The sequence below is a fragment of the Paenibacillus sp. FSL R7-0345 genome (genome assembly GCF_038595055.1).
In the GTDB taxonomy this organism is placed as follows: domain Bacteria; phylum Bacillota; class Bacilli; order Paenibacillales; family Paenibacillaceae; genus Paenibacillus_AQ.
On record NZ_CP152002.1, the window covers coordinates 4,199,774 to 4,257,444 of the forward strand.

The 57,671-nt window shown below is 50.3% G+C and carries 57 protein-coding genes and 1 pseudogene (1 of these 58 cut by a window edge); 16 read left to right on the top strand and 42 right to left on the bottom strand.

Annotated features, from left to right (window positions below; all coding sequences use genetic code 11):
* Window positions 1-71 precede the first annotated feature (71 nt).
* Window positions 72-359: a hypothetical protein gene (locus NST84_RS17955; RefSeq protein ID WP_342561535.1), complete on the bottom strand. Its 288-nt coding sequence runs from the start codon at window positions 357-359 to the stop codon at window positions 72-74.
* Window positions 360-610: 251 nt separating this feature from the next.
* Between NST84_RS17955 and NST84_RS17960 the strand changes: the two genes are divergently transcribed.
* Window positions 611-1,594 (top strand): hypothetical protein, encoded by a 984-nt coding sequence (locus NST84_RS17960; protein ID WP_342561536.1) that lies wholly within the window; start codon window positions 611-613, stop codon window positions 1,592-1,594.
* An 87-nt stretch (window positions 1,595-1,681) separates the two neighbouring features.
* Here NST84_RS17960 and NST84_RS17965 read toward each other — a convergent pair whose 3' ends face one another.
* On the bottom strand, window positions 1,682-1,927 hold the full coding sequence (locus NST84_RS17965) for a hypothetical protein (RefSeq protein ID WP_342561537.1): 246 nt from the start codon (window positions 1,925-1,927) through the stop codon (window positions 1,682-1,684).
* 254 nt (window positions 1,928-2,181) lie between these two features.
* Here NST84_RS17965 and NST84_RS17970 point away from each other — a divergent pair, with 254 nt between their 5' ends.
* Window positions 2,182-2,370 (top strand): hypothetical protein, encoded by a 189-nt coding sequence (locus tag NST84_RS17970; protein ID WP_342561538.1) that lies wholly within the window; start codon window positions 2,182-2,184, stop codon window positions 2,368-2,370.
* Window positions 2,371-2,814: 444 nt separating this feature from the next.
* Here NST84_RS17970 and NST84_RS17975 read toward each other — a convergent pair whose 3' ends face one another.
* From NST84_RS17975 to NST84_RS18015, 9 genes are all read right to left on the bottom strand, one after another.
* Window positions 2,815-2,943: a hypothetical protein gene (locus NST84_RS17975; RefSeq protein WP_260509852.1), complete on the bottom strand. Its 129-nt coding sequence runs from the start codon at window positions 2,941-2,943 to the stop codon at window positions 2,815-2,817.
* Between the two features lie 258 nt (window positions 2,944-3,201).
* Window positions 3,202-4,032, bottom strand: a complete 831-nt coding sequence (gene trmD / locus NST84_RS17980; protein ID WP_342566467.1) for a tRNA (guanosine(37)-N1)-methyltransferase TrmD — start codon at window positions 4,030-4,032, stop codon at window positions 3,202-3,204.
* Window positions 4,032-4,556: a ribosome maturation factor RimM gene (rimM, locus tag NST84_RS17985; protein WP_342561539.1), complete on the bottom strand. Its 525-nt coding sequence runs from the start codon at window positions 4,554-4,556 to the stop codon at window positions 4,032-4,034. Before rimM ends, trmD begins: the two co-directional genes overlap by 1 nt.
* Before the next feature lie 88 nt (window positions 4,557-4,644).
* Entirely contained in the window at window positions 4,645-4,875 is a 231-nt protein-coding gene (locus NST84_RS17990; RefSeq protein ID WP_342561540.1) for a KH domain-containing protein, read from the bottom strand.
* Window positions 4,876-4,897: 22 nt separating this feature from the next.
* Window positions 4,898-5,170, bottom strand: coding sequence for a 30S ribosomal protein S16 (rpsP, locus tag NST84_RS17995; protein WP_091066196.1), 273 nt, complete (start codon window positions 5,168-5,170; stop codon window positions 4,898-4,900).
* 428 nt (window positions 5,171-5,598) lie between these two features.
* Window positions 5,599-6,990: a signal recognition particle protein gene (gene ffh, locus NST84_RS18000; RefSeq protein WP_342561541.1), complete on the bottom strand. Its 1,392-nt coding sequence runs from the start codon at window positions 6,988-6,990 to the stop codon at window positions 5,599-5,601.
* 21 nt (window positions 6,991-7,011) lie between these two features.
* Window positions 7,012-7,368 (bottom strand): putative DNA-binding protein, encoded by a 357-nt coding sequence (locus NST84_RS18005; protein WP_342561542.1) that lies wholly within the window; start codon window positions 7,366-7,368, stop codon window positions 7,012-7,014.
* 147 nt (window positions 7,369-7,515) lie between these two features.
* Window positions 7,516-8,163, bottom strand: coding sequence for a hemolysin III family protein (locus tag NST84_RS18010; RefSeq protein WP_277469396.1), 648 nt, complete (start codon window positions 8,161-8,163; stop codon window positions 7,516-7,518).
* Window positions 8,164-8,254: 91 nt separating this feature from the next.
* Complete coding sequence (locus NST84_RS18015) at window positions 8,255-9,772, bottom strand: carboxypeptidase M32 (RefSeq protein ID WP_342561543.1); 1,518 nt, start codon at window positions 9,770-9,772, stop codon at window positions 8,255-8,257.
* A 280-nt stretch (window positions 9,773-10,052) separates the two neighbouring features.
* Between NST84_RS18015 and NST84_RS18020 the strand changes: the two genes are divergently transcribed.
* From NST84_RS18020 to NST84_RS18030, 3 genes are all read left to right on the top strand, one after another.
* Window positions 10,053-10,631, top strand: a complete 579-nt coding sequence (locus tag NST84_RS18020) for a carbonic anhydrase (protein ID WP_342561544.1) — start codon at window positions 10,053-10,055, stop codon at window positions 10,629-10,631.
* 172 nt (window positions 10,632-10,803) lie between these two features.
* Window positions 10,804-11,235, top strand: coding sequence for a hypothetical protein (locus NST84_RS18025; RefSeq protein ID WP_342561545.1), 432 nt, complete (start codon window positions 10,804-10,806; stop codon window positions 11,233-11,235).
* Entirely contained in the window at window positions 11,235-11,522 is a 288-nt protein-coding gene (locus NST84_RS18030) for a YxcD family protein (protein ID WP_342561546.1), read from the top strand. Before NST84_RS18025 ends, NST84_RS18030 begins: the two co-directional genes overlap by 1 nt.
* A 147-nt stretch (window positions 11,523-11,669) precedes the next feature.
* Here NST84_RS18030 and NST84_RS18035 read toward each other — a convergent pair whose 3' ends face one another.
* Window positions 11,670-12,689, bottom strand: a complete 1,020-nt coding sequence (locus NST84_RS18035; RefSeq protein ID WP_342561547.1) for a S66 peptidase family protein — start codon at window positions 12,687-12,689, stop codon at window positions 11,670-11,672.
* Between the two features lie 175 nt (window positions 12,690-12,864).
* Between NST84_RS18035 and NST84_RS18040 the strand changes: the two genes are divergently transcribed.
* Window positions 12,865-13,233 (top strand): hypothetical protein, encoded by a 369-nt coding sequence (locus NST84_RS18040; RefSeq protein WP_342561548.1) that lies wholly within the window; start codon window positions 12,865-12,867, stop codon window positions 13,231-13,233.
* A 132-nt stretch (window positions 13,234-13,365) separates the two neighbouring features.
* Here the strand turns inward: NST84_RS18040 and NST84_RS18045 are convergent, their stop codons facing one another.
* Both NST84_RS18045 and NST84_RS18050 read right to left on the bottom strand, forming a co-directional pair.
* A complete protein-coding gene (locus NST84_RS18045) occupies window positions 13,366-13,719 on the bottom strand; it encodes a hypothetical protein (protein WP_342561549.1) in 354 nt (117 codons plus the stop codon).
* Between the two features lie 212 nt (window positions 13,720-13,931).
* Window positions 13,932-14,771 carry a DegV family protein gene (locus tag NST84_RS18050; RefSeq protein WP_342561550.1) on the bottom strand — a complete coding sequence of 280 codons (840 nt, stop codon included), beginning with the start codon at window positions 14,769-14,771 and terminating at the stop codon, window positions 13,932-13,934.
* Window positions 14,772-15,012: 241 nt separating this feature from the next.
* Between NST84_RS18050 and NST84_RS18055 the strand changes: the two genes are divergently transcribed.
* Together NST84_RS18055 and NST84_RS18060 are read left to right on the top strand one after the other, a co-directional pair.
* Complete coding sequence (locus tag NST84_RS18055; protein ID WP_342561551.1) at window positions 15,013-15,234, top strand: hypothetical protein; 222 nt, start codon at window positions 15,013-15,015, stop codon at window positions 15,232-15,234.
* Window positions 15,235-15,331: 97 nt separating this feature from the next.
* Window positions 15,332-15,601 (top strand): hypothetical protein, encoded by a 270-nt coding sequence (locus tag NST84_RS18060; RefSeq protein ID WP_342561552.1) that lies wholly within the window; start codon window positions 15,332-15,334, stop codon window positions 15,599-15,601.
* A gap of 368 nt (window positions 15,602-15,969) precedes the next feature.
* On the opposite strand, the gene NST84_RS18065 is transcribed toward NST84_RS18060, so the two are convergent.
* The 8 genes from NST84_RS18065 to NST84_RS18100 form a co-directional block, all read right to left on the bottom strand.
* Window positions 15,970-16,956, bottom strand: a complete 987-nt coding sequence (locus tag NST84_RS18065; RefSeq protein WP_342561553.1) for an aldo/keto reductase — start codon at window positions 16,954-16,956, stop codon at window positions 15,970-15,972.
* A gap of 170 nt (window positions 16,957-17,126) precedes the next feature.
* Window positions 17,127-18,698: a glycoside hydrolase family 43 protein gene (locus NST84_RS18070; protein WP_342561554.1), complete on the bottom strand. Its 1,572-nt coding sequence runs from the start codon at window positions 18,696-18,698 to the stop codon at window positions 17,127-17,129.
* Between the two features lie 44 nt (window positions 18,699-18,742).
* Window positions 18,743-19,645, bottom strand: a complete 903-nt coding sequence (locus NST84_RS18075) for an alpha/beta fold hydrolase (protein WP_342561555.1) — start codon at window positions 19,643-19,645, stop codon at window positions 18,743-18,745.
* A gap of 13 nt (window positions 19,646-19,658) precedes the next feature.
* Window positions 19,659-21,023 (bottom strand): glycoside hydrolase family 28 protein, encoded by a 1,365-nt coding sequence (locus NST84_RS18080; RefSeq protein ID WP_342561556.1) that lies wholly within the window; start codon window positions 21,021-21,023, stop codon window positions 19,659-19,661.
* On the bottom strand, window positions 21,007-22,164 hold the full coding sequence (locus tag NST84_RS18085; protein WP_342561557.1) for a glycoside hydrolase family 88 protein: 1,158 nt from the start codon (window positions 22,162-22,164) through the stop codon (window positions 21,007-21,009). Before NST84_RS18085 ends, NST84_RS18080 begins: the two co-directional genes overlap by 17 nt.
* A gap of 46 nt (window positions 22,165-22,210) precedes the next feature.
* Complete coding sequence (locus NST84_RS18090) at window positions 22,211-23,137, bottom strand: pectinesterase family protein (protein ID WP_342561558.1); 927 nt, start codon at window positions 23,135-23,137, stop codon at window positions 22,211-22,213.
* Window positions 23,138-23,225: 88 nt separating this feature from the next.
* Complete coding sequence (locus tag NST84_RS18095; RefSeq protein ID WP_342561559.1) at window positions 23,226-24,728, bottom strand: extracellular solute-binding protein; 1,503 nt, start codon at window positions 24,726-24,728, stop codon at window positions 23,226-23,228.
* 38 nt (window positions 24,729-24,766) lie between these two features.
* Complete coding sequence (locus tag NST84_RS18100) at window positions 24,767-25,726, bottom strand: sugar ABC transporter permease (RefSeq protein WP_342561560.1); 960 nt, start codon at window positions 25,724-25,726, stop codon at window positions 24,767-24,769.
* Window positions 25,727-26,006: 280 nt separating this feature from the next.
* Between NST84_RS18100 and NST84_RS18105 the strand changes: the two genes are divergently transcribed.
* Window positions 26,007-26,891 carry a carbohydrate ABC transporter permease gene (locus NST84_RS18105; protein ID WP_068725563.1) on the top strand — a complete coding sequence of 295 codons (885 nt, stop codon included), beginning with the start codon at window positions 26,007-26,009 and terminating at the stop codon, window positions 26,889-26,891.
* Window positions 26,892-27,027: 136 nt separating this feature from the next.
* Here the strand turns inward: NST84_RS18105 and NST84_RS18110 are convergent, their stop codons facing one another.
* The 5 genes and pseudogenes from NST84_RS18110 to NST84_RS18130 all read right to left on the bottom strand — a co-directional run bounded on the left by NST84_RS18110 (window position 27,028) and on the right by NST84_RS18130 (window position 34,319).
* Window positions 27,028-29,271, bottom strand: coding sequence for an AraC family transcriptional regulator (locus NST84_RS18110; RefSeq protein WP_342561561.1), 2,244 nt, complete (start codon window positions 29,269-29,271; stop codon window positions 27,028-27,030).
* Window positions 29,272-29,975: 704 nt separating this feature from the next.
* Entirely contained in the window at window positions 29,976-30,770 is a 795-nt protein-coding gene (locus NST84_RS18115; RefSeq protein WP_342561562.1) for a PHP-associated domain-containing protein, read from the bottom strand.
* 29 nt (window positions 30,771-30,799) lie between these two features.
* Window positions 30,800-31,636: an energy-coupling factor transporter transmembrane component T gene (locus tag NST84_RS18120; protein WP_342561563.1), complete on the bottom strand. Its 837-nt coding sequence runs from the start codon at window positions 31,634-31,636 to the stop codon at window positions 30,800-30,802.
* Window positions 31,620-33,443 (bottom strand): ATP-binding cassette domain-containing protein, encoded by a 1,824-nt coding sequence (locus NST84_RS18125; protein ID WP_342561564.1) that lies wholly within the window; start codon window positions 33,441-33,443, stop codon window positions 31,620-31,622. The genes NST84_RS18120 and NST84_RS18125 overlap by 17 nt, the downstream gene beginning before the upstream one ends.
* Window positions 33,436-34,319: pseudogene (locus NST84_RS18130) on the bottom strand (cell division protein FtsQ). Before NST84_RS18130 ends, NST84_RS18125 begins: the two are co-directional and overlap by 8 nt.
* Before the next feature lie 180 nt (window positions 34,320-34,499).
* On the opposite strand from NST84_RS18130, the gene NST84_RS18135 reads away from it, so the two are divergent.
* Window positions 34,500-35,333, top strand: a complete 834-nt coding sequence (locus NST84_RS18135; RefSeq protein ID WP_342561565.1) for a MurR/RpiR family transcriptional regulator — start codon at window positions 34,500-34,502, stop codon at window positions 35,331-35,333.
* 323 nt (window positions 35,334-35,656) lie between these two features.
* Here the strand turns inward: NST84_RS18135 and NST84_RS18140 are convergent, their stop codons facing one another.
* Window positions 35,657-36,103, bottom strand: a complete 447-nt coding sequence (locus tag NST84_RS18140; RefSeq protein ID WP_342561566.1) for an OsmC family protein — start codon at window positions 36,101-36,103, stop codon at window positions 35,657-35,659.
* A 325-nt stretch (window positions 36,104-36,428) separates the two neighbouring features.
* Here NST84_RS18140 and NST84_RS18145 point away from each other — a divergent pair, with 325 nt between their 5' ends.
* From NST84_RS18145 to NST84_RS18155, 3 genes are all read left to right on the top strand, one after another.
* Window positions 36,429-39,017, top strand: coding sequence for a glycosyl hydrolase (locus NST84_RS18145; RefSeq protein ID WP_342561567.1), 2,589 nt, complete (start codon window positions 36,429-36,431; stop codon window positions 39,015-39,017).
* A 268-nt stretch (window positions 39,018-39,285) separates the two neighbouring features.
* Window positions 39,286-40,098, top strand: coding sequence for an inositol monophosphatase family protein (locus NST84_RS18150; RefSeq protein ID WP_342561568.1), 813 nt, complete (start codon window positions 39,286-39,288; stop codon window positions 40,096-40,098).
* Window positions 40,099-40,254: 156 nt separating this feature from the next.
* Complete coding sequence (locus tag NST84_RS18155; protein WP_342561569.1) at window positions 40,255-40,584, top strand: HIT domain-containing protein; 330 nt, start codon at window positions 40,255-40,257, stop codon at window positions 40,582-40,584.
* A gap of 645 nt (window positions 40,585-41,229) precedes the next feature.
* Here NST84_RS18155 and NST84_RS18160 read toward each other — a convergent pair.
* From NST84_RS18160 to NST84_RS18200, 9 genes are all read right to left on the bottom strand, one after another.
* Window positions 41,230-42,540: an ABC transporter substrate-binding protein gene (locus NST84_RS18160; RefSeq protein ID WP_342561570.1), complete on the bottom strand. Its 1,311-nt coding sequence runs from the start codon at window positions 42,538-42,540 to the stop codon at window positions 41,230-41,232.
* An 81-nt stretch (window positions 42,541-42,621) separates the two neighbouring features.
* The gene (locus NST84_RS18165) at window positions 42,622-43,449 is read right to left on the bottom strand and encodes a carbohydrate ABC transporter permease (protein WP_342561571.1); all 828 of its coding nucleotides are present in this window, start codon (window positions 43,447-43,449) and stop codon (window positions 42,622-42,624) included.
* Between the two features lie 12 nt (window positions 43,450-43,461).
* Complete coding sequence (locus NST84_RS18170) at window positions 43,462-44,340, bottom strand: sugar ABC transporter permease (protein ID WP_342561572.1); 879 nt, start codon at window positions 44,338-44,340, stop codon at window positions 43,462-43,464.
* Window positions 44,337-45,425 (bottom strand): ABC transporter ATP-binding protein, encoded by a 1,089-nt coding sequence (locus NST84_RS18175; protein ID WP_342561573.1) that lies wholly within the window; start codon window positions 45,423-45,425, stop codon window positions 44,337-44,339. Before NST84_RS18175 ends, NST84_RS18170 begins: the two co-directional genes overlap by 4 nt.
* Window positions 45,426-45,493: 68 nt before the next feature.
* Complete coding sequence (locus NST84_RS18180; RefSeq protein ID WP_342561574.1) at window positions 45,494-46,237, bottom strand: glycerophosphodiester phosphodiesterase family protein; 744 nt, start codon at window positions 46,235-46,237, stop codon at window positions 45,494-45,496.
* Window positions 46,238-46,241: 4 nt separating this feature from the next.
* Window positions 46,242-46,976 (bottom strand): glycerophosphodiester phosphodiesterase, encoded by a 735-nt coding sequence (locus NST84_RS18185; protein WP_342561575.1) that lies wholly within the window; start codon window positions 46,974-46,976, stop codon window positions 46,242-46,244.
* A 514-nt stretch (window positions 46,977-47,490) separates the two neighbouring features.
* Window positions 47,491-48,321 (bottom strand): HAD-IIA family hydrolase, encoded by an 831-nt coding sequence (locus NST84_RS18190; protein ID WP_342561576.1) that lies wholly within the window; start codon window positions 48,319-48,321, stop codon window positions 47,491-47,493.
* A gap of 80 nt (window positions 48,322-48,401) precedes the next feature.
* Window positions 48,402-49,016, bottom strand: a complete 615-nt coding sequence (locus NST84_RS18195; RefSeq protein ID WP_342561577.1) for a glycerol-3-phosphate responsive antiterminator — start codon at window positions 49,014-49,016, stop codon at window positions 48,402-48,404.
* A 233-nt stretch (window positions 49,017-49,249) separates the two neighbouring features.
* Window positions 49,250-49,942, bottom strand: a complete 693-nt coding sequence (locus NST84_RS18200; RefSeq protein ID WP_342561578.1) for a metal-dependent hydrolase — start codon at window positions 49,940-49,942, stop codon at window positions 49,250-49,252.
* A 207-nt stretch (window positions 49,943-50,149) separates the two neighbouring features.
* Between NST84_RS18200 and NST84_RS18205 the strand changes: the two genes are divergently transcribed.
* Window positions 50,150-50,935: a PaaX family transcriptional regulator C-terminal domain-containing protein gene (locus NST84_RS18205; RefSeq protein WP_342561579.1), complete on the top strand. Its 786-nt coding sequence runs from the start codon at window positions 50,150-50,152 to the stop codon at window positions 50,933-50,935.
* Between the two features lie 72 nt (window positions 50,936-51,007).
* Here the strand turns inward: NST84_RS18205 and NST84_RS18210 are convergent, their stop codons facing one another.
* The 5 genes from NST84_RS18210 to NST84_RS18230 form a co-directional block, all read right to left on the bottom strand.
* Window positions 51,008-53,122, bottom strand: coding sequence for a thioredoxin domain-containing protein (locus NST84_RS18210; RefSeq protein WP_342561580.1), 2,115 nt, complete (start codon window positions 53,120-53,122; stop codon window positions 51,008-51,010).
* Window positions 53,123-53,241: 119 nt separating this feature from the next.
* Window positions 53,242-53,799 (bottom strand): hypothetical protein, encoded by a 558-nt coding sequence (locus tag NST84_RS18215; protein WP_342561581.1) that lies wholly within the window; start codon window positions 53,797-53,799, stop codon window positions 53,242-53,244.
* 99 nt (window positions 53,800-53,898) lie between these two features.
* Window positions 53,899-54,351, bottom strand: a complete 453-nt coding sequence (locus tag NST84_RS18220; protein WP_342561582.1) for a hypothetical protein — start codon at window positions 54,349-54,351, stop codon at window positions 53,899-53,901.
* A complete protein-coding gene (locus tag NST84_RS18225) occupies window positions 54,341-55,072 on the bottom strand; it encodes a hypothetical protein (RefSeq protein WP_342561583.1) in 732 nt (243 codons plus the stop codon). Before NST84_RS18225 ends, NST84_RS18220 begins: the two co-directional genes overlap by 11 nt.
* A 253-nt stretch (window positions 55,073-55,325) precedes the next feature.
* Entirely contained in the window at window positions 55,326-56,342 is a 1,017-nt protein-coding gene (locus NST84_RS18230; RefSeq protein WP_342561584.1) for a patatin-like phospholipase family protein, read from the bottom strand.
* A gap of 380 nt (window positions 56,343-56,722) precedes the next feature.
* Between NST84_RS18230 and NST84_RS18235 the strand changes: the two genes are divergently transcribed.
* A complete protein-coding gene (locus NST84_RS18235) occupies window positions 56,723-56,929 on the top strand; it encodes a helix-turn-helix transcriptional regulator (RefSeq protein WP_342561585.1) in 207 nt (68 codons plus the stop codon).
* A gap of 169 nt (window positions 56,930-57,098) precedes the next feature.
* Window positions 57,099-57,671, top strand: partial view of a hypothetical protein gene (locus tag NST84_RS18240; protein WP_342561586.1) — the 5' end (the start) only. Its footprint extends 630 nt past the window's final position; the window shows 573 of its 1,203 coding nt (coding positions 1-573); the start codon lies at window positions 57,099-57,101; its stop codon lies beyond the right edge, outside the window.

Consider the following 57,671-nt stretch of genomic DNA (forward strand, 5'->3'; position numbering starts at 1 on the left):
GGACCACCGTATTCCACACAACAGAAATAATATTATCATAAAAGATAGGCTTGTGCAATAGTAATTTTCATTTATAGCGGCATCATGTCACGTTTCTTGGCTTTAATCTTGCAGTCCCTGCATAATCCGACTACGCTTCCATCATCCTGGGCATAAAAGATCAGCTTTCCGTTCTTCTTCCTGCATGAGGAACAAGGCTGTATGGCAGCACTCTGTTTGGCTTTGCGGTGTCTGTCCATGGAAATAACATTGCTGGGTGTGCCCTGCTTCGGGCTCTCCGGCTCGTTGCTGCGGCTGCGGGATTTGAAAGAAACAGCAACAATAACAAGCAATACCACAAAAACGGCTGCATATCCCATTTGCTCATCCGCTCCCTTAACCTTTACTGATTGTGCACCTGACCCTCTTCCTGCCGGCGAGCTCCGCTGCACTTGACAGATAATCTTTAAGATATTTTATCATAAAAAAACTTCAAATCACAGCAGGTTTCCCTGCCCCCGACTTTAGTCCAGTAAGTAACCCGCCTGCGGCCCATTCTTCAATTATTTACCATAATATATACTATTGACTATACATAAGCAAATTAGAGATCTATCGGGAGGGTTAACCATTGAGAAAAAAACATAACACTGCTATCGTTGCGGCAGTTACCGTATTTTCGCTCGTTTTGCTTGCCGGCTGCCGGGAGCTTCCGGGCAAAGAAGCGGCTAATCAGCAGCTGGAGGAGAGCTTGTCCGGTAACAGCAGCACGGATTTTCTAGAGTCGCTCAGTATCGATGTAAGCGCAGCTGCCGGGGATATCAGCAGGGATATTGCAGAGGCGGCAGACGATGTGCAGCAAGCCGTTCAGGAAACCGCAGCCCAGGCAGCAGAACAGATCAGCGAAGCCAGCCTGAAGCAGGAGCTTACAACATCGCTTACCGCAGGCAGTTCTACCGAGCTCATTGTGGATAATGCAGTCGGCCAGATTGAACTGATCTCCACTCAGGGCGATACTGTTAATGTATCGGCAACCCTCACCGCCCATAATCCGCTTACCCGTGATACAGACCGCAAAATTCTGGACAATGCCGAGGTTTCCATTGAAAATAAAAGCGGCACGCTGACCGTCTCCGCCCACCCTAAGGATAAACCAGGGAAAGACCTCTGGTCATGGGCACAGAAGAAATACGGGCATTCCGATTTCAGTATTCATTATGTAATTGAGGTTCCGGCAGCAATCACAGCCTATGACATTTCCAACAGCGTTGGTTCTATAGAATTAAGCGGGCTTGACGGCAGCTTTGATCTTGCCAGTGAGGTTGGCACCATCACCCTTAAGGACGCAGTGATCAGCGGCAAGTCCACAGTACAATCCGAAACAGGGAACATCGTGCTCGGCCTTGAAGGTATGAACAACGGCAGCAGTCTTAAGGCCAGCAGTGAAATTGGTGCCATTAAGGCCAGTCTAGCCGGCAATTTACACTGTACGGTTAAGGCCGACAGCGAGCTTGGCGCGATCAGCGGAGTTACGGCCGGTAAGCAGGATTACAATGGAGGCGGTCCCCTGCTGTCCCTATCTACTGAGATCGGAGCGATTTCAGTCCAGCAGTAGAAGGCTGCATATTTCTTTGTTAACTTTCATTCATTATATATAAGAAGCGGACTTCCCGGTATTTCCGGGACAGTCCGCTTTTTGCTGTCAGATCAGTGCGATAGCCAGCAGTGTGAACAGGCTCAGGGTTAAAATTTCACTGCCGTAACCATAATATCCGCCGTAAAAATTGCCGGGATAGGCCGATGTTTTCATCCGCCCGTTACCTTTTGTTTTCAGATACACATTATTCTGGTCAACATCCACAATAATACCTTCATGTCTCTTTCCGTCAGTAGTCATGATGCGCACTCTTTTGTTTTTGCAGTGCAGACAATTGTAATAAGCTTCCACCAGGGTACCCCTCCTCCTTCGTTTGCTGTATTTTATGAGGGACGTGATATTACGGCAACGGCAGGGGTACAGGTATACGCCAACCGACAACTTTTTTTTGAAACATTCTGCATAAAGTGAATTTATTGTGAAATAAAGTACTTGTGAACAAAGTGTGTCTTTTTCTTCAGAAAAGGTTTATAATGATTACAAATAGTAAAACGTTTTCGGACCTGTATATCTACTATTACAACCACTATGAGGAGGCAGAAATCATGAGCGCAGTAAGCAGGAAATTTATGAATGAAGGGGTTCTCCGGATCGCCATCTTCATCATGTTCGCGTCCCTCACCTATAGTGTGCGCAATTACACCTGGGCCATTGTAGCCCTGCTGGCAGTGGGAACCTATTCACTGGTTACCGGTATTGTTCAGCTGAAGCGCAGCCGGAGTACTTTAGAGTAGCCGCATATTGTACACATCAAAAACCGACTCCTCAGGATCATTATTCTGCAGAAGGCGGTTTTTTTCATTAGACCAACAAGACTTCTATTCTCCTATAATTTTACCAAATTTTAATTTAAAACTATTATTTAAATTTAATGGTTTTTTAGATTTAGCTGTGCTATACTTTTGGCATAAGGAAAGGAGGTGCGTTCACATCTATAATGATATGCTGAACGTATCCCTTACCCGGACCAACGGCTGATATTGTTAGCCTTGGTGGCGCGGGATACGGATCACAGTTTTATAAAGCGCCTCGGGTAGAGAGACCGTCTTCGGACGGTCTTTTTTATTTCTCATCAGACCACTCTGCAGGCACAAAAAAACTTTAAAGCTGCACCCGTACGGGTACGTCTTTAAAGTTTTTTTGGTTAAGTCTCTTTATCGAACCTGTTACCAGGTCATTCATATGGAGAATTTCGATTTACGGTTCGTATAAAACTCGATAATATCATTAACGGTGCGGAGCGGCTCCGCTTCTTTGTGGACAGTGTCCACGTCAGGCTTGAGTGGTTCATGCGTATTCGTAGTCACTTCTTGTCATCCCTTTCAATAGTTAAGCTGCTTCTGAGAGAGTGGTGTTAATGCGGCACCTCTATTCATTACCCCAAATTAAGGATCCTAACGCACATTTGCTCGTATTCTTTTGTGAAGCTTCTGTGTCACTCTCGCAGCTGTTGTATTTTGTACCGCTGAGATTTATATACCCATCTGGACATAACAAAAAACGCCTCCTCAACGTAATATACGTTAAACAGACGTCAGATATGACTACTTTTACAAAAAATACGCTCAAGCCTGTCCGTGCCGCTGCCGCTTCAATTCCTCCAGCATTTTCTTATCCTTGGCTGTAAGCTCAGCCGTCTCCAGCAGATCAGGCCTGCGTTCCAGCGTACGCTGCAGTGCCTGCTCACGCCGCCACAGCTCAATATTCGCATGATGACCGCTCAGCAGCATATCCGGCACCTTCCAGCCGCGGAATTCGGCAGGGCGTGTATAATGGGGATATTCCAGCAGTCCGGTGCTGAATGAATCCGTGATGGCTGAAGTCTCATTACCCAAGGCACCCGGCTGCAGCCGCACTACGGAATCAATAACCGTCAGGGCAGGCAGTTCCCCCCCTGTCAGTACATAATCCCCGATTGACAGCTCGTCTGTCACCAGATGCTCCCTGATCCGCTCATCATAACCCTCGTAATGGCCGCAGATAAAGATCAGATGCTGCTCCTTGGCCAGTTCCTCGGCCATTTGCTGGTTGTATGTCTTCCCTTGCGGGCACATGAGGATAATCCGCGGCTTAACCGACGCAGTTGTATCCGCAGCTATCCCATCCAGCTCTTCACCTTCCTGAACAGCCTCTGTTAGGCTGGCAGACTCTGCCGAAACCGGAGGAATGCCCAGTACATGTTCAACCGCCGCAAAAATCGGATCCGGCTTCAGCACCATGCCTCCGCCTCCGCCGTATGGCGTATCATCTACCGTATTATGCTTATTGCCGGAGAAGTCACGGAAATTGACCGCATTCAGGGAGACAATGCCTTTGTCGCGCGCTTTACCCAGAATGCTTGTGCTGAATACCCCCTCACACATCTCCGGGAAAAGCGTCAGCACATCGATCCGCATCATGGCAGCAGCCCTTCCATCAGATGCACGGTGATCTTTTTGGCTGCGGTATCTACATCCAGCACTACATCGTCGATGACAGGGATCAGAATGTCCTGCCCTTTGGCGGGTTTTACCACCCAGACATCATTTGCACCCGGCTGGAGAATATCGGTAATGGTTCCCAGCGGCTTGTCCGCATCCTGATCTGTATAGACCTCACAGCCTACGATGTGATGGAAATAGTATTCGTTCTCCGGGAGCTCGACCAGATCATCTCCGGGAACCTTCAGCATGCTGCCTTTATACTTTTCAATCTGGTTAATGTTGGTGTAGCCCTTAAGCTTGGCGATATACATCCCCTTATGCTCTCTTGCCGACTCCACAATAACCTCGAATCGGGGACTGCCGTCTGCCGGGATAACTATCATTTTTTTACCAGGTGCAAACCGCACTTCCGGAAAGTCGGTATGCGATAAAATTTTGATTTCTCCCCGGATGCCGTGCGTGTTGACCAGTCTGCCTACCGTTAATTCTTCTGCCATTATATCCACTCCTTTATTGTCATTTATCTATATTTGAACAAAAAGGAGCCGGGATATACTATCCCAAGCCCCTCATTGTGCGTATCAGTTAAGATAAAATATCTACGGTTACGCGTTTATCGCTCTTGACTGCTGCCGATGTAACGACTGTGCGGAGCGCTTTGGCGATCTTGCCCTGCTTGCCGATAACCTTGCCGACATCATCAGGATGTACGGAAAGCTCATATACAATCAGGTGGTCCTTCTCCACAGTCCGCACCGTTACATCCTCTGGATGATCCACTAAAGCCTTAGCAATAACTCCAACTAATTCTTCCATAGAGGACCCTCGCAATCAGTCATTATTTCTGTTGCTTCAGCTCATGGAACTTCTTCATCACGCCAGCTTTGGAAAGCAGGTTGCGGACGGTATCAGATGCTTGTGCACCTGTTTGAAGCCATTTAAGAGCTTTTTCCTCATCGATCTTAACTACTGCCGGTTGTTCAACCGGATTATAGTAACCGATTTCCTCGATAAAACGACCGTCACGAGGGGACCGGGAATCGGAAACCACTACACGGTAGAAAGGCGCTTTATGTGCACCCATTCTTTTCAAACGAATACGTACTGCCACGAAATTCACCTCCTTAAAAGAATATCAAAAATATGGGAAGAGTTTAGTGATAAACCCCTTTTCGATCCCTCCCAAACCCTCCCTTCCAAGGGAGGGCCCCAAGGGCTCTGCCCTCTGGACACCCGCTTAAGTGCAACTGGCGTGGGCATTCAGACTGGCGGGATCTTGGGATGAGAGTGCAGGAATCGCTTTTCGTCCCTGACGGGACCCGCTTGACTACGGCGGTACCGGGCGACGGGTTTAAAACAAACTACTGCTTAAAAGATTAAGGTTAAAAGATTAAGGTCAAAAGATTAAAGGCAAAAGATTAAAGGCAAAAGATTAAGAGCGAAAACCGCTCGATCATCTGATGTTGTACTATATCTGATCTATGGGTAAACCTTTAAAAGAGAAACCCTAAAGACTAAGAACAAAACAAAACCTTTAGATCAACGGAAAGGGAACTTCATCCCGGCTTTACCGCCAAGACTCTTGAGCTGCTTCATGGCGTTTTTCTTGCCGCCCTTGCCGCTCATTCCGCCCATCATACCGGAGAACTGCTTCATCATCTTGCGCATTTCATCAAATTGCTTGATGAGGCGGTTGACTTCAGCAACGTTGGTTCCGCTGCCGGCGGCAATCCGCTTGCGGCGGTTATGGTTAATGATCTCAGGCTGGGCTTTCTCGGCTTTGGTCATGGAATGAACAATCGCTTCGACGCGGCCCATCTGCTTGTCGTCCACCTTCAGGTCCTTCATGCCCTTGGCTTTGTTCATGCCAGGCAGCATATCGAGAATCTGGTCGATCGGGCCAAGCTTCTTGACCTGGTCCATCTGTTCAAGGAAGTCATCGAACGTAAATTCAGCATTACGCATCTTACGTTCCATTTCCTTCGCTTTCTCAGTGTCGATGTTGGCCTGGGCCTTCTCGATCAGAGACAGCATGTCGCCCATACCAAGGATACGGGAAGCCATACGTTCCGGATGGAACGGCTCCAGCGCGTCGATCTTCTCGCCGAGAGCGGCGAACTTGATCGGGCAGCCGGTTACAGCCTTGACGGACAGCGCGGCACCACCGCGGGTGTCACCGTCGAGCTTGGTCAGCACAACGCCGGTAAGCTCAAGCTGCTTGTTGAAGCTCTCTGCTACGTTTACGGCATCCTGACCGGTCATAGCATCGACTACAAGCAGTACTTCATCAGGATTCACTGTACTGTGGATCTGCTTCAGCTCATCCATCAGCGCTTCATCAATATGCAGACGTCCTGCGGTATCGATGATAACATAATCCAGATTATTATCCTTCGCATGCTGGATAGCCTGTCTGGCAATCTCTACCGGACTGACCTGGTCGCCGAGTGCGAATACCGGAACTTTAATCTGTTCACCCAGGATTTGCAGCTGTTTGATCGCTGCCGGACGGTAAATGTCGCCTGCTACAAGCAGCGGGCGGTGATTGCCCTTCTGCAGCAGCTTGGCCAGCTTGCCTGAGGTGGTCGTCTTACCGGCCCCCTGCAGACCCGCCATCATAATTACAGTCGGCGGCTTGTTAGCCTTGGCCAGCTTGGACTGGCTTCCGCCCATCAGCTCGGTCAATTCCTTGTTAACGATGTCGATGATGACCATGCCGGGAGTAAAGCTGTCCATTACTTCTTTGCCAATGGACTTCTCTTTCACCTTGGACACGAAATCCTTGACGACTTTGAAGTTAACATCGGCTTCCAGAAGCGCCAGACGCACCTCGCGCATGGCTTCGTTTACGTCGTCTTCGGATACCTTGCCTTTGCCGCGCAGCTTGCTGAACACATTCTGCAATCTTCCGGTTAAACCTTCAAATGCCATATGCGGCTTGCTCCCTTCATGCTACTCTAACCTCTGCAAACGATCCACGAGCTCCGTGAAACGCTGTTTATATTGTTCAGGCAGCGTCCCATTATCAGGCAGTCTGCGCAATTCTTCTAAAAACCGGTTGCGGTCGTCATGCTTGGCCAGCAGGCCAAGTTTCTCTTCGTAATTTTCCAAAACCTGCTCAGCACGCTTGATATGCTCATACACGGCCTGGCGGCTGATTTCAAATTCCGCGGCGATCTCTCCCAGGGAGAAATCATCATGGAAATAATATTTCAGAAACGTTTGCTGTTTATCAGTAAGCAGCCGTTCATAGAATGCGAATAACAGGTTAATCCGGTTCGTCTTCTCGAGCCTATTCTCCTGACTCATCAAGGGCACTCCCTTCGTCAAGGAAAAACACTTTACAGCTTCACAACGTCCCTTATGATACCGAAAACAAAGAAAGATGTCAAGCTTTTTTGCTTGTCATCTTTTTTTGTATGCAAAATGCAGCATTATCCTGTTATTCTACGGCTTTTAGCGGATGGGCAGCAGATAAATCAATACAGCGAAGAAATGTGTTACACTTCCGGCAAGCACGAATATATGCCAGACAGCATGGTGAAACGGAAACCCTCTCCATACATAAAAGATCGTTCCCAGCGTGTACAGAATGCCCCCGGTCATCAGCAGCGCCATCCCGCCGCCTGCAACAGCCGCTGACAGCGGACTCCAGGCGATTACAATCAGCCAGCCCATGGCGATGTAAAAAATCGTCGACATGAACAGGAATTTTTTGACGAAAAAAGCCTTGAAGGCTACACCGAATAGCGCTACTCCCCAGACGATACCGAACAGGCTCCAGCCCAGCGGTCCGCGGATCGCAACAAGCAGAAACGGCGTATAGGTACCGGCAATGAACAGATAAATGGAGGAATGATCGAAGAATTCAAACAGATCCTTCGCCTTGCCCTCCCGCAGACTATGCACCAGCGTAGAGTTAAGATACAGCAGCAGCATCGTTGTCCCGTAGATTGAGAAGCTGACAACATGCCAGGCCGTCCCCTTCAAGCTGGCAAAAACAACAAGCAGAACAAGTGCAGCTACACTCAGTACCGTACCGATACCATGTGTAATCGCATTAGCGACCTCTTCCCTGCGGCTGTAAGTATAAGTATTTGCCATAACAAAATCCTTCCGTGTGCGTTTCCTTCTATTATACCGTTAACCCGGAGCCCATTCCAGCCTATCTGCGCACAGACAGGCCGGAGCACGGTTACAAATTATAAAGCTCCGTATATTTAGCTTCCAGATAATCGGCAAGATAATCAGGGTTCAGCGGCTCACCGGTCACCTGCTCGATAATCTGCGCCGGAGTCAGGCTTTTGCCGAAGCGGTAGATCTTGTCCGTCAGCCATTCTTTAATCGGGATCAGGTTTCCTTCGGCAATCAGACTGTCGAATTCAGGCAGCTCCTTGCGCAGTGTATTAAGAATTTGGGCAGCATACATATTCCCCAATGAGTAGGAGGCAAAATAACCGAAGTCACCGCCGGACCAGTGAACATCCTGCAGGACGCCCAGCGCATCTGAAGGCGGAGTAATGCCGAGATATTCCTGATATTTAGCATTCCAGGTCTTAGGCAGATCCTTGACCTCCAGCCCTTCATTAAAGATCAGCTTCTCGATCTCATACCGGATAATGATATGCAGGTTATAAGTCAGCTCATCCGCTTCAATCCGGATAAAGGAATTGGCTACGCTGTTGATCGCCCGGTAGAACTGCTCCACTTCAACCTCTGCGAGCTGTTCCGGGAAATGCTGCTGCAGATCACCATAATAACGTTGCCAAAAGGCGCGGCTGCGGCCGATCATATTTTCCCATAGTCTGGACTGTGACTCATGGATACCCATTGAGGTGCCTCCGGAAAGCGGCGTTCCAATCAGATCCTTGCTGATATTCTGCTCATACAGGGCGTGTCCGCCTTCATGCAGTGAGCTGAAAATCGCACTTGTTACATTATCCAGCAGGTAATTGGTTGTAATGCGCACATCGCCCGGGTTAAGCCCGGTAGCAAACGGATGAACACTCTCGTCCAGGCGTCCTGCATCAAAGTCATAGCCCATCTGCTCCAGCACGAACAGGCCGAACTTTTCCTGCTGCTCTTTGGCGTAGATCTGGCTCAGGAATTCGGTATCCGGCTTGTTTGCAGAAGCGCTGATCGCTTCTACCAGCGGAACCAGGCGGCTGCGCAGACGGCCGAACAGCTCGTCCACTTTGGCGACAGTCAGATCCGGCTCATACATATCCAGCAGCGTATCATACCGGGTATCCTTAACACCCCAATAGTCGATGAATTCCTGCTTGAAGGCGACAATTTTACTCAGGAACGGCTCAAAGGAGGCAAAATCATCATTCGCCTTGGCTTCCTCCCACATACTCTCCGAATGAGCGGCCAGAACGGAGTACTCTTCGAATTTTTTAGAAGGAATACTCTTGCTGCGTTCATACTCCTTGCGGCAGTCCTTTACCATTTTGTTCTGGATATCACTGAGCTGGCCTGCTACCTCAGGAGCACTGAAAAACTCGGTGAATGAACCCATTTCCTCTGACGTCTCCAGCCGGAAAAGCTCACCCGAGAGTACACCGATCGTTCCCGAGCGGACCTCTACACCTTTACGGGGCGCTCCTGTACGCAAATCCCAGTGAAGAAGACCGATGGCTTCGGCATAGCCGCTGATTTTAGATAATAACTCCTGAAACTGTTCCCATTTTTCCTGAATTGCCTGTTCCATTTCCATCCACCTGCTTTCTCTGTTTTCCTTATTCTTCTTGATGATACTTTTTTGGATGGGGATAAGCAACTTTGCCCGTCACATGCGGGAAATGGAGCTATTGCTGCAGCTGCAATCACACCTGGTTATTGACGTCCGTGTTTTATTATCCTTATAATCATTTCAGAGCTTTCAGCTTCAAATTTGAAATAGTTCATTCATTACCAAACTGGTGAATAGACCTTACGTACATACGTAAAGCCTACATTACACAATACTATTTTTAGGAGGAAGCATGGTCATGACACACGTATCGGAAATTTTGGATTTTAACAAGAAGTTTGTTGAGGAAAAAGAATACGAGTCCTATCTGACCAGCCGTTTCCCGGATAAAAAAATGCTGGTTATCACCTGTATGGATACGCGCCTGGTAGAGCTTTTGCCGAAAGCGATGAATTTCAAAAACGGTGATGTCAAAATCATTAAAAACGCCGGTGCCGTCATCTCCCAGCCGTTCGGTTCGGTTATGCGCAGTGTTATGGTTGCGCTATATGAGCTCGATGCGGAAGAAGTCATTGTCGTCGGCCACTATGAATGCGGTATGGCTTCCCTGAACGCTGACAAGATGATCAACTCGATTAAAGAGCGCGGCATATCTGAAGAAGTGCTGTCGACACTTGAGAATTCGGGAATCAAGCTGACCAAATGGCTGCGCGGGTTTGACAATGTGAAGGACGGGGTAATTCAGACTGTGGAGCTTATTAAGCGCCATCCCTTACTCCCCCCAAACGTACCTGTTCACGGCATGGTCATCGATCCGGCTACCGGAGCGCTTGAGCTTGTCTCGGAAGGTTACGTGGAGAACAAGGCAACTCTCTGACAAATGTTTTTTGGCGTGGACTTGATGTCCACGCCCTTTTTTATTTCCGGATAATCACCGGAAAAATGAATCCAAAAATTTTTATTTAAAATTGAAACCTCCTGGGGCATGCTACGTATTACCGGGCAGAACTACAAATTTTAAGACAATCTTAGGAGGGTATTCGTACTAAATGAAATCTATGAAACGCGTAATGATGATTGTGATGGCCTTTACCCTGTTCTTTGCTGTAACCGCTCCCGATTTTGCGGATGCGAAACGCGGGGGGTTTAAATCCGGCAGCCGCGGCTTTACCACGACTCCGAAGAAATCTACTACGGATAATGTAAGAAAAAGTGATAGCACTACTGGTACTACAGCCGGAACTGCCAGCACTGCAAAACGCGGATTTTTCAGCGGCGGCGGGCTGATGAAGGGTATGATGATCGGCGGTCTGGCCGGTTTCCTGTTCGGCAGCATGTTTGCCGGTATGGGCGCGTTCGGTAACATTCTCGGCTTCCTCGTTAATATGCTTGCGATCTATCTTGTTGTGGTGCTTGTAATGTCCTTCTTCCGCCGCAGAAGAGAAAGACGCAGACTTGAAGAAAGAGACGGCCGCTACTAATGTCAATGACCGTTCTCAGTATGGACGAAATTATTAACGCCATCTGCATGCATATGGCTGAACGTAAAGGCGTGCGTGTCCAGGATGTCCAGGTCGAGCTAAGCTGGGATGAAGATACCGGCTACACCGCAGAGGTCTGGATTCAGGGACGCAGCCAATACCTGGTGGAATCCAACATGATTGAAGCCATTCTACGCTATCTGCACAGCGAGTACGGCATCCGTGCTTACCGCGAGAACGTACGGCTGGATCTGGATGAAGAAATTACCGCAATTGTGAGTATGTAATAAGGCGTTAAGAGGCAGCCCGGCGGGCTGCCTCTTTTTTATTAGTATAAATCTATAAGTTACCGAATCCCCGTCAAGTGCCTGGATCAGTCTCTATGTTTGGACCCTGTTTCGTGGAGATATTTTAGCGTATATGCTACTTATCTGTTATTCGTGAAAATATTGCTTCACTGTTCCCCGGCCGTTCACTACCTCCACCTCGGCATAAGCGCCGTTAACCAGTGTCATCTGCGGCGGAACATGCCCGAAATCAAGATCGTAAACCACCGGCAGCTGCAGTTCGTCCGCCAAATCCCGGTACACCTCTTCTGCCGTATAGCCGAGCAGCGGCTGATTGCCTCCGCTCCGTCCAAACAAAATCCCCGAGCAATTGTCAAACCAGCCGGCATATTTCATGTGGACAAGCGATCTGCGGAGATCCGCTGTGTTCAGCTCGCAATTTTCCAGGTACCAGAGGATGGGCTCCCCGTGTATGAACTGCCGGTTGAAGTGCTGTACGTCGCCGTACGGTGTCCCGATAATATGCCGGATGACATCAATGCAGCCGCCGAGCAGACGGCCTTTGAGCAAAACATCCTGATCCGGTACCGACTTCCATCGTGTGGGGGTGTTCAGATTGAACAGGTAAGGCGACGGGCTGTCCTCCCCCATCTCTGTCCCCTGATGTTTTAGAGAGGATTGCTGGACAATGCTGCCGCCAGCCTGTGTGGAGAGCACCTGTTGCCACATGCCGGTCGTCTCATCTGTCTGCTTTCCGCGCAAATCTCCGAAGCCAGGCCCCTGTGCGGTAGCAATACCCGTGCGCAAGGTGATTACAAACAGCAGCAGGCTGATGTCGGAGAATCCCAGCACCCATTTCGGCTTCATCTGGTCAAAATTAATGAACTCCAGCATTTCAATCAGCAGCTCGCCGCCCCATGGCGGTATGATCAGGCCGATGGATTCGTCCTCTATCATCCGGTTAAACTCCAGCCCCCGCTCTTTACCCGGAGCAGACCTCGCTTTATCCTGCTTGTAGACCGTCTCTCCAACAATTACCTGATAGCCTCTTGCCTCCATCCGCTCCACAGCCTCGTCAAAAATATCCCGGTGCTGCTCATCCACTCCAAGCGAAGAAGCAGTTACACCAATGACGGCCCCATGTTTCAGTATTGGATATGTAATCATTATAAATCCTCCTTTGGTTAGCAGTATCTCCCCGTAAACGGCCAAGACCGTGCCCTGAAAGTTGTTCCGTTAAAGACTCCTCCCAGTTTATCACCTTACCGGCTCGCTCTGAAAGTAGAATGCGCACGCTTAAAAATAATGTGAAAACGAGCCCGGCTTTCAAGTTTCTTTCAGAATGGGCTGGTATATTATCTCAGAACGTTGGCATCTCCTGGGCGGAGCCGCCCCGGCAGGCGGCGCTGAAGGATTACCGCCGTCCAGCCGGCCTGCCGGCGAAACCGGAGACGGCGGCGGGGAGCAGCGGGGAGCGGGCCCGCAGGGCGGCGGCCAGATGAGCTTTACGGAAGAAACGGCTGTCATTACCGTAACCTCCAGCACCAAGCTGCTATCTGTCTCCTTCACAGACGGCAAACGTACTGAAGCTGCACTCAGCCTCTCCTCGCTCAAGGCAGGCGATGTTATTCAATACACGTTAAAGTCAGGAACCGCTCAGGCGGATAGCATCAGCCTCCGCAGCGGAACTCCCGGCGCAGGACAGCAATAAGGTTGCTGCTGCAGATTTTATAATAGCTATGTGAGGGAGAAGCCCTCCAAAACATTAAAAGACATGACCGCTTATGCTGCACCGTTGCAGCAAAGCGGATCATGTCTTTTTTTCACTCACCCGTCCCGGTTGTTAGATCAATGAGATAGCCAGCAGCTCGAACAGAACCAGCGGCAGAATCACATTGTTATTTACAGGTCCCGGATAAGGATATCCCGGCCCCGGATACGGCTTGTAATACGGGTTATAGAATCCGCGCGGCGTGTCCATAGTGACTGTGACCATCAGGTACATATTTTTGCTGTCCATTCCGGCAATGGTGCCTTCGTGCGTCATTCCGTCAAGCGTCTGTACCTTCACTTTATGATTTAAGTATGGTTTACAGGATTGATGCAGCGAATCGCGGACACCGTGCAAATGCTGCACCACCGCCGGATCTGCCTGATAGATTACAACTGCACTCTGGCCGGTATTATATGTCGACATAGCGTCTGACCTCCGTTAATGGGATTTGCTCCATTCTATGCTGATGCCTATACGATGGTGTCTATGAGAGAAAGCTAACCCGTTGTCCTGCGGACAGTCCCTTTGCGTTCATTCATCCCCTCACCTTCAAGCAACGCCAAAAACCGCACACCGGCAGTCAGCCAGGTACGGTTCTTCGGTACATCAAATTATGTAGACAAGACCAGGTCAGCTTAAAAAGCCACTCCAATCCCGCCTTCACCGGCATAAGTCCCCATAACCGGACCCATGCTGGAGAATACTACTTCTTTAAAGGGATGCTTTTCAAGAATACGCGATTTGATCTCCAGCGCCAGTTTTTCACAGTTACTATGAACGATGGCAATCGCCGCTTTTTCATAATCATACTGCTTCTCGTCAAGCTTGCTCAGCAGCAGGTTCAGCGCTTTAGGCAGGCCGCGGGTTTTCTCCACTACCTCAACTTTGCCCTCATCCTCGCTGATCTTCAGCAGCAGCTTGATGTTAAGTACAGACGCCACCGCGCCTGACAGACGGTTTAGACGACCGCCCTTAATAACGTTTTCTAATGTATCCAGCGTAAAGTAGGCTGTGGTTTCCTCAACTTGCTTAAGTACCTTTTCCTTTAGTTCTGCCAGGCTGCAAGTGAGTGATAATCTCGCCGCCGTTGCCACAATAAGCGACAGGCCTCCGGAAAATCTTTTCGTATCTATAACTTCAATCGCGTTCGGATGTCCTTCTTCCTCATACATCTCCTTGGCAATTGTGGCTGTCTGATAAGTACTGCTGATATTGGATGACATGCAGAGGACCATAATATCTGTACCCGGTTCCACCTCCTTGAATGCTTCGAGGAAACTTTGCGGACTTGGACTGGCCGTTGTCGGCAGCTCTTTGGATTCACGCATCATTTGATAAAAGACTTTGGTCTCCGTGTCCTCAGGCATCAGATCATGCCCGAAATGAACCGGCAGATGAACAATCGTCACATTATACTTCTCAACATACTCCAGGGGTAGATCGGAACCGCTGTCCGTAATTATCTTGATGGCCATCAGGGTGCTCTCCTTTCAAATTCTATATCATTATAGACAGTAGTAAAGAATATCAATAGTACATTTTATAACTTGTCAAAATAACGTTTTTGTGCTTAGGCCCTACGATAGGGAATCATCCCCTTTATTACCCTGAATGCCGGAGAAACTACACAGCCTTTTCTATACATCAGGTGCTTTCTAACCTTTACATGATGTGATATGGTGTATAAACCAGCTTATCTTAGAAGGAGTGTATCAAGTGAGAAAGAACAATGCATGGAACCGGGGCAAGCATAACGGCGGAGGTCTTCCTAAACGGCAGCACCCGGAAGCAATCGCGGCAAGATCACAGACACCTGAAGGAACGGTCCAGGAACCGGTTAATCCGCGGATTGACGCCGTTAAGCCGATGAACCGCAGCAACTGGGTCAGCCGTCCGGCAAGAGTAGTTCCGAAGGATAACGGGCCGAAAGAGCAATAAAGCGGTACATGAGCGGGGGAATCTGCTTGAGCATAGCTAATTTGCCAATTGACAAACATGATTTCAAGCGTGTTGATATAATATCCTGGCTTATTTAATGAATGAGTGGGACAGCAGATTAGTATCAGCCTTATCGTCATCTATACTTAAACTGGCGCAGGCATCTGACATTCATGAAGATACTGATCTGCTGGCTGTTGAAATGCTCTGTAAACATCGTTTGATTACAAAAAATGCTGCCGCCATCCTGCTTGAGACAAAGCTGAGTGATGATGAAATCTTTGCGCGTAAGTGGGAGCTTGACAATCTGCTTCGCCGCCAGGAAGAAACAGCAGCCACGCTAAACAGAATTTTGGCATTGCCTTAGACTATCTGGTTGGATATTTGCTACTTGGTTTCAATGATTCTGTTCATCTACAACGATTAGGTGGAAAAACGTCATCTATTTCGGGTCATCTACCGGTTTGAGGACAATTTCGGCGGAATTAAGTAGCGTTTTTCCAACTAGATTTTTGATAGCGAGGTTTAGCGGGGGAGTTAGATGGCATATGTACACTTAAATAAGTTCTATGGTGACCTTCTATTCGGGAAAGCCGTGACTGTTCGCCATTTGCTCGCATTAACCATACATGCACAAGCCTCCTCGGCAAAAAAAAGATGATTCCGCAATACCGGAATCATCTTTTTTAAGTTATTCAAGTTCGCTGTAGGATCAATCCTGCTCCCCCTGCTGCTTTACAGGCTAACACTTCTCATCCCCTGCTCGGGATAACGTGTTCCAGCTGCGCTGCCTTTGGGTGCCGCCTCATTAATACGCTCCAGTTCTTTTTCGCTTAGCCGGATTGCTAGAGCACCTGCATTCTCTTCCAGGTACTTCGTCCGTTTGGTGCCGGGGATTGGCACAATGTCTTCGCCCTGGGCGAGCAGCCAGGCCAGAGCCAGCTGTGACGGCTGAACCTCCTGTTCGGCAGCAATCTCTTTGATGCGCTCTACAAGCTCCAGGTTCTTATTAAAGTTCTCGCCCTGAAAACGCGGGGAATTGCGGCGGTAGTCATCCTCAGCCAAATCCTCAAACGTGCGGATCTGCCCGGTCAGAAAGCCCCTGCCAAGCGGGCTGTACGGCACAAAGCCAATGCCGAGCTCACGGCAGACCGGCAAAATCTCATCCTCAACATCCCGGCTCCAGAGTGAATATTCCGTCTGCAGCGCCGAAATCGGATGCACCTGGTGTGCACGCTGAATGGTAGCTGCTCCGGCTTCCGACAAGCCGAGGAAACGGACTTTACCCGCCTGCACCAGATCAGCCATTGCGCCTACCGTCTCTTCAATCGGTGTATTCGGGTCTACGCGGTGCTGGTAATACAGGTCGATATGATCGACGCCCAGCCGGCGCAGGCTGGCATCACAGGCCTCCTTTACATATTCCGGCCGGCCGTTAATGCCAAGCATTTTTCCGTCGCTGCTGCGCACATTCCCGAACTTGGTAGCGACGATTACATCGTTACGGCGGCCTTTTACCGCCCGGCCTACCAGCTCCTCATTCCGGCCCACTCCATACATATCCGCGGTATCCAGAAAATTAATGCCCAAATCAAACGCACGGTAAATCGTCCGCACCGACTCCTGATCATCCCGTCCGCTGTAGAAATCAGACATCCCCATGCAGCCTAGTCCAAGCGCCGATACCTTCAGACCTTCACGTCCCAGTGTTCTAGTATTCATTTCCACTCCGCCTCTCCTGAGCCTCATTTGTACAAACAGCTTCTCAGATAATCACATTACTCCGCTCTATGATAAAAAGCAAAAAGGATGCACGGCTGCATGGCCGTCCATCCTTTGCTGTTCATCTTTCCCTCTGTTCCACTGTTCATCTGTTCTCCCGCATCTTTACCTTACAAATCCTTACCCTCATACCGGAAATGCGAGAAATCTGCATAGCTGCCGGCGAACTGGTTCATATCGTGGGCGGCTATGCAGACGAAATTGCCGGTGAAGCCTCCCGAGAGGAAGCCGAGCTCCTGCCGCCCGTACAGGGCTGTCCACTCATCCGTATCACTGCTGCGATAGAAGAATTGTCCTGCAGCCCCATCAACGGATACAGCCAGCTGTACCGGCGACTGCCCGTCTAAAGCAATCGTCTCCGGCTCATAGCTGAAGCTGTCCGCTTCGCATTTCATCAGCCGCAGTACTCTGCCTTGACCCTGCTCATGCGAGATATACGCGTAAAGGTAATTGTCTTCGTTAAGGTACAGCAGCAGGCCTGCCATCTGCAGATAGCTCTCCGGCTGATATTCAAGCGCTGTTTCAGCACGGAAGCTTAAATCCCGCTGGCGGACTGCCAGAATATGATGGCTGAACAGGCTCTGTACCGATTCACCGGCGGTCAGCCGGAGATAGCCGGGACGCGCTGTCAGCGAACACCAGCTGTCGTCGGCCAGAATCCGCAGTGTATTCCATGTCTTCTTCAGCTGCGGGCCGTCGAAGCTGTCCTCAAACAGCTTGCCGGAGTCCGCACCGCTCACAGCCACACCCTCCGGCGCCGGAACCGTAAGCTTCGGCTCATTGCCGCCTGCGCTGAGGCGCAGCCAGCCTGCTTCATCCCAGTACACCTGCTGCAGCGCTGTTTCGCGTCCCAGAATGGCATACTTGCCGTCTACGGGACGGGTACACAGATGGGCCATGTACCACTCCCCGGCTGTTGTCTGTACCAGACTGCCATGCCCGGCACACTGCAGCGGCAGGTCCGGGTTGTTCCGCGAGGTAAGCATCGGGTTCTGCGGGTCCACCTCATAAGGACCGGCAAGCTCCCGGGAGCGGGCCACTGTAACGGCATGGCCGGAGCCTGTCCCGCCTTCGGCGGTAATCAGGTAGTAATAGCCGTTCTGCTTATAAATATGCGGCGCTTCGGTCTTCTTCAGCGGCGTACAGTCAAACAGCTTGGCCGGCTCGCCGATCAGCCGCTGCGCGGCAGTGTCATACTCCTGAATTACAATGCCGCTGGACTTGTTGCCTTCAAGAATGCGATAGTCCCACAGGGCATTCAGCAGCCATTTCCGGCCGTCGCTGTCATGGAACAGGGAGGGGTCGAACCCGCTGCTGTTCAGATATACAGGCTCTGACCAAGGTCCTTCGATGGACGGCGCTGTCATCAGGTAATTGTGGCAGTCCTTGAAAGGGCGTTTGGTGCTTTTAACATCTGTATACAGCAGATAAAACAGATTATCATGATAGCTCAGCTGCGGCGCCCAGATGCTGCAGTTCTTGGGATTACCTCGCAGATCGACCTGCGAGGTAAGAATGTCCGTACAGTGCTCCCAGTCCGCGAGATTCCCGGATGTATAGATCCGCACCCCTGGCAGCCACTCAAACGATGAAACAGCAATATAATAGGTATCCCCGACACGCAGAATGCACGGGTCGGGGTTAAATCCCGGCAGTACCGGATTTCGGATAATTGCAGTCATAGCTAATCCCGCCTTCCAAAATGAATATGCAACCCATCTCTTCCCTACAAATGCTCCGCCAAAAAAGCCTGCCAGGCCACGCGCATCTCCAGCGTCTCCATATGCCCGCCCGTCGCTGCAACGTTCCGCCAGTGCTCCGGCTTGCCGGCAGCCTCATAAGCTGCAGTCAAGCCTTTGTCCAGCAGTCTTACACCTTCTGCCGGACACATCCGGTCGCTGCGGCCGTTCAGGCTCATCCGTGCCCGCGGAACGATCCGTTGCTGGATCTCAAGCGTAGTGTAATGCTTGAGCAGCCCCGGAACATAGGAGTAGAAGCCGTGATGATCCAGGCCTCTTTTATCGATTAAGGTCTGAGCCTCCACCTGTCCGCAAATATCGACCGTTACCTTGACCCGTTCATCCAGCGCTGCCAGCCACCAGGCCATCAGCCCGCCCATGGACATGCCTATCGTGCCAATCCGCCCAGCGTCTATATCTTCACGAGAGCACAGGTAATCTAGCGCGCGGCGGCTGTCGTAGAGCATCATGCCCCACAGGACTTTGCCCGTCCAGAGCATTTCCTTCACCAGCTCGCTCTCGGCCTTACCGCTGCGCTCGTTGAAGCCCCACATATCAACGCAGCAGACGGCATAGCCCATGTCTGTCAGCGTCTTAGCAAAAGAAGGCGACTGCAGATAAGAACTGCTGTTCAGCAGCTCCTTGCGGCCATTCGTGTAGTTCCCGCCGTGCGAATGGTTGAACAGCACCAAAGGGAACGGCCCGTCACCTTCCAGCGGCTTAACGAGCGTTGCCGGCACCTTCTCCAGCCCGTTCAAATCCAGCAGCAGTGATTCCATGCGGAAGCCGTCATGAATTTCCTGCTTCAGCAGCACCGCTTCAACAGGTTCCGGACCGTGCTCCGGCAGATCACCCAGCAGTGACTCCAAAGGAACTTTATGATTACTCATTTCAGCTACCGTCCTATCCTTTCAGATTCAGATCAGTCCCGGCAAGCGTTACCCGCTCCTCCAGCTGCTCCGGCTTGCGTGTATTGCGCGACTGGCAGCTAACCAGCTCGACTTCTTCCCCGTTCTCAATATAGAAGGCCGGTCCTTCATGATTCTCGACCGTCACCTGATGGAACTTTACGTCCCGGACATTGCCGAGGTAGAATCCGCGGTTATGCATATCCTCCATGCCGGTCATCATATCCGGATGGCCTGGCACCGCATTCTCCGCCATGGAAATATCAACATTGCTAAACGTCACTTCAGATACATACTGCTCAGCCAGCCCGTACAGGAACCCGGCAGCGGCATGCACATTGCGTGCGGTTATGTTGGCAAAATGCACCCGGCGGAAGCAAGGCGTCTCTTCCGTAACCGGATACGGATTTTTGTCCCAGACATATTTCTCCTTGCCGCGCGGGCCGCAGAAGTAATAGAGGTTCATCGTAAACGGACACAGCACATGATCCATTACAATGTTGGAGATGCGGATATCTTCAACCGTTCCGCCCCGGCCGCGCCGCGATTTCATGCGGATGCCACGATCAGTTTCCTTGAAGATACAGTTGCTGATGACGACATTACGGATGTCCCCGCTCATCTCACTGCCGAGCACGACAGCGCCGTGGCCGTGGGCCATGGTGCAGTTCGTGATCGTAATATTTTCACACGCAATCCGCTCTGCCGTATCCTCGGTTCCCGCCTTGATCGCAATGCAGTCGTCCCCGACGTCAATGCTGCAGTTGCTGATCCGCACACCGTTGCAAGATTCCGGATCGATGCCGTCCGTATTGGGGGAATCAGCCGGGTTCACAATAGAGACATTGTCCACAGTGATATTGCTGCATTCAATCGGATTAACTGTCCAGCTTGGCGAGCTCTGCAGCGTAACATCCTTGATCGTCACCCGGCTGCAGCGGTCAAAGCTGATCAGCTTCGGACGCGGAAACGCCAGCTCCTCACGGCGGTTACGGAATACATCCCACCACGGTCCGCCGTTGCCGTCAAGCGTTCCGCTGCCCGTGATGGAGATGTTGACGAGGTCACTGCCGTAAATACAGGAAGCGTAGACCTGCTGCCGGACGCCTTCCCATCTGGATTCCACCACCGGGTAATCAGCCTGATCTGTACTGAAGGACAGCACGGCCCCCGGGCTTAAATGGAGCTCAATATTGCTTTTCAGAATAATAGCCCCGCTCAGGAAGCGGCCCGCCGGAACATACACAGTCCCGCCGCCCGCTTCACTTGCCGCCGCAATCGCCTCATTAATCGCCGAGGTAACCAATACACCGCTGTCGCGCTGTGCACCAAAATCTGCTATGTTATACACCAGCTGCATAAATACCTCCCGGCGAAGCATCATCCCGGCCCGCTCTTAACTGTTCATACTCAGCACAAGCCTGCAGGAATGCCCCCAGCCCCTTCTGGTCGTTCGTAATAATCGGCTCGCTGATGTAATACGCATAGGTTCCGTCCCGTTTGTCTGCACCGCCGAGTCCCGCTACCTGGCAGTTTTTGTTCAGGTTGACCCGGCCTTCCTTCGTTATAAGCACAAATTCGGCAATCAGTCCGGCGTAAGCGCGGTCCAGCACCTCAGTCCAGCTCTCATCCAGAGCGCCTAAGCGGATTCCTTTGCCGATGGCATACACGATCATGCTGGAAGCCGATGCTTCCAGATAGTTGCCTTTACGTTCTCCCAGATTAACCACCTGGTACCACACGCCTGCTTCGGCATCCTGATACTCCTTTAACGCGCCAAGTGTATCCCGCAAAATCCGCACCAGCTCAGCATAGTCAGCATGATCTTCCGGCAGCATTTCCAGCACATCCACCAGGGCCATCAGATACCAGCCCATCGAACGTCCCCAGAAATTTTCGGACAGACCGGTCTCAGGATTGCACCATGGCTGAACCTTTTTTTCGTCCCAGGCATGGAACAGCAGTCCCGTTACCGGGTCCTTGGTATGCTTTTCGCACAAAATAAACTGCTTCGTCACATCCCCCAGATCCGCTCCCTCTTCAAAAGCCAGCAGATACTGCAGATAGAACGGCGATCCCATATAGAGTCCGTCGAGCCAGATCTGGTACGGATAAATGTTTTTGTGCCAGAAAGCACCCTCAGAAGTCCGGGGATGAGTCTGCAGCTGATCCCGCAGGCTGGCGGCCGCCAGCTTATATTTTTCAAGTCCGGTCTCTGCATACAGCGTAAACAGCAGCTTGCCGTTGTTGATATGATCGATGTTGTATTCATCCTTACGGTAGCCGCGGATATGGCCATCCTCCTGAATGAAATAGTCCATATTGTCAGCGATATAATTAAAATATTTGCGTTCACCCGTCTGCTTCCACAGCAGCTCATAACCCTTTAGCACTACACCGTAATCGTATGACCATTTGCCGCTGTAACCCTTATCCTCATACAGTCTCGGCAGACGCTCCATCAGCGTATCCGCCGTCTTTACAGCCCATTTCTCTCCCACTTTACAGCCTCCTCTTATTGTTAAAATAGCCCATCAACACTTAACCTCAAGAAATCCAGTCCGTTTCCCCGCCAAAAACAGCCTCAAGCGTAAAGCGTTCCAGCTCGCTCCCGCGCAATTGCTTAGACCAGCCTACTCGCTTGTCCGCGTGCGCCCCAGGCCCCTCAGAACCGGCTTCGCCGTAATGCACGGTATGCCATACACTGGCTTTATCCCAGTCATTCCAGCCCTCACGGGAAATATGTGCGCCCAGCCAGCAATCGAGGAACACAGTCCGCGCATAGTCCCGCCACGGTCTTCCCAGGTATACACTGCCTTCGGCCGCATCGCTGACCAGCCGGCATTTATGGAACACAAAGCCTGTCTGCTTATCTTCAGGAGTAGCGGCAGCCGTAATATAGCCGTTAATCTCCTTGCCAAGATTCAGGCTGGTAATTTCGCATTCATGAAAATAAGCCGTAGCCGAGCCGAAAATAAAATCGATATCTCCCGTGATCCGGCAATGTTCAAAATAATTGCGCCCGCTCCGGTTCACCTTTTCTTCCTTTGGCCTGGCCAGATACAGCGTATCCTGGGCCGCCAGAAAGGTACAGTTCTGAAATGCCACCTTGTCGGCATCGACATACAGGGCAACTGCCTGAGCCACCTCGTCACTGCCGCCGGCTGTATTTTCAAAAATAATATTCTCCGCCTTAATATTGTCACCGGTAATGTAAGTGCTGCATGAGCCAAAGGTACCGGCCGGCGCCCCTTCGTTCCCAGGCTTGCGCGCATAATCGTCATAGGTCAGCCTGACTTCGCCTTCGCCAATCAGCCGTAAATTCGGCTTATTGATACGCAGCTTCTCATAATAAACACCCGCTTCAATGTGCAGGACAGTTAACCCCCCCGTGCCTTCCGGTATGCTGTCCACCGCAGCCTGAACAGAGCTGAAGTCTCCTCCGCCCGTCCTGCTGATCACCATATGCTTCATCTTTTATCACCTCAAATCCCGTATATCCTGCACAACGAACCCACCCGGTGCGGGTGGGCTCGCCAAACTTGACACAGGTCTTAAAATCCTACTTCTGAGTCAGCTTATAAGCTGCTTCATACTCTTCAGTAATCTTGGTACCGCCCGAATCCTTCCAGGTCTGTACCGCTTTTTTGAAATCAGCTTCAGTCGCCTGTCCCATGATGTACTTAAATGTAGCATCGGTGATGATCTTTGCAAGCTCCGTACCCTGCTCGTTATTGGTTGCGGAATCGAGCGGCACAGTCGGATCAAACACGGCATACTGGTCATTTTCACGGATCAGTTCATTGGCCAGCTGCTTCTCCGGATTCGCATCCTTTAGCGTATAAGAGATTTCGCTTGGTCTGCTGGAGGAGAACGGCTGTACATCGGCCTGCCAAAGCTCAGTATTAAGGACTTTATAAGCACCGTTTTCATCATATTCATAGTGCGTGCCTTCAATACCGCCGGTCATCAGCATGAATGCTTCTTCATCAATCAGGTCGTTGACGAACTGCAGCAGTCTTTTCAGCTCAGCTTCGGTTTTAACCTCGGATTTCGGGAATGCCATCAGACCGCCGACGCCGCTGCCTTCGGACCAGATGTGGTATTCACCGTCACCGTTAGAGATTTTGTTGATCGGCACAAGTTCAAGACCTTCCTGCAGATCCTGGGCAAGTGTTCTCAAACTGGAGATGTCGACCATACCGGTGTAAATCCCCGTCTTACCCTGGGCGAACTGCTGCTGCTGGTCGGTTTTGGCTGTAACGGCAAAGTCCTGCGCCAAGTATCCGTTTTCATAAAGCTTCTTGGAATAGTTCAAGGTATCCATATATTCCTGCGTATCGAATTCCGGAGTGAACTTGCCGCTTTCATCCACTTTCCAGCCGTTTGGTGTGCCAAAGTAGGAGCTCAGTGTTTTGAAGCTGCTGTAGCGCAGATCGTTACGGTCACCGAAGCCGGTTGTATCGTCAACACCGTTGCCGTCCGGATCATCCTCGGTAAAAGCTCTTGCTACCTCATACACTTCATCAAGTGTAGTCGGAACCGGCAGGCCCAGCTTATCCAGCCAGTCCTTGCGCATGATCAGGCCGGAGCGCGCCAGGTTCTTCTGGAACGGTACGCCGTACAGGACACCTTCGATGGAAGCCGCTGCACGGACTTCCGGTGCGATTTTGGCCAGATTATCGTAATCATCAAGGTAAGGGCCCACATCCCAGAACAGCCCGGATTTCAGCGAGCTCCGCACCGAGGAGTTGGTCATCATGGTCAAGGTAACGATATCAGCCAGTTCGCCGGAGGCCAGCGCGGTCGTGATCCGTTCCTCCTTGGAGGCATCAGGCACCCAGTTGAAGGTGAGCTTGGTATTGGTGTATTCCTCCAGCAGCTTCTTGATTGTATCGGTCGGCGGCGATGCGGTATGCAGGATATTCAGCCAGGTAATCTCCAGCGGTGTGTTTTCATCAGCTACGGCAGCGTTTTTCTCTGCTTCTTTATCTCCCCCGCACGCTGACAGTAATGTGGAAAGCACGGTAACGCAGGCAAGCATACTGACCCATCTTTTTTTCATAACTCTTCTCCTTTAAAAGTAGATTAATTGGCACTGCCTTAGTAAACGCCGTCTTCGCCCATCTTTTTGGCCAGCTTGTTGGAGGCCATTACGAGAATCAGACCGACTACGCCTTTGAACAAGCCTACTGTGGTACTGAAGCTGAGCTGGCCGTTCTTCAAGCCCGCCGTATAAATGTAGGTGTCAAAAATTTCGGCCACTTCGCGGTTGAGCGAGTTGAGCAGCAGATACATATGTTCAAAGCCAAGATCCAGCGTGCTGCCGATTTTGAGGATCAGCAGGGTGATGATGACTGGACGGATGGCCGGCAGTGTCACATGCCAGGTTTTGCGCAGACGGGCAGCGCCGTCCATTTCGGCAGCTTCGTACAGCTGAGGGTCCACTACAGTAATGGCGGCCAGATAAATGATCGTGGACCAGCCGAGCTCTTTCCAGATGATCTGGCCGATATAGATCGTGCGCAGCCATTCCGGTGAGGTCAGGAAGCTGATTTTTTTGAAGCCCATACTTGCGATCAATTCATTGATTACCCCGCCGTCCACAGTCAGAAATACATAAGTAATGGATACAATGATAACCCAAGACATGAAGTGGGGGATGTACACAATCGTCTGAATCCAGTTTTTGAGATGGCGGTTCTTAAGTTCATTTAACATTAAAGCGACAATGATCGGCAACGGAAAGAAAATCACGATATTCAGCGCGAACAGGATTAGCGTGTTGCGCAGCAGCATCATAAAGGTAGGCTCTGTGAACAGCCGGATGAAATGCTTGAACCCTACCCATTCGCTGCCTGTGATTCCGAGGAACGGCTGATAGTTCTGAAACGCTATTACAAGTCCGCCCATCGGCAGGTACTTAAACATAATGAAGTACACCAGTCCGGGCAATATCATCAGATATAAGAGCTTGTATTTCTTTACTGCGGTCAGGAACGCGCTGCCTTTCCTCTTTTCCAGATTCAGATTTGATGGTGCGGTGATGCTTGAAACTTTCACTTGTCAGCCTCCTTTGGTCATTCGGGGATTACGCTCCCTAGACTAAAGAATTTCCGGCGTTACGTATATAATCATTATGTGATTGCGTGCTTAAAAGCCTTGTGGCTGCAGCGTTTATGCCCTTTTGACCTCCTGTGATGATTACAGAATAAGATAATGATTATAGCCCGGCCAGGGCACCTGTTCCGGCGCTAAACCCAACACCTCATGCCCGGATTATATACGTAATTTGTCCCTCTTGTTACAGTTGAAAGGTAACCGAATACGAGGAGGATATGAAATGAACCACAGCTCACGAAGAAAAGAATCACTCGGCGGACAGATCTTCACGGTCGTAAATGCCGGTATCCTGATTCTGATCGCACTAGCCTGTCTGTTACCTTTTGTAAACATTATCGCCAGCTCATTCGCGACCACCCAGGAAGTGATTGCCAAGAAATTCATCCTGTTCCCGACCACTTTTTCACTGGATGCATACCGCTACATTCTGTCCACACCGACGATCTTCAAAGGCCTCGGCGTATCCGTAGGTGTCACTATTGTAGGTACCATTGTAAGTATGATTCTGACGGCGCTGATGGCCTATGGCCTGTCCCGCAAATATCTGCCGCTCAGAAACACCATTAACTTCATCGTCGTATTCTCCATGCTGTTCAGCGGGGGCATGATCCCAACCTTTCTGGTTGTAAAATCGGTCGGCCTCATCAACTCCTACTGGTCCCTAGTGTTTCCGGTAGCGATTAATGCCTTCAATATGATCATCATGCGCAACTTCTTCCAGGCGCTGCCGGACAGCCTTGAGGAGTCGGCCAAGATTGACGGAAGCAACGACTTCGGGATTTTCCTGAAAATCATGCTGCCGCTGGCCCTGCCGTCCATCGCGACCATCTCCCTGTTCTACGCTGTTGCTTACTGGAACACTTACATGAACGCCATTCTCTACATTAACGATTCGGTAAAATGGCCGATTCAGGTCCTGCTGCGCCAGATTGTTATCGTCTCCAGCGGGATGCAGGCTGAGGGCACCTCGGTCGATATTATCCCGCCGGCCCAGACGATCAAGATGGCGGTTATCGTAGTCGCTACCGTTCCGATGCTGGTCGCTTATCCGTTCGTCCAGAAGCACTTTACCAAGGGTGCCTTGATGGGGGCTGTGAAGGGTTAATTGTATAGCAGGAAAAGAAACACTGTAAAAAGAAACGGTACCGCCTTTACTAAAGGCCGATACCGTTTTTTTGTACCCGATCATACTAAAAAGGTTGTGATGATTATTGCTGTGACCTTAAGATTATGGCTTTATGTTAGGCACCTTGCTGCAGCTTGCGGTAAGTGCCCGGTGTAACCTGCTCCTTCTTACGGAAGGAACGGATAAAGTTCTGCGGATTATGGTATTGCAGACGCTCGGCAATCTCCCGGATCGTCATATCCGTCTCCGACAGCCATTTCTTGGCCATTTCCAGCCGGTAATTCATCAGATACTCACTGAATGAGGTACCGTATTCCTTCTTAAAAATGCTGCTGAGATAATTCGGATTATAGTGCAGCCGCTCGCCGATGCCTTCCAGCGTCAGCTCCTGATCAAACTCGGAATGGACAATGGCGGTAATCTTGTCGGACAGGCAGCGGAACTGCTTGCTCGTCTTCTCCTTCATGGCTGTGGTCATCGGATAGATGACCTCCTGCACCAGCAGGTGTTCGATCTCCTCAGGATTGCGGATGTCCAGTACACGATGATACAGCTTGTTGTTATCCTGGGTCAGCAGAACCTGAATGCCGAGATGCTGCTCCAGCTGAATCAGATTGTTCACGAGTCTGACCAGCATGACCTCAAAATTAAGTGTGCTCTTGTTCTTGCCGATCAGCTGGGCCAGAAACGGATAGAGCGCTTCTGTTACCTGCTCTTTATCCCCAAGCCGAATGCCGTTGAACAGCTGTGACTCCAGCTCAGCCGGATAATGCAGCAGCACCGGACCGGATACGACCTTATAAATATCCTCATAAAAAATAATAGATTCCTTGCCGAGGTTCAGCCGCTGGTGCAGCGCCTGCTTACCCATCTCACAGGCTTCCTTGCTCTCCAGCAGATCACTGTAGGCCATGCTGAATCCGATGCTGATCGGGACCTTCAGATAATTCCGCACTGCCCTCAGCAGGGCCGTTGCATATTCCAGTAGCTCTTTGTTCAGCTCCTGCTCACTCTGCCCTGGCAAAGACAGGATGGTCGCCTGGGTATCGTCGTTCAGGATAATCGGCAGCATCCGCTGCGTCCCGGGAATAAGCTCCTCCACCATTTTGTTGATCGCCAGCAGCAGCACATCTTTGTTCGAGGCTCCCTGATCACCCAGGCTGTCAAGCTGAATCAGCATCGTGACGTATCTCCGGGTACCATTCGGCGCATAGCCGAAGCGCTGCAGATTCTTCTCCAGCTCCTCGGCCGTAACACGGCTGCGGAACAGGTTGAGAATCAGCTGTGTCTCCAGCTGCGGCATCTCCGCTTCAATCAGGCTGGCCAGCGATTCCTTCTCCAGAAGGATCGTATCAATCGACTGGATAATGTATTCGAATTCGTTTTTGGTATTCACCGGCGGGACTACAGCTAAACTGCGCTTGATCCGCTGTATCGGTTTTGTAAAATAAGTAGCGACGATATAAGCGACAACCAGAATCAGCAAAATACTCAGCAGCCCCAGGGCGTACAGGCCGAATTTGGTCATTTTGAGCGTACCGGCAATTTCCTCCTGGTCCAGCTCCGTCAAGTAAATCCAATTATTGTAGGAGGACTTGGAATACAGCAGCTGGAGCGGCTGGTGTCCGCCCGCGGCCATTTCAGTCCTGCCGTTCTCCTCACCCGCGGTGACGATGCCGCTAAGCTCCGCAAGCTGTCCGGGTGTCAGGTCTGTCTCCTTCTGTCCGGAATCGTACAGCAGTTCACCAGATTTGTTCAGGATGTAGACCTGTGCCTTCTCGTCCGTCTTGATGATGGAGTCCAGCGTGTACTGCGAGATGTCGGATAGGGCGATGGCCTGCTTTTTGCTGGAGAACACAGGCAGTGTATTAACGAACCTTATGCCCTTATCCGTCTTGACCCAAAATAAACTCTGGTTCTGGTTGTCGATATACTGCTCACGCAGCTGCTCCACATCTGCTTCGCTCAGGCTGGTCAGCCGCTCATTCATAATCTGCCAGTTCTGCTCCAGACTGATCAGCGAATATTCCGTCCCCTCTGCCGTCATGGAGGCAATATAATTCAGCTGCGAATTTACACTGCGGTAAGCCTCGAAGTCCTTGATCGTAATCGGATTCGTGACCAGGTCCTGAAATGAGCTCGTCGTACTGAACGTATTAAACGCATACTCGATACTCTGGATCTTATGTTCCAGGTTGTTCTTGATCTGCTCGACATAGCTCTGCTTGCTGCTGGAGAACTGCCCGACCACCGACCGGATCGTACTGATATAAATGTAGCTGCCGAAGCTGGCAACCAGCCCCACCCCGAGGATGAGAATAGGAATAAAAATCCCGTAGAACATTCTTCCTTTTTTCATTGCGCTGCCCCTTTTATTTCTGCTCATTACTTTTAATTATAGCGCTTTCAAAAAGGGGTTGCCATGATTTTTTTAACGTGTGCAGCAACTTTTCCCGCTTTTTTGTAAGGTACATCAGAATATTGAGCACGTTAACAATAGAGACACTACGCTGGCGGCCGGGACTGTGGAACTATATATAATCTGATCTAACTAATCTGGCCTGATGCAGCAACTTGAAGCTTTATAACTGATAAATCCATCCTTTCTGAGGACGTACATTGTGAAAACAGCCCTATCGCCAGTAGAACCAAAAATTTATTGTTAACGTGTTCATTCAGGATCAAAGATCATAAATTATATCCATAGTATCCAATTTATCCAGTATATGAATGAAGAGGAGGAAGTTATAAAAGATCATCCACACTTTCCTCCCAACCAACAGATAACTGCATTTCGTACAATTAAAACGCCACTTTTTCCCCGATTTATCCGAATAACTGCACTCCGTACAACTAAAACGCCGCCTAATCTGGTTTTTGGACAAATCAGGCTCTTTTAGTTGTAGAGGATGCAGTTATACGGTAAAAACGTGAGATTTCGCCGGTTTTAGTTGCACAAAGTGCAGTTAAAGTGCTGGTGTCAGATTATTATTAGCAGAGACGATGCCCCAAAACGCGGCTCTGTCACACATATGAAGCAGCAGCCCCTTCCATCAGCAAACGTTAAGCCGTATACTCCGCCGCCGCCTCATCCCGCGACGGGGCCTCTCCGGCCATCTGCTTGAGCAGCTTTTTCATCATAACTGAGCCTTTGACCTTCGTGTTCAGGCAAGGTGATACTTCAATAGTATAGCTGCCCTGCTGAATAGCTGCCTTAAGCTCCGCAACAGTGGAGCAGTCCTGCTCCAGCCGGTTCACGACACTGCCGTACTGCAGGCATTGATGGCTGTCACTTCCGGCAATGACCGGAATGCCCAGGCGCGCCGCAAACGGTTCGATCAAATCCCGGTAAGGCTGCTCGCCCTGCATGTAAATATCCTTGGCATTGAAGTCAAAAGCGTCCAGCCGGGCCAGCAGCTGCGGGTCCAGATGATGCAGCGGTGTTGAGGTGCGGAACGGGTGGGCACCGATTTTCCACAAGCCGCGTTCGTCGGCCAGATCCAGCAGCTCACGGAACGGAATAAATCCGCCTTCACAGGTATTCCCCTCCAGCGCGTAGCGCGCTTCCAGAATATCCTCCTTCAGCCCGATCAGCAGAATATGTCCGGTTTCGGCAATATCTACCTCCATCCCCGGGAAAATCATCAGGCCGTCAGCCTCGTAATAATGTCCGTTGTACGGATACATCCGGTCTAGCGTCTCATACATCCCGAAGAAATTCGAGGTGTTAAAATGCTCCGTCAGTGCCAAAGCCTGCAGGCCGTTTGCCAGCGCCTCTGTGACCATTTCGCGGAAATAGTCCTCTGAGAAGGCGGACTTTTTGGACAGCTTGCCGTGGGTATGCAGATCTATTTTCATATGTGGATGACACTCCTTGGTTTCCGGGTTTAGTATAGCAGATTAGGAAAAGCAGCTCCCAGCGGGAACAGCAGGCAGATATAAACAACGGTGAAAGCCACAAACAGCCAGTCTCTGCGCTGCATGGCGAGGTAAGAAAGACGCAGCTTTTTAACTTTGGGGTTATTGACTGCATAGGTATAGCCTCTGGTCTCAAGGGCTTCAACCGTGGTGCGTGAGCGCTTGGCTGTGTTCAGCATCAATGGATAAAAGACGAGTACGAGAATCCGCAGGTAATAAGCGGCGGTACGCAGATAAAGGAAACCATGCTTCGCCGGCCGCTGCCCCCTGAGTCTGAACGAGAGCAGAATCTGGTGAAACTCCTCCAGCAGCGTAGGCAGAATGCGGTAGCCGTAAGACAGGCTGAAGGCAAACGTATCCGGAACGCCGAGTGCAGACAACCCGTCGCTCAGCCGCTCCGGATCAAGGCTGGAGAAGACCGTGATGCTTGCCAGCGAAATGACAGACAGCTTGAGCGTCAGGGTCAGCATCGGCAAGAGCGACTCTGCGCCTCCGCCGAAGAACAGCGACAAAAGAAACATCCAGCCGATCTGGCTGACCAGACCGAGGCAAAGAATGAACACAATGTACGGGCTTACCTTGGACAATACGGTCGTTACCACCATAAAGACGAACATCCCGAGCAGGATCGTCCGGTTATAAATAAACCATGGCGTGACGGCAAAAAACAAATACCAGACCAGCAGCATCCGCGGATCAAGCCTGCCCAGAAATGTACTGCTGCTGTTGTAGGCGGTGCCGAGCAGCTCCAGCTTGATGTGCTCAACGGAGATTTTGCCCAGCGCCCGTTTAACGGCTTCCACCATGTACAAGCTCCCCCTTTCTCCATTCCGCCATAGCGGTGAATTCCTCCAGACTGCTGCAGATCTGCGGCAGCTTCAGCAGCCGGCTCATTTCCATCAGCTGGGTCTCGGCCAGCCCGGCGCGCCGCAGCAGCTGCCCGTCCGAGAAGATAGCCTCCTTATCACCGTCGGCTATAATCCGCCCTTCGCTCATCACGATGATTCGGCTGGCCCACTCGGCCACCAGAGCCATGTCATGCGTAGCAATGACAACCGTCTCGACCTGGCCGCGTAGCGCCTCAAGCACCCGGGTCATCTCCTGCTTCGTCGAAATATCGAGATTGGCGGTCGGTTCGTCAAGCAGCATGACTGCCGGACGGACGGCAGCGCCAATCGCCAGCGACACCCGGCGCTGCTGACCGCCGCTAAGCAGCCGGGCATCGCGCTCGGCCAGCTCCTGCAGGCGGAAGGCCTGCAGCATCTCTTCCACTCTATCGTCCATATCCACGAGCTTTCTCGCTTTCAGGTAATAAGCGATCTCTCCGCGCACCGAATCGTCGATGAACATATCCTCGGGATTCTGGAATACATAGGACACGATCCCGGACAGCCGCTCCGGCGGCAGTCCGTTCACCGTAATATCCTTAACCTGCACAGTCCCGCCCGTCGGTGCAGTGATTCCGGCAATCAGCTTCATCAGCGAGGATTTACCTGCCCCGTTATTGCCGATCAGCGCGACACGCTCCCCGGCATACAGCTCCAGATTGATGCCCCCGAGTACCGGCTGCAGCGTCTTATGGATCGTCCGGTAAGAGAGCTTAATCTGCTCCATCCGGACGATTGGCTCTGCCGCATAGGAGCCGATTCCAGCTGCAGCAGTACCCGTATGCGGTGTGGCGCCCTGCGGAACTGCGGGATCAGCTGCGGCTGAAGCTGCAGCCAGCGTCCGGGCATTAGAAGCACCGGCAGAATCGGCGGCACTCACAGGGTCAGCCCGCCGCCCAAACCATGCCCGCCCCTCCTCGCAGCTGAGCGGGTAGTCCCCCGCTGCCTGCCGGTCCGGCCGGAGCAGCCAGGCCGCCCGGGTGACATCGGGCGGATAGATCCCTAAGGGCTGCAGCTCCTCCACCGAGGTGAGGGCTTCACGGACCGGCTTTTGCCAGCGCAGCCGCCCGCCGTCCATCAGCACTACCGAGCGGCAGTACTCCGCGATGAACTCTGCGTGATGCTCAATCACCACAATCGTCTTGCCGTGCTGCTCGTTCAGCCGGCGCAAAATATCATAGATCTGCCGGGCATGCTGCGGATCAAGCTGCGCTACCGGCTCATCGATAACCAGGATGTCCGGGTCCATGGCGAGCGCTCCGGCCAGGGCGAGCAGATGCTTTTGCCCGCCGCTGAGCTGCCAGATGAATTCACGGCTCAGGCCGCTGAGGCCGGTAAGCTCCAACGCACGCCAGCCCCGCTCCCGGTAATCGGCCAGCCCGTAATTCAGCGGCGTAAAGCACACATCATCCAGTACCGTCGGCCGGACCAGCTGATTCTCAAAATCCTGATACACATAGCCGATATGCCGGGACAGCTCGCTGACCCGCTTGCCCTCCGCAGACTCTCCCAGCAGCTTAAGCTCACCTTCGAAGTCTCCGGTGTAATAATGCGGGATCAGACCATTAAAGCATTTGCATAGCGTCGATTTACCCGACCCGTTGCTGCCGATGACAGCAACAAAATCCCCCTGCTGCAGGGTAAACGAAACCTCATGCAGCACCGGCTGCTCCGCACCGGGGTAGGTAAAGGAGACATTACTCAGTTCCAGCAGCGGCTTATCCATCCAGCTGCCCCGCTTCCTGCCGCCTGCGCGAAGCCTTCCGCAGGATCACCGCAATTACAGCTGCCGCAACCACAGCGGCTGCAAGCATGCTGATCCAGATCAGCAGCCCTTCATGCGATTCTGCACCCGGCAGCTCGAACTCGCCGATGCTCCAGCCGGACTCCGACAGCAGCTCTGCGCCCATCGCAATCAAAGCCAGCAGGATGGCGCCGCCCAGCAGCTTCGGGGACAGCCACGATTTCCCGCCTGAAGCATATTGCATGTTCCGTTCGCGCGGCTTCATGCCGAGGAGCGGTTCGATTTTACCGTACAAGCGGGGTACCAGATACATCGTCGGCAGCAGGGCGAACAGAATACCCGAAAACAGCACATCATTCAGAAATCCGACACCTTCGATGATGACGATACTTTCAGCCAGCCCCTGCACCGCTTCAAGCTCCTCCACGCCGACCCACACCTTGGCAATGTCGATAACCGAGCTGCAGAACTGGTGAATCGCCACCCCGCTGATCGCCGCGATGCCGACCTGTCTGCGGTTTTGGGATCGGACACCATCCGGCCGGCAATATACATGGCGAGCGAGAACGTAATGAATTTTTCCAGCTCACCCAGCCCGCCGAACTGCCCCAGCATCAGCTCACCAAAAATCACTTCACCTACAGCCGCCCCCACCGCCGCATACAGCGGATGAAACAGCATGCACAGCGTCAGCGGAATAAAGGCAAAATACTCCACCGACAGCTCGACCGGCCCCAGCTGCAGACTCGGAATCAGCTCCGTGAACATGTTGGACAAACCGTAGAGCGACATGGACAGCACGAAGATCATCATTTTTTGCGACTGGGTCAGGGTGTAGCGCTTTTTTAACGTACTCATTTCATAATGGCCCCCTTCAAGAATTTATCTTAAGTATAGAAAGAGCGTGTCAGCACAGCTTTTATCGTTTGTTAAGAGGGTGTAATCTTTTTTCCATGATTTTTAACGTTGTAAAAATATTTACAACACACTGGCAGGCTATAGTGGAGAAGCATCATGATTCCAGGAGGTCAACTGCCTATGTATAAGGACTGGAACCGCCGTCCCTTTTCCCCGAACCAGCGGGTGATTGCCGATTTTATTCAAAAAAATGAGCTCCGCGTCCTCTACATGACCGAGCAGGAAATGGCCGATGAGCTGGGCATCAGCATTGCCTCGGTCTCCCGTTTCTGGAAAGCAGCCGGCTACCGCCATGCCAAGGATTTTAAGAACAGCCTGCGCTTCCGCTTCGAATCTACCCCGTCCGAAAAAATGCGTGATGCTATGCAGCGTACCGGCGGCAGCTCCCTCCCGCAAATGCTGCTGGATGTAGCCTCGCATCATCTGCAGGAGACAAACCGCTACCTGAATGAAGCTCATCTGGAGCGCGCGGTAGCCGCCCTGTCTGCTGCCCGGCATATTTACATTTACAGTCCCGGTCCCTGTGCCGGTCTCGCCGAGCTGATGACTTACCGGATGTCCCGCTACGGGCTTAACCTGAAACAGATGGCGCCGAGCGGCCACGAGCTGATGGATTCCCTGATGCATGCCGGTAAAAAAGATGTCGTGCTGCTCTTCGGCTTCGTCCAGCTGCTGCCTGAGACGGATGTCATTCTCGACTATGCTCGGGAGGCGGGCTATTTTGTCATCCTGATTACCGACAGGCTCGTCTATCCCCGTTCCCAGGATGCTGACATCGTGCTGTATGCCGGGCGCGGCGAGGTGTGGGAATTCCATTCGATGGTCGGCCCCACCTACATTATCGAGAATCTGATTCTCGGCGTCGGCCTGCGCAACAAGGACAGCAGCCTGAAGAAGCTCGACAAGCTCCAGCAGCTGAGAGCCAGATATGGCAGCAGACTGCCGCGGAGCTGACGGTAATAGCAAAAAGACGCCTGACGCAGGACTTGTCTGTCCTGGTGCAGGCGTCTTTTTAAGGATCTCATTAATCTAGTTGGATTTTCGTCACTTAAATTCAGTACTTTTCGATATTTACATCATTTAGTTGGAAAAACGACATCTATATGGGGCTATTTACCGCTCTAAAGGCCATTCCGGCGAAATTAAGTGGCGTTTTTCCAATTAGTTTCTTTAAAGCAGAACATATCAGAGAATTAGATGGCGAATTTCCACTTAGTATGAGTTCAGATAATCAAAGTGCTTCAACTGTAATCACAGTACGCTTCATTTATACCGCATCACTCCGCCGTAACAATACTAGGCAGTGTCTCTATCCCCACATTTCCCGCCACAGCCCGCGAGATCATACACGACTCTTCAGCCTTATGCGCCAGCCGCTCCGCCTTCGTCAGCTCAGCAGCTGTTGCATCCGCTTTGAGCACAATCCGCGGCTTATGCACAATCCGTTCGTATGTAAACACATTATTCGTAACATCCACGGTCGCCTCTGACTCCAATGTCAGGCTCTCCGGGGTAATGCCGGAACGCTCCAGCATCGCTGCCAGCGTAATCAGATAACAGGTAGCCGCTGCCCCCAGCAGCATTTCATCAGGATTCGTACCTGTTCCCGGACCGCCCATCTCCTGTGGAATCGATATAACTGTTTTCAGCCCGCCGGCATCAATATGCCCCTCACTGTTACGCCCGCCGTTCCATACCGCTTTTAGATGAAAAGGATGTTTCATACCCTAGCCTCATTCCTCTCTTTATCATTACTGAATCCCCGCTGTACCGAACGTAGATTCAATAGCATTCTTATAGTTTGTCCATTCAAAATAAAAAGGGCCGATCTTTATTGGTAAAATTTTAATGGCAGAATAATGAAGCAAATGCTACGCCGTATTATACCATAGCCAAACAGCATCTCAATATTTTAGACTTTCTTCGCTTTTTCATTCTCCATATATTTACATCTTTTGTTACATATGCTATATTCTCTATGAAAGCGCCATCATGAATCAGTAGACTATAAGTTATTCATCCTATTTCATTATGGAAAGGAAGATGACGATGAAAGATTTAGTCAAAAAAGCAGGCGCAATGATGCTCGTAGTTACTCTGCTGCTTGGAATGGTGAGGATTGCCCCCGCTCACGCAGAAGCCCCGCTGTACACGATTGAAAGCGAGAATGCCCAGCTCAGCTCCGACCTCCAGGTGGTTACGCAGATTTACGGAACACCCAAGCCCGGTTACTCTGGAAGCGGCTTTGTGTGGATGCAGAGCTCCGGCACACTAACCTTCTCAGTGACTGTCCCGGAAACCGGAATGTATTCAATTAGCACACGGTATATGCAGGAGCTTAGCGCTGACGGCAGACAGCAGTCTTTGACGGTTAACGGCATTGCCAAAGGTACGTACATGCTGCCCTACACAACTACCTGGAAGGATTTCGACTTCGGCTTCCAAAAGCTGAACCAGGGCGTCAACACCATCCAGATCAAGGCCGGCTGGGGATTCGCGTATTTTGATACCTTTACGGTCGATTATGCTGATCTCGATCCTCTGAATGTGCAGCCGGTCCTCTCCGATCCCCAGGCTACCCCGGAAACACAGCTGCTGATGAACTATTTAACAGAGGTTTACGGTAATCATATTATCTCCGGCCAGCAGGAGATTTACGGCGGCGGGAATGACGGCAATGCCGAGCTTGAGTTTGACTGGATTCACAATCTGACCGGCAAATATCCGGCGATCCGCGGCTTTGATTTTATGAACTATAATCCGCTGTATGGCTGGGAGGATGGAACAACGAGCCGGATGATTGACTGGGTCAATAACCGCGGAGGGATCGCAACAGCCTCCTGGCATATCAACGTGCCCCGTGACTTTACAACCTATCAGGCCGGCGAATTCGTAGACTGGAAAAAAGCCACCTACAAGCCGACAGAGACCAATTTTAATACTGCCAATGCAGTCGTTCCCGGCACCAAAGAATATCAGTATGTGATGGCGGCTATCGATGATCTGGCGGAGCAGCTGCTGATTTTGCAGGATAACAATGTTCCAGTTCTATTCCGTCCTTACCATGAAGCAGAGGGCAACGGCGGGCTGAACGGGGAAGGCGCCTGGTTCTGGTGGGCATCGGCCGGGGCTGAGGTGTACAAGCAGCTATGGGATCAGATCTATACCAAGCTCACAGAAACGTACGGTCTGCACAACCTGATCTGGACCTACAACAGCTATGTATACAGCACTTCTCCGGCATGGTACCCGGGCAATGACCAGGTCGATCTGGTCGGCTACGATAAATACAATACGATTTACAACCGCTATGACGGATTGTCCGGTGTGCCTAATGAGGATGCGATTACTTCGATTTTTTATCAGCTGGTGGACTTAACCGGCGGTACCAAGATGGTAGCGATGACAGAAAACGACACCATCCCGAGCGTAAAGAACCTGACCGAGGAAAAATCCGGCTGGCTCTACTTCCTGCCTTGGTACGGTGAGCATCTCATGAGCAACGCTTTTAATTATCCCGCAACCCTGACGACGCTCTACCAGAGCAATTATGTCATTACCCTGGATGAGCTGCCTGACCTGAGTGTGAATAACCCCATTCCAAATGCATCTATCACACCGGCAAACGTCGAGTTTGACAAGTACGCGTCTAATCAGAGCGACAAAGCTATAACCGTAAATCCTAACGGCAATACGCTAACCGCTCTCCGGGCAGGCACTGCCGTTTTGACTGCAAATCAGGATTACACCCTGAACGGAAATACGCTGACTCTGAAAAAAGCGTACCTGGCCCAGCTGCCGGTCGGCGAGCATTCCATTGTGCTGGACTTCAATCAGGGACAAGACCCTGTCCTGAAGGTGAAAATCATTGATACAACACCGGGCCCGGGCCCGGACGCTACAATTTCGCCTGTAACTGCAGCCTTTGACAAAGCGGCAGCCCTGCAGCAGGACATCTCCGTAGCCCTTACCTTGAACGGGCATCAGCTGACAAGTGTGAATAAAGGAACCGCTGCGCTTGTCTCCGGCCAGGATTACACAGCAACAAGCACTTCTGTTGTTCTGAAAAAATCGTATCTTGCTGCTCTGCCGGTCGGCCAGCATGTGATCACCTTTCATTTTAACGCGGGGAATAATGCCGTTCTTACCGTGAATGTGACGGACAGCAGTGTTACCGTACCGTCAGGAAACCTGACGGTCCAGGCCTTCAATGGCAACACCAGTGCCTCCAGCAACGGCATTTCGCCAAAATTCAAAGTGATCAACAACGGGACTTCCGCGATCCAGCTTAGTGACGTCAAGCTCCGGTATTACTATACCATTGACGGAGACAAAGCTCAGAGCTTCTGGAGCGACTGGGCCAGTGTCGGAAGCGCGAATGTTACCGCTAATTTTGTAAAGCTGGCTACCCCGGTTGCCGGAGCGGATTATGCGCTGGAGATCGGCTTTACGAGTGCAGCGGGAACCCTTAATCCCGGCCAGAGCGCAGAAATCCAGACCCGCTTCTCCAAAAATGACTGGTCCAACTACAATCAGGCTGACGATTACTCCTTCAAGGCCTCCGCTACCCAGTTCGCCAACCATGATAAAGTCACCGGTTATGTGAGCGGCCAGCTGGTGTGGGGAATTGAGCCTTAAGCAGGCAAGAAAAAAGAGTGGGTCAGGGGTAGTCCTGGTCCACTCTTTTTTTCACCGCTGACATTATTTGTTCAACATAAATAAAGGGTTAAACTGGCAGACGCTTCTTTAAGCTTACAGGCAGGACCGTTACAAATATTAGGTCATAACGAAATTTAATAATTGAGCAGATAAAAATCTCCAGTTATTATTAAATCAAGGAATTATCTACATACAAGCAAGTCGATGGTCCGCTCTCACTAAGTACTTTAAGGAGGAATAGGAACATATGAAGTTCGACCTTCGAGAATTAGCGCTGTTTGCAGAACAGGCTGTAACAAAAGCGGGTAACCGTATTTCCGAATTGCGCAGCCGGGAAAAACTTGAAGTGAATTACAAGGATGCCGGTGAACTGGTCACATCAGCTGACTTGCTGTCGGAAAGAATCATTCAAGAAGCCATAATGGAGACATTTCAAGGTCATCGGATTCTTTCGGAGGAAGATGGAGTACATAACTGGGATAAATTTAAGTTCGACGGGCCAGTTTGGGTGATCGATCCCTTAGATGGAACCGTTAATTTTTCCCGGAATCTACCCCATTATGGAGTTTCTCTGGCTTTTGCCCTTGATGGCGTAGTGCTGGCAGGAGCCGTATATGCGCCGGTTTTGAACTGTACCTATATTGGGATTAAAGGGGAAGGAGCCTTTTGCAATGGCGAGCGTTTACGAATTCGTAATTGTACTTCACTATCAGATGCTGTCATTGGCACAGGTTTTCCGCATGATTCAGCAAAAGTGCAGCCAGCAATTGAAAGAGTGAATCGGCTCCGGAGAAACTGTCGTGACATTAGGCGTTTTGCTGCACCAACAGTAGACATTTGTTATGTGGCGTCCGGAAAATTAGATGCGCATACGGAAAGTCTTTCACCATGGGATGTAGCCGCTGCAGGCTTAATTGCACGTGAGGCGGGTGCAATGAGCTGCCATGTACAAGCAGTGCCTGATGGCATTCCTACTGATCTCTATGGGGAAGAGGTCGTATTCACGACACCCGGAATCTCTGAGGATCTCTTGACATTATTGCGGATGGACTCTGAATAAAACTGCCAAGATTTTGACTAACGGGAAACGATAACCCAATGAAATCATGGAAGCAACCGATCACGTCGATCGCTTGCTTTTGTTCAACTAACGGGTAGGATACTGAAAAAATATACCGAAATTACTATTATTGAAAACTATTTTGGAGGGATAGCATTGACTGAGGATTTTTATTGCGATGAGGTATTGAGTGGTCGTACTGATGTACAGAAAGTCTTTGAGACTGATAACGTTCTTGCATATTATCATACACGCCCTTTTTACCCTGTTCACATTGTTACGATTCCGAAGAAGCACATCTCATCGCTTTTAACGCTGGAACAAGGTGACAACGAACTTCTAATTGAGTTGATGGACGTTATTAAAAAAGTGGCGTCGCAAGTGCAGTCTGAGTATGGGGCTTGTAGGGTATTGACTAATTTGGGTCAGTACCAAGACTCTAAACATCTTCATTTTCATATAATCTTCGGTGAACCATTGCGCTAATCGTATTCGTCCTGCTCTCTAAACTTCCGGGAAACATTAGCTAAACAATCCCAAAGCTATCCGGAATTTACGTGTTAATTACTCTTGAGCTCAGAGGCTGGTTAGCGACCGGCGGTGTTTAATGTGATCGTTGAAATTGATGGGTATTTCGAGAATGCACTTGTTGTTGGCAAGACATGTTCAATAGCTGAATTAAGGAAAAAGGTTGCGGTTACTAAAACTCTTTGTAATAACAAAGCGGATTTTACAGATGTCTTTTGTAGGCTTTTTTACTTTAATCGAATCCCCTCACAGTATGAGGAAGGGGTACGGCTAGATTACGTGATTGATATTGATACTGGACATATTTATATGCCAAGATATTAAGCAAACGGAAAACGATTGATCAATTCTAAAACAACGACAACCGCACTAACGGTGAACGTCAGTTAAACGACAACAGCGGCAGTCAAAGACTTTATTTTCAAGTCATTGACTGCCGCTGTTTCTTTAGGTAATCAGTCCAAAGTTACTTTTTTGAAAGCTGAGTAATTTTTAATTCAAGAGCCCTGTTAATTTAACAGCCTCTGTCAACCAAAAAAAGCCCCCGCCAAAAATCAGCAGAAGCTTTTCCCTCTTATATTCATCTTGTACTCCCCACACAGCCTACCTGTTCAAAATCACATTCACTTCCTCAGCCAGCTTATCCAGGCTCTCCTGAATGTTCAGGTTCTCCAGCCAGATTTCGTTGATCCGGCCGCCCATCAGGTCCTCGATCTCGTGGTATGCGCCGGTCATTGGACGCATTTTGCTGAATTCGAGCTGGTCGGAAGCTACCTGGTAACCAGGGAACGCCGCAATGGTCTCTTTCATCAGGTCCGTGTCCAGTGAAGATAGGCGGGTCGGCAGGTAGCCCGTGTTGGCAGAAGCGTAAGCAGCCTGCTCGGTATCGGACAGCCATTTCATGAATTCGAAGGCGGCCGCTTTTTCCTGATCCGATCCGGTATTAGCCAAGTACGTATTGGAGCCGCCCACCGGCACACCCCGTGTTCCGTCTTCGCCTGTCGGGATCATCGATACGCCCAGCTCAAGCCCGTTCTTTTGCGCCATGCCCGCAAATGTCTTGTAGCCACCGATACTTGAGAAAATCAGGGCCGTGCTCGGCTTGGCAATCGCGGCATAAAAGGCATCTGAATCAGTAACGCCCAGCACTTTAACCAGTCCTTTGGACTCCAGCTCCTCAATGAAGGTAATCAGCTTAACCGCACCTTCGCTGTTGATATTCGATTCCGTTTCTTCCTTATTAACGACCGTAGTTCCGGAGTAGGAATGCAGCAGCGCCTCCATCACCCAAAAATCATAGTTGAACAGATACATCGGCGGTTCGCCGGTAGCATCATGTGCTGCCTGCAGATACGCTTCAAGCTCGGCAAAGGTAGCCGGGCCGTTCGCATTAAGTCCCGTTTTTGCCGCCAGCGTCTTGTTCACATACATCACCGGTACACTTCTCATATGAGGGAAAGCGTACAGGTCCTCATTGACGTACAGGTTGCCCAGATCTCCGATCTGAAAATCGGACCGGTCAAAATCCGTTGCCTTAATATAAGGCTCCAGATTCACAATAATATCGTTATCTGCAAAACCCTTGGTCATCGCCACTTCGTCCACAAACACATTCGGCAGCGTTCCGGCAATGGCCGCGGCATTTACTTTTTGCTGCATTTCCCAATAGTCGCCCTGATACTCAGCATTAACATGGATGTTCAGCTCGGCACCCTTGGTTTCATTGAACTGGTCCACCAGCGCCTGGTTCACCTCTTCGACAGCGGAGGTCCAGAATTGCAGCTCGATAGTCTGATCCCCTTTCTCATACGGTGCAGCCGATACTTCAGCATCTGTCTGTGCACAACCAGCCAACCCCATTGTTACAGGAACTGTCATCATCAGCGGCAGAACTTTCTTTTTCCACATACTCATTATCCACTTCTCCTCCTGGAACCTTCTCTAATGTGTACTGCTGAAGCTATGGATCAGCACGGGAGCCCGCGGACGCTGCCGCTACTTCACTCCCATGTAAGTAAACGCCTTGATAATCTGCTTGCGCGCCACCACAAATACAATCAGAATCGGCACAATCAGCATCATATTACCGGCCATGACAATCTGCGGGCTTAAGCCCTCAATATCCTGGAGCCTCTGAATCCCGAGTGGCAACGTCCGGACAGCATCCGTCGTCGTCCACACCAGCGGAAAAAAGTAACTGTTCCACGTCCCGATAAACGTCAGCAGAGCAAGCGTAGACAGAGTTGGGATCGCGGCGGGCATCATAATCGTGTAGATGATTTTGAATTCTCTGGCATTATCGAGCCGTGCGGCTTCGAGCTGGGAGTCTGGAACCTGCATGAACGTCTGCCGCAGCATGAAGATAGCCGTACCGCTGGCGATAAAAGGGACAATCAGCGACACGTAAGTGTTCAGCAGCCCGGATTTCGCAAACATAACGAAGATCGGCAGAAAGATCAGCTGTCCGGGGATCATCATTGTTGCTAGCACGGTGCCGAACAGCCAGTTTTTCCCCTTAAAATCAAATCTCGCAAACGCATAAGCCGCCGGTACAACCACCAGCACCTGACCAATCAGCGTTCCCAGCGTAATAATTAGGGAGTTCCGCGTATAATGCAGGAAATCTATCCGGGTAAAAGCATCCTTAAAATTCTGCCACTGCAGCGACTCGACCCAAAATTTCGGCGGCATCGCCAGGACTTCGCCCAGTGTTTTGAAGGCGGTCAGGATCATCCAGTAGAACGGCGTCAGGAAGATGACGATCAGCAGCACCGAGATGAGAATTCGCAGCACCAGCCCGGGCGCTCTTATCAATGTTTTCACAAGTCTGCTCCTTTACCGGTAATGGACCCGTCTGTTAAGGGCCTTAAAGTAGAAAATCGTAATCAGCCCCACTATAGCCATCAGCACCACCGCCATCGCCGCCGCATAACCGACCCGGTAGTACTCAAAGCTCTGCTTGTAGATACTGAAGATCAGCGTGTTCGTGGCATTCGCCGGTCCGCCCTGGGTCATGATGTTGATCGTCTCGAATACCTGGAAGGAGCCGATGATGTTCATCAGGATCAGAAAGAACAGGGTAGGGGAGATCATTTTGAGCGTAATTTGGAAAAAGACCGACTGCTTCGATGCATTATCCAGCGCCGCAGCCTCATACAGATGAGCGGGGATCGAGCCAAGGGCCGAGGTGATAATCAGCGCATTGAAGCCGACCGACTTCCACACCGACACCAGCACCAGTGAAAATAACGCCACCTGCTTATCCGTCAGCCAGCCCACCGGCCCCGCCCCGATCAGGGAGAGCAGATAGTTGAACAGCCCGGTATCCGTATTCATCAGCCACATCCAGATCAGCGAGACTGAGATTAGGGAGATGATGTTCGGCGTGAAGCTCAGTGTCTGGATGAAGCGGTTGATGAAGGTATTTTTCTGCAAAAAGAGGGCCAACAGCATAGCCAGCACCATCACCAGCGTCACATCCATCACCATGTAGAGCAGCGTATTACTCAGGGTACCGAGAAAATCACGGCCCTTGAACAGCTCGATATAATTATCCAGTCCCGCGAACTTCATCGGCCCGCGCATGTTCCAGGTGAAGAAGCTCAGATATACGTTATAGAGAATCGGATAGATGTAAAAAATCGTCAGGATCATCACCGCCGGCGCAACCAGCAGATAAGGCAGCAGCTTCATGCTCTTACTACGGTTCTTCATGCTGTGTCCCCGATGGAAGGAACAGTCACGCCTGCTCTGCTGCCGTCTGCCGGAATCCGCTGCTCCTGTGCGTCGAAAAAGAATAAATGCTCCTTGTTCACATACAGCTTAACCGGCTCCAGGCTGCGCTCGGGACTGTCGAAGCATTTGACGGCTACGCTCTGCCCGCTTGCAAGCACCGCTTTATAAATCACCTCTGAGCCAAGCAGCTCGCGGCTGCCTAGAACAGCATCCAGCTCAAGCATCTGCTCACGCGCAAGCCCCTGCTCGGGCACAAATTTTGCTTTTTCCGGCCGGAACCCGAAGAATTCCGCCCCGTGCGGTGCTTCGCTAAGAATGCCGCCTGACCGGGCAAGATCCAGAATGTTCATCGGCGGCGTGCCGATAAAATGGCTGGTGAACATATTACGCGGCTCATTGTAGATCCCGTGCGGCGTATCCTCCTGCATAATCCGCCCGCCGTCCATCAGCACAATCTGTGTGCCCATACTCATCGCTTCCACCTGATCATGCGTAACGTAGATGAAGGTCGCGCCCAGCTTCTTATGCAGCTCAATCAGCTCGATACGCATCTGCTGGCGGAGCTTGGCATCGAGGTTCGACAACGGCTCATCCATGAGGAAAACCGCCGGCTTCTTGACCATCGCCCGGGCCAGCGCGACCCGCTGCCGCTCCCCGCCGGAGAGAAACTCCGGCTTTTTGTGCAGATGCTTGGTTAAGCCCACTGTCTCCGCAATTTCAGTGATCAGGCGCTTCCGCTCGGCTTTGGGCACCTTATTATTTTCCAATCCGTATTCGATGTTCTTCTCCACCGTCATTGTGGGGTACAGCGCATAGTTCTGAAAGACCATCGCCAGATTCCGTTTGCCCGGCTCCACCTGGTTCATGCTTTTGCCGCCGATGGAGATCAGGCCGCCTGTCTGCTCCTCCAGCCCGGCAATCATCCGTAACGTCGTCGATTTACCGCAGCCGGACGGCCCGACCAGCACGGTGAAGCTTCCGCTCTCAATCGTCAGATTCAGTCCTTCTATGATGCTTTTATCGCCGTAGGCTTTGCTTACGTTTTCCAGTACAATGCTGCTCATGGTTTCCTCCTATGAAAACTATGGGGCTTCGCCACTTCCCTATAGTGTTAATAAATCAGTCGTCCAAATTATACCGTCACCTTGCTCAGCGCCGCCACGCCGACATCCGGCCGGTTGGTCATAATCCGTGTTACGCCGAGCTGCTGCAGCCGCAGGATCTCCGCTTCGTCATCCACGGTCCACGGATTCACCTCATACCCGTTGCTCTTGGCTATTTCCATGAACGCCGCGTCCACGCCAAGATAATACGGATGCAGCACATCTGCCTGGCAGCTGGCCGCATATTCATCCAGCCGGTAGTAGCTTTCCATAAAAGCAATCGCCGTCCGCAGCTCCGGATACTCGCGCTTCAGCCGGGCCATTGCGTTATGGTTAATGGAAGAGATTAGCGTCTGCTCCTGATAGCCGCTGGCTTTTACCAGCTCTGCCGTGCGGACATTTATTTCCCCGTATGGGTTCGCATAATCCTTAGTCTCAATGTTGATGTACAGCTGATGCTCCTTGGCGAACTGCATGACTTCCTTAAGCTCAGGAATCCGGCTGCCTTCGGTGCTGTACTCACCGCAGAAGGTGTACGAGAAGTCATATTCCCGGAGCTCCGCCAGCGTCAGTTCGCTAACCCGGCCTTTGCCGTTTGAAGTACGGTCGATCGTGTGGTCATGTATAACGGCCAGCTTGCCGTCCCGGGTCAGCTGCACATCCAGCTCAATTCCTTGCGCCCCCATACGGCGGGCCAGCTCAAAAGAAGCCATCGTGTTCTCCGGCGCATAGGCGCTTGCCCCTCTGTGGGCCAGGATCGTGGTCTTATTCATTGCGCTACCCTCTCAGCCCGATGCAGACATCCGGCCGGTCCGTAATAATCGCATCCACTCCGGCCGCAAGCATCCAGCCAATATGCTCGGGTTCATTCACCGTCCAGGCATTAACCTGCACTCCGGCTGCGCGGGCTTCCTCCACAGCCTCACGGTTCACTCCGAAGAACACAGGATGCAGTGCGTCAGCCTTGGTCAGCTTGGCGTATTCAGCCCCCTGGTACAGTCCGGCAATGTACAGCAGGCCTGTTTTCATCTCCGGATACTCATTCTTCAGCCTCACCATCGAGTAATGATTGAACGAGGAGAAAATCACCTGCTCCGTCAGCCCGTACTCCCGCACCAGCTCAGCTGCTGCGCCGGGAAGCCCGGCGTACAGCACCATTTTGGACAGAATATCCTTGACCTCAATGTTCAGGTACAGCCCGTGCTCCTTCACCAGCTCCAGCACCTCTCGAAGCGTAGGGATGCGTGCAGTTGTATATTTTTCTGCGAAACCCTTATTAAAGTTGAAGGCTTTCAGCTCCTCTAGGGTGTAGGCAGTAATGTCACCCTGTCCGTCTGAGGTCCGGTCAATGCTGTCATCATGAATGACGACGATTTCCCCGTCCTTGCTGAGGTTAATGTCAATTTCAAAACCGTCTGCCCCCTGCTCAACCGCCAGCCGGAAGGCTTCCATCGTATTTTCAGGGGCATAAGCGCTTGCTCCGCGGTGGGCCAAAACCTTGCAGTTGTTCATAATCTGTACAACCTCCTCATAATGGGTTTATATAGAACATCATTAACAGACTAGCAAAACAGCTCCTTCTCCCGCTTTAGGTACAGCGGCAGGCAGCGAATGGATCTCCCTTGCTAAAGCGCCAACCTCAGTCTGTCGGTTCAGAGTCAAATCGGTTTAAGTGTACTTTATACAATTAAAACAAGGGGAATTAATCATTTTAAGAAAATAACTGTATTTCGTGCATCTATTCCCCTTAAAAATGCCGGTTCCCGGCGTTTTCGGCAAATATAAATGTATAGAGTGCAGTTAAAACCTGCAGCGGAGCTATTTAGCCAGGTTTAGTTGCAGAAAGTACAGTTATTTCAGCCGGCGCATTCATTATGCCGTGCCATTACCTACGAACAGGTCAAGTGCATCACCGAGAAGAAGAAAGGGCAGGCACTGCCGCCTTTATTTGATTTCACAGGTTCTTCTCGCTGTGGAAGCGATAGATCGTCTTCTCATGAGGTTATAAATTTAGTTGCGTGCTATATTAGCTTGTTCTTTCATGTATGATCCCCGGCAGAACAATATCGGCCAGCGTGTCCAGCACATAATGCGGTTCAATCTGCATCTGCTCAATATCCATGCGGGAGCTTACTCCCGTTAGCACCAGTGCGGTGTGCATGCCGCTGCTATGGCCCATCAGAATATCCGTCTCCAGCCGGTCGCCGACCATCAGGCATTGCTCCGGGGCAAGTCCCAGCTTATGCAGTGCTTCCCGGGCGTAGTACAGTGACGGCTTGCCCATCACCAGCTCAGACGGCTTCCCCGCTGCGATCTCCAACGCCTTGACAATGGCCCAGGTATCGGGGATATATCCGCCCGGCACCGGGCAGACCGGATCGGGATTGACGGCTACCAGCCTGGCGCCCGATCTTGCCGCCGTCATTCCTAGCCGCAGCTTCTCGTAAGTGAAGCTGCGGTCCATGCCGATCAGCACATGCGTCGCCGCTGCCGGTTCATCCGTGACAGCCACGCCGCACAGCTCCATCTGCCTGTGCATCACCTCTTCACCGACCAGGTACAGTCTCGCCCCCGGCTCCTGCCTGGCAAAATACATCCCGCTGACATAAAGCGCGGTCAAGATCTCCTCTTCCCGGCAACTCAGGCCCATTGCGGCCAGCCGGTTCAGGCAGTCCAGCGGGGTGTGCACCGCACTGTTGGTGAGAAAAAGAATTTTTTTGCCGCGCCTGCGCAGCTCTGTTACTGCCTGCTCCACTCCCGGAAGCAGCCGGTCGCCTATGAACACAGTTCCATCCAGATCAAAGCAATATGCCTCATACGAAGCGATGTCCATCTGCGGCCACCTCATTTCTCTCATGTTGCCGGTACAACCGGAATTTTGCGCACAAAAAAACCAGCTTCAGAAAGGAAGCCCTCCTCTACGCGTATAAGCATACGTTAGATCGGAACACCGATTTCTGACCGCTGGGTTTTCTCATCGTCTCCACCCCGGGGTGCTGTATGTAGTTTCAGTTCTTTCCATAATGACGCGTCGCCGATGGATACATAGTCTGCGCCGCTTTCCAGTGCACTGCTGATCTCTTCCCCGTGCCGGATCAACCCGCCGACAATTAAAGGCTGCTTGATACGCTGCTTCATCTCCCTGATAATCCTCGGCATCAGACCGGGCATCAGCTCAACTTCATCAGGATTGCTCGACTTAATCATGCGCAGCGCGGTTTCTATGGCCGCCGAGTCGATTGCGAATACCCGCTGGATACTGGCCAGCCCATGCTGTCTGGCTGTGGTGATTGCATTGCTTTTGGTAGTAATAATCCCGTCTACCTTAAAAGCCTCGGCAAGATACTGGATCGCCGCCGCATCCCGCCCGATTCCGCCAACCATCTCGACGTGTACAAAAACTTGCTTGCCCGCCTCCTGCAAAGGCCGTACAAGCTGTCCCAGATTGTTAATGTTGCCGGTCATCAGGTTTACCCTTTTCACCGTGCAGCTTATAGCCTGCCTGATCTGCGATTCTTCTGTAATGGAAGCAATGATGGGGTTATGCTTCATCCCGAGGCACACTCCCTTTCGCTTATCGCCTGGTCACCGGCTTGTATAGCTTCCGGCCCTGAAACCCATGTTACAGCTCTTTTGTTGGCTCCGTATTCGGGCTATGTAAAAGTTAGTGTTAACGGGGAAGCAGCCATTTTGCCTTCTTTTAACCAAATGATCGAGAACCTGCCTGCATCATCGCACAAAAAAAGACACCACCGGAGTGATGCCCTTCTGCGAATCATATGCTTTTACAGCTCCAGACTCTCTCCGTATTCAAGCGCCGTACCGGCAATCCCTTCCTTGTTAAGAGATTCAACAAAGCTGGCCACATCCTGGCGGATCGGCGGGAAGGTGTTATAATGCACCGGCAGCACCTGCTTGGCGTTCAGCCATTTAGCAGCAATCAGCGCATGCTCCGGCCCCATCGTGAAATGTCCGCCCATCGGAAGAATCGCCAGGTCGATGTTATACAGCTCGCCGAACATTTTCATATCGCTGAACAGCCCGGTGTCGCCGGCATGCAGTACGGTTTTACCTTCTGCTTCAATAATGAAGCCCGCAGGCATCCCGCCGTAAACAATCCGCTGCTCATCGTCCAGCGTAATGCCGCTGGTGTGGAAAGCGTGAATCATCGTAGCCTTGGCAAACCCAAGGTCCACCGTTCCCCCGATGTTCATCCCGATGGTCTGCTTAACCCCCTTCCACCCGATATACGTAGCCAGCTCCACAGTCGCAACCACCGGCGCATTATTAGCAATCGCAATCGGCGCAGCATCCAGAATATGATCCGCATGTGCATGGGTCAGCAGCACCGCATCTGTCTTAATATCCTCAGGCTTCGTCACCGCAGCCGGGTTACCGCTAATAAAAGGATCGATAATCAGCGACTTGCCGCCTACCTCAAGCTGTACACAGGAATGGCCGTGAAAAATAATCTTCATCTCTTATCTCTCCTCATCATCTATTAGGATTATGGACTTACCGTGCAAAAGCATACCGTTTACGTTACAATGACAAATGAGCATGGACAGGCGCTGCAACAGTTGCGGTTTCCTCTGCTTCCACCGCTCAATATATCTAATTTTATAACGAACGTCTATATTTATAATATATTCGTTATCACTACCTGTCAAGAGAGGCGTGAGAACGTGCTGTCTGTCGAAAAAACCATGCTCTTCCTGCTGTCCCGCGTGGACCAGATGAGCTCCCAGCAATTTGTCGAAATCTATGAACAAAGAGGCTACACCTCTACCTATATCCGCAACAGCCTGTCCCGCCTGAAAAAAGAGGGCTACATCGCCTCACCCGCCCGTTCCCTGTACTGCATAACCTCTGCCGGACGCGCCTACATCAAGTCCATTAACAGCAAGCCCGCCCGTTATGAACAGCAATGGGATCATACCTGGGATGTGGTCATGCTTGAAGTGCCGGAGCAGGAGCGCAAGAAACGGGATGCTTTTCGTACGGCTATTCTGCAGCTTGGCTATGGGCTTCTATATAACAGTGTCTACATCTCCCCCTGGAATTACCGCCAGGAAGTGACCGAGTATGTTGAGAGCCTGCAGCTCACCGGCAATGTCTCCATTCTGCGCGGCGAGTTTGTGGAAGGAACCATTACCCCGGCCAAGGCCTGGGACATCTGGCAGCTGGACAAGCTCGAAGCCCTTTACTTAGACAAAAGCGCCTGGATCACCCGGGAGTTTATCCCGCTTGCAGATAAGGCCATAAGCAGCGGTGAGGCACTGCCGCTGTTCCTGCTGTTCCTGCAGATCGGCGAAGAAATGAGCGGCCTGATTATGGCCGATCCTTCCCTGCCGGATGAGCTGCTGCCTGATGGCTGGCCCGGCAAAGCCGTTATCGCCGAGCTCCAGGCCCAGTGGCGCAGGCTGTCTGCAGCGATGCCGCGGGATTCCTTTTATGCACAGTTTACCTGAGATAGCAGACTCGGTAGGAAATCAAGGGAAAAAGGGGCAGCCCCCTTGCGGGCTGTCCCTTCTGTGTTTCTATTATACCTGCCGGCCGGTGGCCAGCAGCTCTTTGACTGCATCAAGGCTGGTAAGCGGGGCCCGGCAGGCAAAATTGCGGCATTCGTAGGCCGTAGCCTGTCCATCCACTGCCGGCTTATCCTGCAGATGAGGCAGGAGCGTGTGCAGGTCTTCCCCGTCATCGCCTGCATAGTTGACAATCAGCGAGGCATCCGGCAGGTAAGTCTGCTGGACCTGAGCCAGCATGCTATGCAGCACCGGGTCCTCCAGCTTGCCGGACAGCACCCATTCGCGTCCGCCGGACAGTAGCGCCAGATGTGCCTGCAGGTACATAGAATAACCGGGCGGATATTCTCCCGCCGCAGAGGCCAATACTGCCGCAGTCCGCTCGGCTATGGCCTTCAGCTCTACATCCTGCGTAATCACCGACAGCTTGTACAGCTGCTTGGCTGCAACCGAGTTACCGGACGGCAGCGCCCCGTCATACAGCTCCTTGGAGCGGATCGGCAGCTCTTCCCCGTCTATGCCGGTGAAGAAAAATCCCCCGCCTTCCTCGTCGCTGAACAGCGCAAGCAATCCATCCTTCAGCTGCAGCGCCCGGTCCAGATGGATCACTTGGCCTGTAGCTTCGTACAGCTCAGTCAGGCCCCAGATCAGGAAGGCATAGTCATCCACGTAGGCAAGAATCGCCGCTTCCCCGTCACGGTAACGGGCCAAGAGGCGGCCATCCTCACGCCGGCGCAGCTGCTCCCAGATGAAATCTGCCGCTGCTGCCGCAGCCTTGGCATACTCCGGCTTTTGCAGCGCTTTTGCACCTTTCGCCAGTGCCGCGATCATCAGGCCGTTCCAAGCGGTAAGCACCTTGTCATCCTTCAGTGGATGAATCCGCTCCTCGCGGTAAGCGAACAGCTTCTCGCGCCACTCTCCAGTCCGCGTCTTCATACCGAGCGGATTCATGCCCATTCGCTCAGCCATGTCCTCCGGCAGACCCTGCAATAGATTTGGAATATTGGCACCTTCAAAGTTACCTTCTGGCGTAATACCATACACATGGCAGTACGAGTGCATATCCTCCAAATCCAGCGCTTCCGCCAGCTCATCGCGGGTGAAAACGTAGAACTTGCCTTCTACACCTTCGGAATCAGCATCCTCAGCAGAGTAAAATGCCCCTTCAGGCGAAGTCATATCACGCCGCACATACGTAAAGATCTGCTCGGCAATCTCCGCATACAGCGGCTTCCCGGTAATCTGGAAAGCTTCCAGATAAGCGATGGCCAGCAGCGCGTTATCGTAGAGCATTTTCTCAAAGTGCGGCACCAGCCACTCCCGGTCCGTAGAGTAGCGGGAAAATCCAAAACCGATGTGGTCGTAAATCCCGCCGCGGTACATACTGTCCAGCGTCTTCTCCACCATCCGCAGCGCTTCCGGCTGCTGGTAAGTTTGGCTGTACGCCAGCAGGAACGACAGATTATGCGGCGTCGGGAACTTCGGCGCATTGCCGAACCCGCCGTACTCCTCATCGAACTGGCGCTGGTATAGCTGGAACGCCTCATGCAGCAACTCTTCGCCAGGCAGCGCTCCGCTACCTTCGCCTGCCTGCTGGGCATTCTTGCAGTCCAGCTCCTGCAGATCTGCGAGCAGCTCATCGCCGAGCTTGTCCAGCGCATCGCCGTCCTGCTCCCATTTCGTATGGATCTGCTCCAGAATATCCATAAGTCCAATCCGCCCCAGCATCCGCCGTTTCGGGAAATACGTCCCCGCATAAAACGGCTTCTTGTCCGGCGTCAGCAGCACCGTCAGCGGCCACCCCCCGCTCCCGGTCAGCGCCTGACACACCGACATATACAGCCCGTCAATATCCGGCCGTTCCTCGCGGTCGACTTTGATGGCTACGAAGTTGTCGTTGAGGAGCTTGGCTACGTCCTGGTCTTCGAAGGATTCGCGCTCCATTACGTGACACCAATGGCAGGTGCTATAGCCTACAGATAAAAAGATCGGCTTGTTCTCCGCCTGCGCCTTGACAAAAGCCTCCTCCCCCCATGGATACCAATCCACGGGGTTGTGGGCGTGCTGCAATAAGTATGGGGATTTTTCATTTATTAGTCGGTTTGCCTGTTGACCTTCTTTGAGTGCCATAAATGTAGCCTCCTTGTGCTAAATATGCCATTGTTAGTATTACCCGTTGGGAGACTATAAGACACTAATGGTAAAATGATCCGCGAAGATAAAACATATTCTCAGCAGCGCCAGGGCTTTTAAGCATCAAAACTTCCTTTATCATAATCTTTATCAGGTTTTGGAAGATCGCGGAACGGATTCAGCTTCTCAAGCAATTTCTCCCGTTTCTTGCGAACCTTTTCACTTATTGGTGGAAGATTGGTGGAGGACAAATTCCTGCTGAGTTGTATACTCGCTGTACGGGCAAGTGCGTCAGGCCAGCCAGCACACCAAACATCTGATGAAGCTTCCGCCTCATATGCGTCACGAATGGCATTGATATCCTTAATAGGGGTTCTGCATAGCTCATTGATTAACGCGCTCACATGGCGTGGAATCGCAGTCTTTACGCCAAGATCAATCGGATCACACTTAAAAATATCCCCATTTTCTTCATAAATCTCAGTGACGAGAATACCATAAGTGTCGATGTTTACATAATCACTGACAAACTTCCCCTTATATGTGGTACGAGCAAAGTAATCCCGCTTAACGTTATACATTGAAAGTTCAAACAATATTTTTACATTCTCACCTTTAATCGTCTTAAAAGCAGTAAAAGGACATACTTTAACAAATATAATCTTTTTGTCCAAGGTTCTTTTCTCCTTTTATATTATATAGACCAGGGGAAAGCGTACCTTAATTTTAATGCACAGTCTTATACACAAGTCCTGTCCGTATGCTGTAACCCCCTATAAAATAAATATAATTGCAATCATCATATATGAATACCGAATATTCTTTTTTAACAATATGTATACAAGGCCATAAAGAATCGACATAAGGAAAGCATAGACACCTGTTTGACCTCCCTGGAGTAAAATATGTATGAGCCCCCATGTGAGCGCTAGAAAAATCCCTCCATAAGGCAGACTGCCTCTTTTTATGAGCGTTTCACCAAACTTTTGTCCAAAAGCAATTGTTAGCAGGATCAAGGCAGCTTCAAACATATAATAGACATTTTGAAAAACGAATTCAACGATACCATTATATTCTTGAACTGGCTTACGCATTGATAGTACAACAAAAAAGATACAAGGTAAGATTATTGGGTCTTTTTCCGTCCTTATGCTGAATAAACAAAAAGTTGGCTGCATAACACAGCCAACTTTTTGTTTATTATTTTTTTTAGTCCTATTTAACATAATCCTCAAAAGCAATCTTATACTCAGAGTAGTTCTCAGGATTGTTTTTCTCAAATATTTTCAGAATAGCCGGTTCCCGAAAATCTATAGCATCTACTGAAAAGTAGATACTCTTGATATCTCCATCCTCATTATTGTCAGTCTTATAGGATTCTATTATTTCACCCTCCTGAGTCAGTTCCGTGGCTAACAAATTTGCTGATCCATTGGGCAGATAAGCAGAAAATGTAAGGTAATCATAGTTAATAAAACTCGAAACTTCTTCAATAGTTGATGTTCTATCATACTTCGCGTATTGGTTACTTGAATATATTGCCACGTATCTGTAAGGTGTGTCGATAAAAATATCCATGTATTCGAACATACTATCGTTGCTGGTTGAAGTTACTAAGGGTAGCATAAAATCTTCACCAAAATAACCCACATCTTTTTTTCCGTCATTGATCGCCTCAAGGATTTTATCATCTGTCAAACTATAGATATATCCGAAACCGGATTGTTCTGCTTGCACATTTTTTCCAGCCGTTTCGTTTGTTATATTTGAGCCGTATGTATTCTCTTCTTCTATAATATCTTCACTTTCAGGGATCTCTGCTAACTGATTGTCGCTTATTCGGGTACTCCCTTTTTCCACTAACTCATATTTAGTTAATCCATAAAATAACACAATATTTATAACTAAAGAAACTGATAATAAAACAAATAGGATTTTAACCTTCATTACTACTGCCCCACCCTTTGTCTACTTATGAAATCGTATAGTGCTAAAAATGCCTCTCCTTTCCGCCACAATGCAATAACCGTACCATATTATTGTTTCTCTGTCACACCAAAAGAGAGCTCCTCTTGCGCTCCCCGCCATTACTTGTCCAAAAGGAATTTTTGAAATTGAATCCGTTAAAAACATATAACGACCAATATACCCTATTTAGGTAACAGGTCGTTATATGGGGAGCAAAATGACAATAGTCAAATTAGATTGGACGATTCAACCAATCAACTTCAGGGTTGTTAAAGAGTTCAAAATATTTCAATGTATTCTCTCTTCCGGATTTAATCAAACCTTCTTTTTGATCGGAAGTTATACTGAAGTTGGTTGAAGAGATCTCATTAGAATCAATGAAGACAGTGCGAGCTTTATCGTCACTATTTAGGCTTATATTTTGCTGAAAATCTAAAATCGTCCCAACTAAGTTTTTTGTAAACTCATACATATTACTAATATCATGCTCTTTAGGCGGTATTGCTCCAGATAGTACATCTTTTAAAATTTTTGAATCCACTCTAAATCCAAGAGTTTCCATGTTAAAAGAACCTTTCCCTTTTATATCGCTACGTTCCAGATAATATTCCTTATTAAGTCCATTCTCTGGCTTACTCAGATATTTTTCAAGATCAAAGAGTCTTATCGGGTAATTCATTAATATCCCGCCATCTGCATAAATATTCCCTCCGTACTTTACTGCCTCGAAAAATAAAGGTATTGACATTGAAATTCGTACAGCATCTGCTACTCGCATATCAGGTGTTTCCTCGTGAGAAAAAGTTTTGGAAAAGTGAGTTGACAAGTTAGTCCCTACGAAGTAAAGGTCTTTGAATTTCCTAGTAACCTTCAATTTTTGTATGTCTGCAAATGTGGAATCTCGACTTCCGGTTTTTTCAAATATTTTTTCTTCAATCCAATGCAATATTGTATCTCCCTTAAACCAACCGTAAGTATGCAAAAATCTCGCAGTATTAAGCGTAAACAATAAATCGTCATCCATGAACTTTTTCAAATCCATTCTTTTCAATTCATCTCTTATATTATCAAATGAGTAATTTAATCCGACAAGTAACGCCACAATGGCTCCTGCTGAGGTTCCTCCTACTCGTTCAATCTTAGGCAAGATATTATAGTTATTATTGGTTAGCACTTCTATAACACCTATATACGCAACCCCTAAAACTCCGCCACCCTCAAAGACTAAATTTTTAAAATTGTACACCATTTGCAATAAGCCTCCTGTTATTTAATTTGCAGAGTTGCATTCCAATGTTGATTTTTGTTATTTCTAATTTAACCGTTGATAAAATTTATATGCTTTTAGTTATAATTTCCTAAATTTGTTAACAAATGAATAAAACAAAAACCGAAGCGAAAGATTCGCCCCAGTTCTCAGAATCATGTATCACGGCTACACTCTTTTCTTATTCCCTCCCGCTCCTCCCTCCGCAAATCATTCAATGCATTCTCAAAAGAATACGGGAACTTAGCCCGGAGTCTCGACAGCTTCTCCATCTCCCCATGATATGCTTGCTCTGGAGGTGCTTCAGATGTATCAACGTATCCCCGGCTTATCCTAAGAATTAAACAAACTGGGTGATCTCTATGTACAATAGAATCCGCAATCTGCGCGAAGACAAGGACCTGACGCAACAGCAAATGGCCGAGCTTTTACATATTACACAAGCCACTTATTTCCGCTACGAAAATGGGAATCTGGATGTGCCAAGTGCTGTTCTCATTACTCTCGCCAATTTCCATAAGGAAAGCATCGAATTCTTCTTTCTTAGATCCAACATTCATACATTATAGTGGCAGCCCTACATCAATAGCTCCAGACACTTTTTTAACTATTCTACTCAGATCAGTTCATTACAAGAATATCTCTATTTCCATTTTATTGTATTATATTGTTTAATTTTAGGAGATTTAGTTTAATTTTAACTTGTCGCGACAAACACTAATTCATGGAGGCTGCTCAATGAAACTAATTAAAGTAATTTTATGTTTTGCATTACTGCTAATTTTTCTCCCTTTAAGTTCTGCTCCGGCAAACGCTGCCACCGAAGAAAACACCCTAACCTTTGATCTTGGAACAGATGAAGGAACTGCTTCTTTGGATAGCTTATCAATTGATGAATTCCAGTCATTTATTGATCAACCAGGAAATACGATATTAATTACAGGGAATGACATTGATAAAGTTTCGTTGTATGAAAAGTTTTTAAAAGCATTAAAATTACCTCTTTTCTTAGATGATGATGAATTTGTCGAAGCTAATCCAGATATTGATTTTAATAATAATAATGAAACACCGACTTCGATAGATGGTTTTGAAAATGTACTTGTGTCTACAAAAACCACTTCAATAGCCATCTACAACGCCAACGGTAAAATTGTTGTATTGCAAAATGATGAGCCAATAAATGAGTCATTTAATAAATCAGATACAGAAATAAATAGTTTAAGTGCAAATATGGGAAATACTTTGCCTGAATTATTGAATGACTTTAAATCAGACATGGATGCAAAATATTCTGGAGTTGCTGCCAGA

Bases quoted from the DNA above. Each gene is read 5' to 3' on its own strand.
- NST84_RS18020 (WP_342561544.1), top strand. From the start codon at position 10,053: ATGACACACGTATCGGAAATTTTGGATTTTAACAAGAAGTTTGTTGAG.
- NST84_RS18190 (WP_342561576.1), bottom strand. From the start codon at position 48,321: ATGAGAGAAATGAGGTGGCCGCAGATGGACATCGCTTCGTATGAGGCA.
- NST84_RS17990 (WP_342561540.1), bottom strand. From the start codon at position 4,875: ATGGAAGAATTAGTTGGAGTTATTGCTAAGGCTTTAGTGGATCATCCA.
- NST84_RS18080 (WP_342561556.1), bottom strand. From the start codon at position 21,023: ATGCAGCTGGTGTATAACATAGCAGATTTTGGTGCACAGCGCGACAGC.
- NST84_RS18145 (WP_342561567.1), top strand. From the start codon at position 36,429: ATGAAAGATTTAGTCAAAAAAGCAGGCGCAATGATGCTCGTAGTTACT.
- NST84_RS18030 (WP_342561546.1), top strand. From the start codon at position 11,235: ATGTCAATGACCGTTCTCAGTATGGACGAAATTATTAACGCCATCTGC.
- NST84_RS17955 (WP_342561535.1), bottom strand. From the start codon at position 359: ATGGGATATGCAGCCGTTTTTGTGGTATTGCTTGTTATTGTTGCTGTT.
- NST84_RS18105 (WP_068725563.1), top strand. From the start codon at position 26,007: ATGAACCACAGCTCACGAAGAAAAGAATCACTCGGCGGACAGATCTTC.
- NST84_RS18220 (WP_342561582.1), bottom strand. From the start codon at position 54,351: ATGTTAAATAGGACTAAAAAAAATAATAAACAAAAAGTTGGCTGTGTT.
- NST84_RS18050 (WP_342561550.1), bottom strand. From the start codon at position 14,771: ATGGCCATCAAGATAATTACGGACAGCGGTTCCGATCTACCCCTGGAG.
- NST84_RS18235 (WP_342561585.1), top strand. From the start codon at position 56,723: ATGTACAATAGAATCCGCAATCTGCGCGAAGACAAGGACCTGACGCAA.
- NST84_RS18120 (WP_342561563.1), bottom strand. From the start codon at position 31,636: ATGGTGGAAGCCGTTAAACGGGCGCTGGGCAAAATCTCCGTTGAGCAC.
- NST84_RS18125 (WP_342561564.1), bottom strand. From the start codon at position 33,443: ATGGATAAGCCGCTGCTGGAACTGAGTAATGTCTCCTTTACCTACCCC.
- NST84_RS18065 (WP_342561553.1), bottom strand. From the start codon at position 16,956: ATGAATACTAGAACACTGGGACGTGAAGGTCTGAAGGTATCGGCGCTT.
- NST84_RS18045 (WP_342561549.1), bottom strand. From the start codon at position 13,719: ATGTCGACATATAATACCGGCCAGAGTGCAGTTGTAATCTATCAGGCA.
- NST84_RS18195 (WP_342561577.1), bottom strand. From the start codon at position 49,016: ATGAAGCATAACCCCATCATTGCTTCCATTACAGAAGAATCGCAGATC.
- NST84_RS18070 (WP_342561554.1), bottom strand. From the start codon at position 18,698: ATGACTGCAATTATCCGAAATCCGGTACTGCCGGGATTTAACCCCGAC.
- trmD (WP_342566467.1), bottom strand. From the start codon at position 4,032: ATGCGGATCGATGTGCTGACGCTTTTCCCGGAGATGTGTGAGGGGGTA.
- NST84_RS18230 (WP_342561584.1), bottom strand. From the start codon at position 56,342: ATGGTGTACAATTTTAAAAATTTAGTCTTTGAGGGTGGCGGAGTTTTA.
- NST84_RS18135 (WP_342561565.1), top strand. From the start codon at position 34,500: ATGTATAAGGACTGGAACCGCCGTCCCTTTTCCCCGAACCAGCGGGTG.
- NST84_RS18040 (WP_342561548.1), top strand. From the start codon at position 12,865: ATGGGCTGGTATATTATCTCAGAACGTTGGCATCTCCTGGGCGGAGCC.
- rimM (WP_342561539.1), bottom strand. From the start codon at position 4,556: ATGGCAGAAGAATTAACGGTAGGCAGACTGGTCAACACGCACGGCATC.
- NST84_RS18010 (WP_277469396.1), bottom strand. From the start codon at position 8,163: ATGGCAAATACTTATACTTACAGCCGCAGGGAAGAGGTCGCTAATGCG.
- NST84_RS18005 (WP_342561542.1), bottom strand. From the start codon at position 7,368: ATGAGTCAGGAGAATAGGCTCGAGAAGACGAACCGGATTAACCTGTTA.
- NST84_RS18035 (WP_342561547.1), bottom strand. From the start codon at position 12,689: ATGATTACATATCCAATACTGAAACATGGGGCCGTCATTGGTGTAACT.
- NST84_RS18180 (WP_342561574.1), bottom strand. From the start codon at position 46,237: ATGAATAAGACCACGATCCTGGCCCACAGAGGGGCAAGCGCCTATGCG.
- NST84_RS18090 (WP_342561558.1), bottom strand. From the start codon at position 23,137: ATGAAGCATATGGTGATCAGCAGGACGGGCGGAGGAGACTTCAGCTCT.
- NST84_RS18210 (WP_342561580.1), bottom strand. From the start codon at position 53,122: ATGGCACTCAAAGAAGGTCAACAGGCAAACCGACTAATAAATGAAAAA.
- NST84_RS18025 (WP_342561545.1), top strand. From the start codon at position 10,804: ATGAAATCTATGAAACGCGTAATGATGATTGTGATGGCCTTTACCCTG.
- NST84_RS18140 (WP_342561566.1), bottom strand. From the start codon at position 36,103: ATGAAACATCCTTTTCATCTAAAAGCGGTATGGAACGGCGGGCGTAAC.
- NST84_RS18160 (WP_342561570.1), bottom strand. From the start codon at position 42,540: ATGAGTATGTGGAAAAAGAAAGTTCTGCCGCTGATGATGACAGTTCCT.
- NST84_RS18075 (WP_342561555.1), bottom strand. From the start codon at position 19,645: ATGAGTAATCATAAAGTTCCTTTGGAGTCACTGCTGGGTGATCTGCCG.
- NST84_RS18225 (WP_342561583.1), bottom strand. From the start codon at position 55,072: ATGAAGGTTAAAATCCTATTTGTTTTATTATCAGTTTCTTTAGTTATA.
- NST84_RS18185 (WP_342561575.1), bottom strand. From the start codon at position 46,976: ATGAACAACTGCAAGGTTTTGGCCCACCGCGGAGCAAGCGCTTATGCC.
- NST84_RS18060 (WP_342561552.1), top strand. From the start codon at position 15,332: ATGAATGAGTGGGACAGCAGATTAGTATCAGCCTTATCGTCATCTATA.
- ffh (WP_342561541.1), bottom strand. From the start codon at position 6,990: ATGGCATTTGAAGGTTTAACCGGAAGATTGCAGAATGTGTTCAGCAAG.
- NST84_RS18015 (WP_342561543.1), bottom strand. From the start codon at position 9,772: ATGGAACAGGCAATTCAGGAAAAATGGGAACAGTTTCAGGAGTTATTA.
- NST84_RS18110 (WP_342561561.1), bottom strand. From the start codon at position 29,271: ATGAAAAAAGGAAGAATGTTCTACGGGATTTTTATTCCTATTCTCATC.
- NST84_RS17970 (WP_342561538.1), top strand. From the start codon at position 2,182: ATGAGCGCAGTAAGCAGGAAATTTATGAATGAAGGGGTTCTCCGGATC.
- NST84_RS18200 (WP_342561578.1), bottom strand. From the start codon at position 49,942: ATGAAGATTATTTTTCACGGCCATTCCTGTGTACAGCTTGAGGTAGGC.
- NST84_RS18095 (WP_342561559.1), bottom strand. From the start codon at position 24,728: ATGAAAAAAAGATGGGTCAGTATGCTTGCCTGCGTTACCGTGCTTTCC.
- NST84_RS18150 (WP_342561568.1), top strand. From the start codon at position 39,286: ATGAAGTTCGACCTTCGAGAATTAGCGCTGTTTGCAGAACAGGCTGTA.
- NST84_RS18175 (WP_342561573.1), bottom strand. From the start codon at position 45,425: ATGAGCAGCATTGTACTGGAAAACGTAAGCAAAGCCTACGGCGATAAA.
- NST84_RS18115 (WP_342561562.1), bottom strand. From the start codon at position 30,770: ATGAAAATAGATCTGCATACCCACGGCAAGCTGTCCAAAAAGTCCGCC.
- NST84_RS18170 (WP_342561572.1), bottom strand. From the start codon at position 44,340: ATGAAGAACCGTAGTAAGAGCATGAAGCTGCTGCCTTATCTGCTGGTT.